We start from the raw sequence: 53,263 nt of genomic DNA on the forward strand, positions 1-53,263 counted from the left end.
GTTCCGCGCGCGGCCTGCGCTTGCCGTCATCGCCCTGTTCTATCTCGCTCTTTGGGCCATGACCGAGATGACGCAGCAGGCCTATGTCATCGATGCGCTCAACCAGTTCTGGAGGCCGGGCTATCTGGCTGCGCAGGATGCTGGGGAGCGCGAGGTGTATGAAACGCTGCTGATCGGATTCGGGGCGATCTCCGACAGCCAGTATTTCGTGCTGTTGTTCGGTTTCGGCACGGGTTCGGTCCTGCTGGGGCTGGCCTTCCTGCAGGCGAACCGGCTGGGAGCCGGCATCGGAGCGGTAATGATCTTTCTCGGGGCAGTCTCGCTGACGGCTTTCGCGGGATACTATGTGCAGCCCTTCGCCGGTGTCACTGCGGTTACGGGCTGGATCTACGCCTATCTCTATGGTCCGGTCCAGACAGGTGTGCGCGTGGCGCTGGCATGGTGGCTTTGGCGCGAGGCCGGGAGGCGTGTGTCCTCGCCGGAAAGCGATGCTTCGGTGGTATAGCTTTCCTACAGAGGGAAGGGCTCTGTAAGGGTGCCTGACAGCCGGACGGGCACCAACCCTTGCGCACGGATTTCTGCGGCTTTGTGCCTCCTCGGGAATTTTCCTCCTGGACCGTGTTCCATGTGTTCCACCCTGTAGGATTGCGGATGCGAAATCGCGTGAAATCGGGGAGCCGAATGCCCATGTCGAACGTTGGGAAGGAAAGAAAACAAAGGAGAGTTTCCCAATGCAGGTCCAGTTCAATTCCGACAGCAGCATTATGGGCACGGAAAACGTCGCCAGCCGGATCGAGGCGCGGGTGCGGGAGAAGCTTTCGCGGTTCGAGGATAGGCTCACGCGGCTCGAAATCCACGTGCATGACGAGAATGCGCACAAGCACGGGCATGATGACAAGGCCTGCACCATCGAGGCCCGTCCGCGCGGCGGCAAGCCCATCGGCGTCACCGAAGGCGCCTCGACTGTCGACGATGCCGCGCGCAAGGCAGCGGTCACGCTATCTCAGCGCCTGACCCGCCATTTCGGCAAGCAGTCGCGCCACAGCCACGACCCGCGGCCCGACAAGGTGATGTGAGCCGGGGCCGGCTCGCTACTGCGGAGCCGGTGCGGTCAGGTCGGTTTCGATCGTCCGCGCCTCCGCCGCCGGTGCAGGCGGAGCGAGCGGTTCGGAAGGCGCGCGAAGGTCGGTCTCGAGCTCGGCCGGCTCGGCAAGCGCCATCGGCGCCTCGGCGCGGGTAAGACGGATTGGCGGCTCTGGCGGTGCCGGGGCCTGCGGGGCTTGCGCCGCCTCACGAGCCTCGTGCCTCTCCTGGAACTCTCCGCGACCGCCGGTGAAGGCGAGCAGGCGTTCCTCATGCGCGATGCGCTCGGGGCTGGCGGTGGCAGCGAAATCGTATCCGGCACTCATGTTGGCGCGGTCCGCGCTGCGGTCCTCCCACCACATGTCACCGCCGCGATCGCGCAGCCGGCCATGGAGCGCGAGTTCGGCGACCTCGACGGTCCCCTGCGGGGTCTCGAGCGGATAATGGTCGGGCGGACGGCTGGTGTCGCGTAGATCGGCATTGGCCGCGCGCACGATCCGCGCCTCGGGCAGGCTCTCGTGATGGCCGCGGATCAGGATCGGGCTGTCACCCACGCTGGCTCCGCTCACGGCCCCGACAATCGCCACCACGGCGATCGCGCCGAGGAGGTGGGGGGCATATTTCATCGTATCTCTCCGCTTGAAGCGTCTTGCCCGAACAACGAGCGGAGCGCCGGCGCCGTTCCCGAATACGGGGCTTCGCGCCTTCACACGTCCTTAACGACGCGCGGTAATCCCGCAGCAAAGCTTGGATGGCACAGTTAATGCGATGGTGAGAATTGTGCGTCATAAGCGCACCGAAAACGGGGCAATCGGATCGCATGAGCATGCATGAACTACAGACCCAGTTCGCCACGCAGGAGGGCGAAGCAGCCTGGACGGCGGTGATGCACGAGCATTTCCACACGGGCGAGCTCGACGATGCGCAGCGCTATCTGGAAATGCAGCTGGAGGCTTTGGGAACGGAGCTGGCGACGCGTTGCCTCATCGACGATCCGAACCGCGTGTCGATCACCGGGTGGAACGAGCTCATCGAGGCGATCGAACTGCATGAGGGCGATCCGATCACGGGCGTCACGCTGGCGATCGCGAACGAGGCGGACCGAGCCTTCGAAAAGGGACAGGTGCACCATCCCTACATGTTGCTCGGCCTCTATTGCGACGAGCCCTTCGCCTTCAGCCAGGCCGATGTCGGAACGCTGGTAAGCGAGCTTCAATCGGAAGAAGGGCCAGCCTGGGCAGGCTATGACGAGGACATCGAAGTGTTCCTCGAATGCGAGGGGCTGTCGGCGATCAACACCGAGCTCGTCCACCACAAGGAACGCCATTTCTTCCGCGACGAGAATCCCGAGCACGCACCCAAGCGCTATGTCGAATATGTCCTCGCCTGCTGGTGGCGCGCGCTGCTGTTCCATCGCTCGGTCGAAAAGATCTGCAAGCAGCAGCCTTTGCCCGGGGGCATTCCCGTGCTCGCGGGCATGGTCGACATGAAGCCGGACGCGATCTCGGTGCAGGGCTTGGGCGAGGGACAACCCGCCGCCCCCCGCGCAGCGGCAAGCGAGGACGACGGCCCGCAGATGGCCGACATGCTCCCCGACAAGATGATCACTCGCCGCGAGGTCGAGGAGGTCAAGGAGCCGCCGACCGGCACAGACCTGCGCCGGCGTATTTCCGAGACCGGCCAGGAGGACGAGCCGGAGCCTAAGAAGAGCCTCGTCTCGCGCCTGTTCGGCAGGGGCTGAGAAACTGACAGCTTGCGCGCCGGGAAGGCAGCGCTAGGCTCGCCGCCCGAACGGGAGAGAGCCTCAACCATGCCCAGCCTGCGCGCGCGCCTTGTCGAACTTGCCTTGCCGCTTCTCGGTATCAAGCGTTTCTTCTCCGAGCCGGACAAGCTCGATGAGCGGATCGCGAAACTGCGGCGGCAGGCCCCGATCCGGCCACGAGCCAAATGGCATCGCAGGTTCGAGATAACCGAGGTCACGACACGCGGTTTCCCGCTCGTCACGATCTCTCCCAAGGGCGGCGCGAGGCCCGGCGCACCGCACCTGCTCTACCTCCATGGCGGGGGCTATGTGATGGATATCGCGGCGGTGCACTGGGATACGGTGTGCAGGCTTTGCGAAGATCTGGGCGCGTCGGCAAGCGTGCCGATTTACCCGCTCGCACCGGAGGTGAAGGCGACGCAGACGCTTGCGGCGATGCGCAATCTTTATGACGAGCTTGTCCAGCAATACGGTGCTTCGAGTATCACGGTCATGGGCGATAGTGCGGGCGGCGGGATGACACTGGCGCTGGCGCAGGCGATCGCGAACGACGGTGGCGAATTGCCGGCCAGTCTCGTTCTCTATTCCCCCTGGCTCGATGCCACCGCTTCGGGGGAAGGGCAGAAAGCGATCGAGCCTAAGGACCGGATGTTGGCGATAATCGGCCTCGAGGCATGCGGGAATCTCTATGCAGGTGACCTGCCACTCGACGATCACAGGCTGAGCCCGCTGTTCGGGCCGCTCAAAGGCCTGCCACCGATGGCGATCTTCGCCGGGACGCACGACATATTGGTGGTGGATGCTCGGCGCCTTGCCGAGAAGCTGGAGAGCCCGGGGATGCCCGATCACCGCTACCACGAGTATAAGAACATGTTCCATGTCTGGATGCTCCTCCCAATTCCAGAAGGCAGGCAGACTCTCGAAGAAACGGTGCGGTTCATCCGCGAGAAGCATGAGGAAATGACGCAATGAGAATGGTCCCTGTCGCCGCGGCCTTGCTGCTCGCGGCATGCCAGCCCGGCAGAGGTTCGCCCGACGCAAGCCCCACGGAGAGTTTCAGCGGGATCGCAGATGACGAAGTGATATTCCTCACCGGGACAGAACCGTTCTGGGGCGGAGAGATCAAGGGCGACACGGCGCTTTACACCACGCCGGAGAACCAGGATGGCGCCAGATTCGAAGTCGAGCGCTTCGCGGGCAACAATGGCCTTGGGTTCAACGGAGCGCTCGATGGCAAGCCGTTCGACCTCACCGTGACGCCCGGCGAATGTTCGGATGGCATGAGCGACCGGACCTATCCCCACACTGTGACCTTGTTGATTGGCGAGGAGCAGCGCCAAGGTTGCGCATGGACCGATGCGCAACCCTTCAGCGGACCGGAGAATCCGTAATGACTCAGAACTCAGTGGGCAGGGAGTGGAAGGCCTTTTTCTGGCTCGCCGCGCTATTCAACCTCGTCATCGGGACGGGCGCTTTCCTCGATGCGAACTGGGGTTCTCCCGAAGCCACAGGCGGGGTCCTGATCTTCTGCTTCGGCATTGTCTACGCTCTGGTGGCGCGGGATCCGGCACGGTTTGCGCCGGTCCTGATCGCGGGAATCGTGGGCAAGCTTGCTGTCGTCGCCATGCTCGGCCCGCCGAACTGGACCGATGGCGGCGATCCGGCGATAGGCGCAATTGTTGCGGGCGACCTCCTGTTTGCGATCGGCTTCATCCTGTTCCTGGCGCGGACGCGTAAGCGTGGGTGACGTGCCGAGATACCCGCGGCTGCTCGGGCTGGCTGGTCTGCTTCCCCAGCTTGCCTGCCTCCTGCTCGCCTATCTCGGTCCCGATGACTGGCGCGACGCAGCGCGGGCATTTGCCGCGATCTATGCAGCGCTCATCTTTACTTTCCTTGGCGGGACATGGTGGGGCATCGCTGCCGGCGCACCGGCCGCAGAAAGGCGCGGGGGGCTGGCCTGGCTCTGGATCGCTGCGATCGTCCCCAGCCTGATCGCGGCGGCTGCGCTGGCGCTCTGGCTCAGCGGGCAATTGCCAATCGAACCTGTCCTGGTGACCATGGGGGCGGGCCTACTGATGGCGCTGGGCGTAGACTCGCGGATCGGGTCGCTCGCTCCGCGCTGGTGGCTGAGCCTGCGTGTGCCGCTGTCAGTGGTGTTGGGCGTTACGACGATCGCAATCGCGCTCGCCTAGGAGCCGACGCCTGCCTTGCGCAGTTCGGGCCCGAGCCGCCCGGTCAGCCAGAGCCACCACATCTTGAAATCCGCTTTCAGGCTCCAGAGCGGATAGGTGAAAGTGGCCGGCCGGTTCTTCTCGACCCCGAAGTGGGCGATCCACGCGAAGAAATAGCCCGCAACCGGCAAGGCCAGCAGCAGGATCAGTGGGCCCGTCACAATCGCCACGATCGCCATCAGGACGACAAGCGTGGTCCCGACATAATGCAGCGCCCTCGTTTGCGGTCGCGAATGCTCACGCAGGTAGAAGGGCCAAAATTCGGCGAAGGTCGCATAACGTTCGGACATGGGCCGCATGTTTCTCCCAGTCGGAATGCCCGGTCAAGCGTCGAACCGGGAGATCAGTAGACCCCCGGATTTTCGCGCTGGACCGCATTGGGGAAGTCTGGCTGCAGCAGACGCTGACCGCGGCGCTCGGCCTGCACCGTGCCGTCCTTGGTCTGCGAAATCGGCGTGCAAGTGCGCCCGGCAATGAAGTCGAGCGCGGCTGCAACCGATGCCTCGTCCGGATCGCCGAGTTGTTTAGTATAGTCGTCATCAGCACGACAGGTATTGGGCATGACGTCGGCGAGACCATTGAAATACTCGCCCTGACCGTCGCGATTGACCGTCTTGAAGGCCACCGCACGCAGACGGTCGTCACAAGCCGAGCGGTCGAAGGCGAACTGGCCCACGGGCTTGCCGAAAGTGTTGGCCCCGATCAGCGCAATATTGTCGCCCAGATAGGGGATCATCGAATTGGTCACCAATTCGCTCGCCGATGCGGTGCCATCGCTTCCGATGACTGCCAGTTTCATGACGTCGATCTGTTCGGCCTGGTTGCTGAAGAGTTCGGTAGAGTTCTCGGATGATTTGGACGGGCGCAATTCTGTGCGTGAGAAGACCTGCCCCTCGAGGCCCTCGGCCATCAGGTCGCCGAGTAGTTCGGCCACAGAGACGAGCCCGCCGCCATTGTAACGGAAATCGAGGATGATATTCGTAATGCCCTGGCTGCGGAACTGGGTGAAAGCCGTACGCAGCTGTGGGCCGGCGCCCTGGACGATAAAGGTGCGCAGGTTGATATATCCGACTTGGCCCCCTGCGCCATCGTCGAGAACTTTCACACCGTAGCGGTCCGATACGGGGTCGAGCGGATACTCTGCCTTGGTGACATTGACCGTGCGCTGCACCCCTGCAGTGTCTTGGATCACGAAGCTGCGGGTTACGCCCGGATCGCTCGGTCCCAAGGCATTGCTGACGGCTGCGGGGCCGCCATTGGCCATCAGCGTCGAAACCGACTGCCCGTTGATCTGAAGGATTTCGGTCCCGCGATCGAAACCGGCGGGAAAGGCGGGCCCATTTTCGAAGGCTTCGAGAATGAAGACGCGGTCGGCGACCGTGTCATAGCTGAGGCGAATGCCGAAGCCGGCATTCGAACCGTTGTTGATGAGGTCGGTCTCTTCCTGGATCGAGGTGATATAGGTGAAGAACCGGTCCTTGCCCTGTGCGCGTGCCGGAGCAACCAGCGCGTCGAGATAGGATTGCAAGCTGCTGTGGCTCGCCTTGTTGACCGAAGTGTCGAGCAGATCGGGGAAGAGATACCATTCCTGCAAGGCGGCGAGCGCCCAATCCTGGCGATCGGACAGCGTACATGATGCACTGCCGCCTCCACCACCGCCGCCGGTTCCGCCACCGGTGGATGTGCGGGTGGACCCGTCCCCCCCGCCGCAGGCGGCAAGCGATACAGCGAGTGTGGCGGACAGCAAGGTGCGACCCAAATCCATACTTATTCTCCAGAGCGTCGACCACATTTCCCGGTCGTTTTCCCGCTCCTATCGATGACCAATTAACCGACAGTGAGCAAGCGACTTGTCATTTGACGGTCTTCGTCAGGGCTTTTGGAGGCGGATTACGGTGGAAAACCGAGGTGAAATGGGGCGAAAACGGTGCAAACTGGCCTGTGAGGCATGGCCAACTCGTCGAAGCTAGGCCTAGGCTTACCCTCGAATGCGCATGACGCGCCCTGAAAAGCCACGGAGCGATTGATTTGAGTACGGGTACCCCCGCATGGGTTCAGCAGGCAATCGGCGGCGAGGCTAAGGCGTCGCTGACCATCGGCGAAGTCGCCGAGGAGAAGCTGCTGGGCAAGTCGGGCTTTTCACTGAGTAGCGATGCATTCCGCAACGGTGGCGAACTCGACCCGAGCTTCACGGCGATCGAGGATGATTCCGTGGCGCCTCCGCTTGAATGGACCGCGCCGCCTCCGGGATCGCAAGAACTCGCGCTCATCGTGGAAGATGCCGATGACGGTAAGGTGCACTGGCTGGTCTGGGGCCTCAAGGCACAGAAGGGCGCGCTGTTCGAAGGCGAAGCGCCGCCGAGGACCGGCAAGAATGCGCACGGCAATTCGGAATGGCTGCTGCCGGACCCGCCGCTGGGTGTGGAGCATCGCTATGTCTTCCAGCTCTTCGCGCTGGACCTGCCGCTCACGCTGATGCCGGGTGCGGGCTACGAAGAACTGCGCAAGAATATCAAGGGACACGTCACGGCTGCTGCGATCCTCACCGCCCGCTTCGAAGGGCATGAGATCGAGGAGCTGGACGGGGAAGACTTCGATTTCGAAGACTAAAACAGCATAGCCAAGTGAAAGGAACCTGAAATGGCTGGCAAAAACAACGCACTGCAGAAGCCGGTGAATCTCTCGCCGGAACTGGAGAATGTCGTGGGCAAGGGTCCGATGACCCGCGCTCAGGTCACCTCCAAGGTGTGGGACCACATCAAGGCCAACGGCCTGCAGGACAGCAAGGACAAGCGGATGATCAATCCCGACGCCAAGCTTGGCGCGGTGATCGGCAACGATCAGATCTCCATGTTCAAGATGACCGGTGCCGTCTCGAAGCACATGTCGTAATTACCCGGAGCGGCGGCGCCACGGCCAGTCCGTGACGCCGCCGACCCACAGGGCAAGCCAGACAAGAACAGGCTGTGCGACCATGCGCGGCAGGTGATAGGTGAGCCCCAGTCCCCCGCTCTCGCGCGCCATATCCATGGCGAAGTGATTGATATTCGCGGGGAAGACGCAAACTGCGTAAAGCGCGAGGCCAATGGCGCCCGCTTTCCTCAACTTGACCGACCATGGCTGGATCAGGGCCGCGGCGCCCAGCAATTCGGCAATGGCGGTCCAGAACACGACCGCTTCGGGTTCCGGGACCCATTCCGGCATGATCGCCAAGAAGGGCTGCGGATCGGCGATGTGGGCATAGCCCGCAAACGCGTAGAACGCGGCGAGCAACCAGCGCAGTAGCCCCCGGATCATTCCTCGGTGACCTCGACCCCGTTCCAGAAGGCGATGCGATCCTTGATCTCGGCCGCGGCGTCCTTCGGCTCCGGATAATACCAGGCCGCATCCTGGTTGATGGCGCCGCCGGCATTGACCGAATGGTATTGCGCTGTGCCCTTCCAGGGACAGACGCTCGTCCTCTCGCTCGGGACAAGCGCGCTCCGCGCCACATCCGAGGCAGGAAAATAGTGGTTGCCTTCAACCACCACCGTATCGTCGCTGCGCGCGATTTCCTCGCCATTCCACCGTGCCACCACCGTCATCGCGTTTCCCTTTCCTTTGCCCTTAACCTCGTTAGAAGAGCCATCGAGAAGAGTTCGGGTTCCGCAAAGGAGAGAAAACGCGTGTCCAAGATCAATTGCCTCGTCGTAAGTGCAGCAGTGGCTTTCGCCGCAGCGCCTCTCGCCGCGCAGGAAACGCCCGAGGAGGTGGCTGCGGCGGCGCTTGAAGCGGCACCCGTGTTCGATGGTCATAATGACGTACCGATCCAGCTGCGTGCGCGCTTCGGCAACGTGATCGGCGACTTCGATTTCGTGGATACGCTCGATACGGCGACCGCCACAAGCGAGGCGATGCACAGCGACACAGTACGGCTGCGCAGGGGCAAGGTCGGCGCACAATTCTGGTCGGTCTATGTCAGCGCAAACCTGGAAGAGCCGGTGGCGGTCCAGCAGACGCTCGAGCAGATCGACGTAACCAAGCGGCTTATCGCTCAGAACCCGCAGGCGCTCCAGCTCGCCCTGACTGCCGACGATGTAGAGGCCGCCGTTGCGGAAGGGCGTATCGCTTCGCTCATGGGTATGGAAGGCGGCCATTCGATCGGAAACAGCCTCGCCGTGCTGCGCCAGATGTACGACCTTGGCGCGCGCTACATGACGATCACGCATGGCAAGACGCTAGACTGGGCCGACAGTGCCACCGATGCCCCGCGCCATGATGGCCTCAATGCGTTCGGGATGGACGTGGTGCGTGAGATGAACAGGATCGGCATGCTCGTCGATCTCAGTCACGTCAGCGAGGCAGCGATGCATGATGCGCTCGATGCAGCCCGCGCGCCGGTCATCTTCAGCCACTCAGGGGCGAGGGCGATCAACGGTCATCTTCGCAATGTGCCTGACAGCGTGCTCCAGCGGCTTCCGCTCAATGGCGGAGTGGTGATGGTCGTTGCGCTGCCGTGGTTTCTCAACGAGGAGCTGCGCCAGCATGCGGCGAGCAAGGCTGCCGAGAAGGCCCGTCTCGAAGCGCTCTATTCGGGCCTGCCCGACCAGGTCGAAGCCCTGATGGCGAAATGGGATGCCGAGAACCGTCAACCGGTCTCGACCATTTCCGACATGGCGGACCACATCGATCACATCCGCGATGTGGCGGGGATCGACTATATCGGCATCGGCGGAGACTACGACGGCATGCCGCACGGTCCGGTCGGAATGGAAGACGTCTCAGGTTATCCGGCGCTGTTCGTCGAGCTGGCGCGGCGCGGGTATTCGCAGGAAGAGCTTGAGAAGATCTCCATGCGCAATGTGCTGCGGGTGATGCGCGAAGCGGAAGCCTATGCCGCGAGCCAGACAGGTGCGAGGCCGATCGAATATCCCGCCGGCGGAGACCGCGACGCGGACTGATCCGCGGGCGCGCTGGGGCTATCTTCAGTCCTGCGCTTCGAGCTCGCTACCGCGCTTGAGCACTTCGTCGCCGTCTTCCTGCTTGATCAGGTAGGCGGGGTTCTCCTCGTCACCATCCTTGGTGACCTCGGTGCCCTGGAGGGTACGGGTGACCTCGCGCTCGAAGCGCTCCGTGATCTGTCCCTTTCCCTTGCCATTGCCCCAATCCCACTGGACGTACTGGTCCGTCTGGAAACTGTTCGAATTGCTCATGCGACCATGCTCCTACGCTGCGATCAGTCTTCGGTGGTTGTCGGCTCTTCCAGATCGGGCACGCCGACTTCCTCGCTCGGCACGCCGACGATGCTGTCGGTGCCGTCGCCTTCCTCTGCCATCGATCGGATCTCACCGCTGACCGTGGCCTCTTCCTCTACGTCGCCCTGCATCATTGCCGGGACGATCCAGACGACCGACATCAGGATGATCGCCAGCAGCAGGCCGCCGGCTAGAACCCAGCGTACGACGCCTTCCTTCGAGCCACCACTGGCTTCGGTTGCCGAAACGTGGACTTCATCGCCCTCTTTATGCATTTGCCAAACTCCCTGAGTATCGCGATCCCGCGGGTTTCAGGCAGTTCTACGGTCAAATTGGGCGAATGTTCCTAGTCGCGCAGGAGGTCGTTGATCCCGGTCTTCTCACGAGTCTGCGCATCGACCGTCTTGACGATGACTGCGCAGGCTAGGCCGGGGCCACCGTCCTTGCCTGGCAGGGTCCCGGGAACGACCACCGAGAAGGGCGGCAGGTGACCGCGGATCACCTCGCCGGTGTCGCGATAGACGATCTTGGTCGACTGGGTGATGAAGACGCCCATCGAGACAACGCAGCCTTCGCCCACGATCACGCCTTCGACGATTTCGCTGCGTGCGCCGATGAAGCAATTGTCGCCGATGATGGTCGGGTTGGCCTGCATCGGTTCGAGCACCCCGCCAATGCCTGCGCCGGCCGAGATATGGCAGTTCTCGCCGATCTGGGCGCAGCTACCGATGCTCGCCCAGGTATCGACCATTGTCCCCTTGCTGACATAGGCGCCGATGTTGACGAAGCTCGGCATCAGCACGCAGCCGGGCGCGATATAAGCGCCTTCGCGGGCGACGGCGCCCGGCACGACGCGAAAACCTGCTGCGCGGAACTTGGTATCGTCCCAGCCGGCAAACTTGCTGGGCACCTTGTCGAAGGCGGGATGACCGGCGCTGCCGCCTTCCATCACGCGGTTGTCGTTGAGGCGGAAGGAGAGCAGCACGGCTTTCTTCAGCCACTGGTTGACGTGCCAGCCACCCTTGCCGTCGGGCTCGGCGACCCGGCCCTCACCGCTATCGAGCAGGGCCAGCGCAGCATTTACCGCCTCGCGCACGTCGGTGGACCCCGGCGTGACATTGGCGCGGTCTTCCCACGCGGCTTCGATGCGATTTTCGAGGTCGGCGCTCATGCTGGTCTCCGTTGAATGACGGAGAGGTCGTTAGCAGCGTGGGCGCGCTAGTCCATCCCTGCCGCCACGGCGAATTCGTAGGCGCGGTCGACCAGCGGGCCGACGCGCTCGCTCATGGCCTTGGCGTGGGCGCTGGACGCGGTGCCATCTATCACGCGCTTCTTGATGCCCTGCATGATGCCAGCGAGCCGGAAGAGGTTGTAAGCGAAATACCAGTCCATCGGCGGGACGGGATAGCCGGTCCTCGCCACATACCGGTCGACCGCCTCGTCCTGCGACGGGATACCCAACTCTTCGAGGTCAAGGCCCAGGAGTCCTGCTCTTCCATCATGGGGATTGTGCCAGTTGAGCATGAGATAGCTGAAATCGGCGATGGGATCGCCGAGGGTCGAAAGCTCCCAGTCGAGCACGGCAAGGACCTTGTTCTCTTCCTTCTCGAAAATCATGTTGTCGAGCCGGTAGTCGCCATGGACCACGCTGCTTTCATGCTGCGGCGGGATGGTCTGCGGCAGCCATTCGATCAGCCGCTCCATCTTGGGCATGTGCTCGGTCTCCGAGAGCTTGTACTGCTTCGACCAGCGCGCGATTTGACGTGCACAGTAATCAGTCGGCTTGCCATAATCGCCAAGGCCAATCTCGTCCGGCTTGCGTAGGTGGAGTTCGGCCATGGTGTCGATCATGGCATTATAGATTTCGCGGCGCTCTTCGGGCGAATTGTTCGGCAGCGCGCCGTTCCACAGACTGCGTCCATCGGCGAGGCCCATGACGAAGAACTTCGATCCGACGACATCTGGGTCTTCGCAGAGGCCGTAGGTCTTCGGCACGGGGAAGCCGGTGGGCCCGAGTGCGTGCATGGCCTTGTACTCGCGGTCGACCGCATGCGCGCTCGGTAACAATTTGCCGAAGGGCTGGCGGCGCAAAACATATGAGCGACCCGGCGTGTCGATGCGGTATGTCGGGTTCGACTGGCCGCCCTTGAACTTCGAATAGGAAATCGGGCCTTCGAACCCTTCGACATGGGCTTCGAACCATGCGGTCAGCCTGTCCATGTCGAGCTGGTCGCGTTCCGGCACGTCGATCGTGCCGACCATTTCCTTTTCAAAATCGATATCGGGCATGCCGGTCTCTGCCATCAGTCGAACACCACCACGCTGCGGGCAGACGTGCCCTGTTTCATCTTCTCGAAGCCATCGTTGATCTTCTCGAGCGGGATGCGCTCGGCGATGATCGTGTCGAGATCGAGCAGGCCGCGCATATAGAAATCGACGAGGCGCGGCAGGTCGACCGGGAAGTGGTTCATCCCCATGATCGCGCCTTGCAGCTTCTTGCCGGACAAGAGGTCCATCGCGCCGAGGCCGACCTTGCAGTCGAGCGGCATCATGCCGAGTATCGTTGCGGTACCGCCACGGCGAAGGATCTTCACCGCGAGGTCGGCCGAAGCTTGCCTGCCGACTGCCTCGATGGCGTGATGGACACCGCCGCCGGATATCTTCATCACCTCGTCGACGGCGTTGTCCGCCATGGCATCGACCGTGTGCGTTGCGCCGAGAACTTCGGCGAGATCGCGCTTCTCCTTGATCGGGTCGATCGCGATGACCTTGCCGGCTCCCGCAATCTTCGCGGCATTGATCGCTGCCAGCCCCACACCGCCGCAACCGACGACCGCTACGGTCTCACCTGGTACGACCGAGCAGGCGTTGAAGATCGTGCCTGCGCCCGTGGTCACCGCGCAGCCGATCACCGCCGCGCGGTCCAGTGGCATATCCTTGTCAATGGCGACGCAGGCGTGCTCGTGGATCAGCATCTGCTCGGCAAAAGCCGAGAGGTTGAGCATTTGCGCAACCGGACCGCTGCCGTCGGCACGCATGATGCGCGGCGCGGCGTCCTGCGCGCGGCGCGTGTCTGCACCCATGCACAGGGCCATGCGGCCGGTCACGCAGAACTCGCAATGGCCGCAGAAAGCGGAGAGGCAGGAGACCACGTGGTCTCCCGGCTTCACCGTCTTCACCTCACTGCCGACCGCGCGCACCACGCCTGCCGCCTCGTGGCCGGGAATGGCTGGAAGCGGGTGTGGGTAGGTGCCCTCGATAAAGTGCAGATCAGAGTGGCAAAGCCCGCAGGCCTTGGTGTCGATCAGCACTTCATGCGGGGCCGGATCGGCGAGTTCGACCTCGCCGATCGTGAGTCCGCCGACAGCTTCGAGAATGGCCGCTTTCGCCATCAGCGTGTCGCCCCCATGTCGCCCGAGCTGAGGTTTGCATTGCCGTCGGTCGGCGCCTTGCCGTCACGCAGCGCGTTGGCGGTCGGGCCTTCCTGCGGCATGTGCTTGGCGAATTCCATCCGCGCGATCGAGCGGGCGTGTACCTCGTCGGGACCATCGGCCAGGCGCAGCGTGCGCTGATGGGCGTAGGCGTTGGCGAGGCCGTAATCGTCGGAAACGCCCCCACCGCCATGCGCCTGGATGGCATCGTCGATGATCTTAAGCGCCATATTGGGCGCCTGCACCTTGATCATGGCAATTTCCTGCTTGGCGGCCTTGTTGCCGACCTTGTCCATCATGTCGGCTGCCTTGAGGCAGAGCAGGCGGGTCATGTCGATGTCGATGCGGGCACGCGCCACGCGCTCTTCCCAGACCGAGTGCTTGTAGATCGGCTTGCCGAACGCCTCGCGCTCCTGCAGCCGCTTGCACATCTTGTGGAGCGCTTCTTCCGCGACACCGATGGTGCGCATGCAGTGATGGATGCGGCCCGGGCCGAGGCGGCCCTGCGCGATCTCGAAGCCGCGTCCTTCGCCCAGCAGCATGTTGGTGACGGGCACGCGAACATCCTTCAGTTCGACTTCCATGTGCCCGTGCGGCGCATCGTCATATCCGAACACTGGCAGGTGACGCAGGATGTTCACACCGGGCGCATCCATCGGCATCAGGATCATCGATTGCTGCGCATGGCGACCGGCAGAGAAATCGGTCTTGCCCATGACGATGGCGACCTTGCAACGCGGATCGCCCACGCCCGAAGACCACCACTTGCGCCCGTTGATGACGTATTCGTCGCCATCACGCTCGATCCGGCATTCGATGTTCGTCGCGTCCGACGACGCGGTGAAGGGCTCGGTCATCAGGAAGGCTGAACGGATTTCACCATTCATCAGCGGGGTGAGCCACTTCTCCTTCTGTTCACGCGTGCCGTAGCGATGGAATACTTCCATATTGCCGGTGTCAGGCGCGGAGCAGTTGAAGACTTCGGAGGCAAATCCGATACGGCCCATTTCCTCGGCGCAGAGCGCGTATTCGAGATTGGTCAGTCCCGGACCTTCGAAATCGTAGGTCTCGTCGACATGGTGGTGGCCGTCGTTGCGCGGCGGCATGAAGAGGTTCCAGATGCCTTCGCCCTTGGCCTTGGCCTTGAGGTCCTCGACCACCTGGATAACCTTCCAGCGCTCGCCCTCGGCATCCTGCGCCTTGTAGGTGGGAACTGCCGGGCGGACGTGGTCCTCGATGAAATTCTTCACCCGGTCGCGCCAGTAGACTTGCCTTTCGGTGGGCTGGAAATCCATCGTATCGTTCCTCTTCTTTCAATTCGGTTGCGGCTTGAAACTGGCATAGGTGCCAGCGCCTCGCCAAGTGGATTCTGTATCAGTTCTTCAGGGCACGATCGTGCCCGCGTCGATATCGCCCCTTGCCGCAGCGTCGAGCGCCTTGAGGCGTGCTTCGTGACTCGCCCGGTCGATCGGGAAGCGACCGAGCCAATAAGCTGCGGTAAGCGCGAGCACGACAGTAACGACGCCGTATAGCAGCAGCATGTCGCGCAGTACCTCGAACGGAACCTCGCCCGGCGTCGCCCCCTCGGGCATGCCGGCGAGGTTGATGATCTGTCCGGTCAGCAGGATGCCGACGCCCGTTGCGCATTTCTGCACGAACCAGTTGCCCGAATAGAAGCTTCCTTCCGCCCTGCGCCCGGTTCTCTCCTGATAGGCCTCGACGATCTCGGCGATCATCGAGGAGCCGGAGATCATCACAACGATGCCGAAAAGGTTTGCGACGACGAGGAAGGCAAACACCAGCGTGGTCGACTGGACCGAACCGGGTGTCGGCCAGAATCCACCGATGAAAAGGGCGTAGGGTGCGAGCGCCAGTACCATGGCGACCAGTGATCCGATCACCGCGCTCCTTGCCTTGCCCCAATGGCGGTGCATCGGGCCAACCACGAAGAACATGATGACCACGCTGACGAACAGGGCGATCGGGTAAATGATCAGCTCTATCCGCTCGAACTGCCAGACGAAGAGATTGACGTAGTTCGTGATCGAGAACGTCATGCCCTGGTTGACGTAGGCTGCCAGCCCGCCCAGCGCGAAAATGATGAAGGCCCTTTCCGAGAAGGCGTCGTGTATCTCGGAAAAGCTCTTGGCCAGCGAGAAGGGCGGAGGGCGTGTGTCAGGCAGCTTCGCTACCAAGTAGTGCTGGCCGACTGCAGAACCGACGACCGAAATGAAGATCATCACGGCACCGAATATGCCGAACATTGAATATCCATCTGCTTGAAGCATGCCTTCTGGACCGGGCATGAAGACAGTGTAGGCCAACAGCATCATGATGATGCCCCCGATCCATCCCGACAGGTAGCGATAGCGGAACAGCGTTGTACGTTCGTCGTAATCGGCGGTGATTTCGGGTACGAGGCTGACCGAGGGCACCTCGCAGGCGGACAGCAATATGCGCACGACGATCGCTATTCCGAGCAATTCCCAGAAGCTCGGTGTGCCGTCGATTGCGGGGTTCCAGAGCACCGCCCAGGCCAGCGCCAATGGCAGCGCCGCTGCATAGAGCCAAGGCAACCTGCGCCCCCAACGCGTATAGGTGCGATCGGATAGATTGCCGAGGATCGGGTCGATCACTGCATCGACCAGCAGTGCCGCGCCCAGCGCCAGGCTCACTAGTCCGGCATCCATGCCGAGCACCTGATTGTAGAAGATCAGAAGGAAGAAGGAGAAGCCGCTGTCCTTCACCCCGAAAGCGACCGCCCCGAAGCCGTGGATGAACTTCAGCTTCTGGGGAAGGGGGCCGTCGACAAATGCCATCAGCCTTGGCCTTGCGCCTGTTTCTCCATCGCTTCAAGCGCCTCGAACATGCCGGGGGTTTCCGGATCCCAGCTGTGCCGTGGACCAAGCGTGATGCCGCCGTCGACCAGCATCGATGCACCGGTCATGAAGCTGGCCGCATCGCTGGCGAGAAAAGCCACCGCTTCGGCAATGTCGCGCGGCTGGCCGCCGCGCATGACCGGCTGGGCATTGGACGACATCTGCGCGATTGCCGCTTTAGCCATATCGACCATCTGATCGGGCACTTCGAGCGAAGAGGTGAAGATGTTGGTGTTGATGAAGCCGGGCTGGACCGCGTTCACACGGATACCGTACTGGGCAAGGTCTGTCGCGGCGCACTTGGTGAGGTGCAGCACGCCCGCCTTTGCAACGGCGTAGGCGGTTGGTGAATAGCCCGGGCCCACGGCAGCGACGCTGGAGACATTGACGACGCTCGCGCCCTTGCGGCCTTTCATGTGCGGTACGGCGTAGCGAATACCCATCGCCACCGAACGCAGCAGGAGGTCCATCGTGCGGTCCCATTCCTCGGGCTGGATCTCCGAGATGTCGGGCCGCGCTCCGCCCGCTCCTGCATTATTGAAGACCACGTCGATCCCGCCGGTCTCTTCCGCCGCGCCGTCCATCAGCTTGCGGATGTCCTCGGTCGAGCAGACGTCGCAGTGGCGATAGCGGACATCGCCCTCAGTCTCGCTCTCCAGCGCCTTGCCTCCGGCATCGTCGATGTCCGAAGCGAACACGGTGGCGCCTTCGCTGGCGAACAGCCGTGTGGCCTCCGCTCCGATACCTGACGCCGCGCCGGTGATGATCACCGTCTTGCCGCTGAATCGCATGTCTCTCTCCCGGAATTCCTCGGTTCCAAGCTTAGGGAAGCTGCCCCTTACGTCAACGCAAACCGGCTGACGCTACGGCATCGCGCCCCGCCATCATCGCCCTTGCGGGAGCGGCGCGAATCACCCTAACGTAAACGTCAACTGGAAGACACGAGAGAGGAGTCGGACATGTCCGATCTGGAAGCGTTCCGCGCCCAAACGCGCGAGTGGCTCGAAGCGAATTGCCCCCCCGAGATGCGCAAGCCCGTCCGCGATGAAGACGATGTCTATTGGGGTGGCCGCAACGCCACCTTCAAGAACGATGCCCAGAAGGCATGGTTCGAGACCTGCCGCGACAAGGGCTACACCGTTCCCGAATGGCCGAAGGAATATGGCGGTGCTGGCCTGAGCCCTGCAGAAGGCAAGATCCTGCGCCAGGAAATGTCGCGCATCGGCGCGCGTCCGCCGCTCTCTAGCTTCGGCATCTGGATGCTTGGCCCGGCGCTGCTGCATTTCGGCACCGAAGGTCAGAAGAAGCGCTTCCTCAACGAAGTCGCACGCGGCGAGATTCGCTGGTGCCAGGGCTATTCGGAGCCGGGCAGCGGCTCGGACCTCGTCTCGATGCAGACCTTCGGCGAAGACAAGGGCGACCACTGGGTCGTCAACGGCCAGAAGATCTGGACCTCCTATGCCGATGAGGCCGACTGGATTTTCTGCCTCGTCCGCACCGACAAGCAGAATAAGTACCAGGGCATCACCTTCATGCTGTTCGACATGGCGGGCGAAGGCGTCTCGACCAAGCCGATCAAGCTGATCAGCGGCAACAGCCCTTTCTGCGAAACCTTCTTCGACGATGTGAGGGTGCCCAAGTCCTATGGCGAGGATTGCCCCGGCTATGTGGGCGAGATCAACCGCGGCTGGGACGTGGCGAAATACCTCCTCGGCCACGAACGCGAGATGATTTCGGGCGCCGGCGGCGGCGATCGCACGGCTGCCATTGGCGCGGCGATGAAGCGCAATGCGGGCGAACTCGACCCTGTGCTGCGCGCGGAGCTCGCCCAGTTCGATGTCGATGCTCTCGCCTACACGGCGATGGGCGAGAAGTTCCTCGACGAACTCAAGGTGGGCAAGGCGCATCCTGCGCAGCCCAACATGATGAAATACGCAGGCACCGAGCTTAACAAGCGTCGGCATGAGCTGATGATGGCAGCAGGTGGCAGCCGCGCTCTCGAATGGGAGAGCGAGGACACGGGTGGCGGCAAGCCGTCGCGTAACTGGCTGCGGACCAAAGCCAATTCGATCGAGGGCGGCACGAGCGAAGTCATGCTCAACGTTATCTCGAAGCGTATCCTCGACCTGCCGGGAGCCTGATCGATGCCTCTTTATTACGACGACGACCAGACAATGCTGGCCGAAACCGCGCAAGCGTTCATGGCCGAAGAAGGCGCCATTGCGAAACAGCTGCGCCACTGGCGAGACCGCGATTGCAAGGACGGCTTCGGCCATGCGCTGTGGAAGCAGTTTGCCGAAATGGGCTTCACCGGCATGCTGGTGGGCGAAGACGATGGCGGGCTAGGCATGGGTCATGTCGAAGCGGGAATCGTGCTCGAAAATATCGGGCGCAACCTGACGCCTTCGCCTTTCCTCGCCAGTTCCGTACTGGCCGTAACTGCGCTCAAGCACGGCAGCGACGATCTGCGTGGCCGCTGGCTTCCCGGCCTGATCGAGGGAGAAAGCATCTACACGGTCGCGATTGACGAAGGCGCGAAGCATCGACCCGATACAATCAAGACCAAGGCTGAAAAGTCGGGCAATGGTTTCAAGCTCACTGGCCAGAAGGATTTCGTCCTCCACGGTGCGAGTTCGGACATGATGGTTGTAGCGGCACGGACTTCGGGCAGTGACGATGATGCTGATGGCATCACGCTGTTCGCTGTCCCCAAGGATGCCGCGAACATGAGCCATGACGCAGTGCGCCTCGTCGACAGCTCAATGGCGACGCATACCAAGTTCGACGGTGTCGAGCTCGATGGCGATGCCGTGATCGGCGAGGTCGACGGCGGGCGCGAAGTGTTGAACGCCATGCTTATGGCGGGCCGTGTCGGTGCGGCGGCCGAAGGCGTAGGCGTGGCCAGCGGCGCGATGGATATGACCGTCGAATACCTCAAGCAGCGCAAGCAGTTCGGCAAGCTGATCGGCGAATTCCAGGCGCTGCAGCATCGCGCCGCGCATCTCTATTCCGAAGTTGAGATCGCCCGCGCGGTCACCATCAAGGCGGCGCAGTTGCTCGATGGTGGAAGCGAGAAGGCCGACCTCATGGCCTCGGTCGCCAAGGCCAAGGTCGCCAAGGCTGCTGGCCTCGCCGTCAAGGAAGGCGTGCAGATGCATGGGGGCATCGGTATGACCGACGAATATGACATAGGCCTCTATATGAAGCGCGACCGGGCGTTGCAGGAATTCCTCGGCGACCAGTATTACCACGCAGGGCGCGTTGCCGAGATGAGCGGCTATTAATCGGGAGAGACGCAATGACACTCGAAGATATGTTCAGCCTCAAGGGCAGGGTCGCTCTCGTAACCGGCGGCAGCCGCGGCATTGGCCGGATGATCGTGGAAGGCTTCCTCGCCGCAGGTGCGGAGCGGGTCTACATCACCGCGCGCAAGGGCGGCGAACTGCATGAAACGGCAGAGGAACTGGGCGGGCGCGTGGTCCCGATCCAGGGCGATATCTCGACACTCGAAGGCATTGACGAATTGGTGGCCGAGATTTCCTCTAAGGAAAGCCACCTCGACATCCTCGTCAACAATGCCGGCGCGGCCTGGGGAGCGGACTATCTGGAGTTTCCCGAAGAGGGCTGGGACAAGGTCATGGACCTCAACGTCAAGACGCCGTTCTTCCTCACGCAGAAGCTCCACACGCTGCTCACCGCCAATGCCAGCCAGGACAAGCCGGGCAAGGTGATCAACATCGCCAGCATCGATGGCTTGCGCATCAATCCGTGGGAGACTTACTCCTACCAGGCGTCCAAGGCGGCGCTGATCCACCTCACGCGCCGCATGGCTGCACGCCTTGTTAGAGATCACGTATACGTGACGGGCATTGCTCCGGGCGCCTTCCCATCGAACATGAACAAGGTCGCGCGCGATCACGCCGAGGCCAGCGCTGCGGGCATCCCGAACAAGCGCGTGGGCGACAAGTTCGACATGGGCGGAAGCTGCGTCTACCTCGCGAGCCGTGCAGGCGATTACACGGTGGGCGAGACCATCGCGGTCGACGGCGGCATCGTGAACGCGCATTTGCCGACGCATTTCGCCGATCCGGCGGGCGGGCGCTGATCTGAAGGAAATGGACATGGTGAAGCTGTCGGACCCGCTGGAGTTGCCCTGCGGGGCGACGCTTCCCAACCGCATCGCCAAGGGCGCGATGACCGAAGGGCTCGCCACGCCCGACGGCAGGCCAACCCCCGAGCTTGCCCGCCTTTATGGCATCTGGTCAGACGGCGGCGCCGGCATGCTGCTGACCGGTAATATCATCGTCGACAAGGACCATCTTGAGCGACCGGGCAATGTGGTAATCGACCGCGAGCCCGATGCCGACATGGCGCAGAAGCTTGCCGCCTGGGCGAAGCAAGGCACACGCGCCGGCAATCATCTATGGGCGCAGATCAGCCATGGTGGGCGCCAGACACAGAAGCTGGTTAATCCGACGCCGAAATCATCATCCGATGTGCCCCTCGCTCTTCCAGGCGGCCAGTTCGGCAAGCCCGTTCCGCTAAATAAGGACGAGATTGCCGAGCTGGTTCAACGCTGGGCGATGGCGTCAAAGGCTTGCAAGGTTGTCGGGTTTACGGGCGTGCAGGTCCATGGCGCGCACGGCTATCTCGTTTCGCAATTCCTCAGTCCGCGCGCGAACAAGCGCACGGACGAGTATGGCGGCAGCCTCGATAACCGGGTGCGCTTCCTGCTCGAAATCGTTGCGGCCGTGCGCGAGGCGGTCGGGCCAGACTTCCCGATCTCGGTCAAGCTCAACAGCGCCGACTTCCAGAAGGGCGGCTTCGACTTCGAGGATAGCCTGCAGGTGGTCCAATGGCTCGAAGCCGCTTCGGTCGACCTGATCGAGATTTCGGGTGGGACTTACGAGCAGCCCAAGCTGATGGGCATCGAAGGCATGGAAGAGGAAGAGATGCAGAATGTCGCGCCCTCGACCGCAGCCCGCGAGGCCTATTTCGTCGACTTTGCCAAAGCCATGCAGGATGCGGTTTCGGTGCCTTTGATGGTTACGGGCGGGTTCCGCAGCCGCGCCGCGATGGAGCAGGCGCTGGAATTGGGTGCAGCCGACGTGATCGGGCTCGGCCGTCCGCTCTGCGTCCATACCGATGGACCGAGGGAGCTGCTGGCAGGGGCCGAGAGCCTTCCGCGCTATGAAGATAATGTGGAGCTGCTGCCGAGCTGGTTGGGCTTTCTCAAGCGATTCCAGCTCATCAAGGCCGTCAGCGGATTTGCCGGGATCTACTGGTTCTACCAGCAGCTCTGGCTCCTTGGCCACGAAGGCCGGACCGACGAAGGCTTTTCGGTGATGCGCGCCTTCCGCCTCGTGGAAGAACGCAACAAGCAGATCATGGCGGCACGGCGCAAAAACTAGTCGAGGCTATTCCTCGAAAGCGAGGTGTCCCTCCATCACAATGCCGGCGATGCTGAGATGAAACCTTAGCAGCGTGCTTCCTTCTTCGCTGGACTGTATGACGGGTGGCGCAGCGAGGAATAATGGCTCGGAAATCACTATGAGGAACAGTGCCGACGAGGCCAGTCCGACATGCACTATGCGTTTGGGATTTATCATTGATTTCCCTGACTTTCTTGAAGAATTTTTTACTGCGCGTTTCGCCAGCTTAAGAGTGGCATCGACTAGCCTTACGATTTCGAATGTCAGGCGATGAGCCAGTGACAGATGCATTTTCCTTCTCCTCGCAGCACGGCATGGTTCGCCAGCGTGCGATTATTTCTGCGGGTGTGGCCTCACCGGCTGGATGATAGGCGCACTAGTTTCTGGGCTTCTGCGCGATCACGAAAAGGGTGCGGCCGTCACTCGGTTCGAACGCCCGTTGGATGCAAAGACCCGCGCTCGCTATGTCGCCACGCAATCCGGCCTTCGTGAACATGAACACCTTGGGCATCAGTCCAATTCTGGCGCCGATCGGCAAGATATGGCGCATGAGGCCAATGGTGCCATCGAGACATGGCGTGCTGCTGACGAAGTATCCGCCGGGTCGCAGAATTCGAACGGCTTCTTTGAGGACTTCCATCCGATCCTCGACGAGATGCAGGAGGCTGAGCGCCAAGACCATGTCAAAGCTGTTTTCGTTGAAGTCGAGCCGTTCCACCGGAGCGACCGCGAACTCGACGTTTTGGATATTCGCTTCACGGCGTCGCTGATTGGCAATTTCGATCATCGCTGGAGAGATGTCGGTGGCAACCACTCGCTTGACGAATGGCGCATGCTTGAGCGCGGTGCCTCCCGTTCCACATCCCAACTCCAACAGGTGCATGTCCGGGCTCAGGTATTCCCGCGTGATAGCGAGCTTCGCCTCATAAGCACCCTCGTCTGCAATCGGCTTACGCGAATAGCGAGGTGCTACTCTGTCCCAGAATGCGGAGTTGGGCGCCGGTCGTCCTGAAATGGGTGCATCGCTTCGGTTCATTTTCTATCTCTGATCGATTGATTGGCCGCTAGATAGACTGACTATAAATGTAGGGGAATTGACCATTTTCGCCTGACTGATATGCAATTCTGCATGATCGGTAATGAAGCTAACTTCGACTGGGAGAAGGCAAAAGCCTTCTACATTGCAGCACGTGAGGGGTCGTTGACGGGGGCCGCAAAGGTCTTGGGTGTCACTCAACCTACCGTGGGCAGGCAGGTGACTGCGCTCGAGGCGGAATTGGGTGTGGCACTGTTCGAGCGAATCGGGACTGGTATCGCACCGACCGAAGCTGGCCTCGAACTGCTGGATAACATTGGGGAGATGGCCGAGGCTGCACAGCGTATCACGCTGGCCGCGACCGGGAAATCCTCGGCGGTAGAGGGAACGGTCCGCATCAGCGCTACCGATCTTGCCTGTACCTACCAGCTTCCTCCGATGGTTGAGAAGCTTCGGGATCTCTACCCCAAGATTCGGATCGAACTCGTCGCTACGAATTCGATTAGCGACTTACGGCGCCGTGAGGCCGATATTGCGCTCCGTGGCGTCAGGCCGACGGACAACGAGCTCTATGCGCGGAAAGTCTATTCCGGGATGGCATATCTCTATGCCGCCAGGCGGTATCTGGAGCGAGCCAATGGCCCTTTCGATGCGGACGGCCTCGCCAGGGCCGATTTCGTCGAGTTCGAAGACAACCAGACATTTCGAGCGGCCCTCGCGGCGATGGGAGTATCCGTCGTTCCCCGGAATTTCGTGGCCATGTCGACATCTCACGTCATTCAGTGGGAGATGGCCAAGGCTGGTGCGGGGATAATCGCGATGCCTGCAGTTGTCGCCGACAAGGAGCCTCTTGTGGCGAAGGCTGCGCCTTCGCTTCCGGGATTTCCGTTCGACCTGTGGCTGGTCGCTCATCGCGAGGTGAAATCCAGCCGTCGGATACGGGTGGTCTACGATTTCCTAGCGCAAGAAATCGAAGCTCTTTCAGAATGATAGATGCGCAGGCGCTGGGCTCAAACCGTAGTCTGATGCGGCAGAGGGCTAACTCATCAGTTCGCGCACGAAGGGGATCAACCCGGTCTGGCGCTGGCGCTTCATGCGCTCGGCATCGAGGATTTCGCGCACCTTGGCGAAGCAAGCGTTCACGTCTTCGTTGATCACGACGTAGTCATAGGCGTCCCAGTGGCTGATTTCCGAGCGGGCGCGTTCCATGCGGGCCTGGACCACTTCCTCGCTATCTGTGCCACGGCTGCGCAGGCGTCGCTCGAGTTCGGCGATGCTCGGAGGCAGGATGAAGACACGGACAACGTCTTGTTGGTCCTTCTGGAACAGCTGCTGCGTGCCCTGCCAGTCAATGTCGAACAGGAAGTCCTGACCATCCTTCAACGCGGCGCGGATACGGCCCTTGGGCGTTCCGTAGCGATGTCCGAAGACATGCGCCCATTCGTAGAAATCGTCTTCCTCGACCATACGGTCGAACTCGGCATCGTCGACGAAGTAGTAATGAATGCCGTCCTTTTCGCCCGGGCGCGGCGGGCGGGTGGTTACGCTGACCGAAAGCTTTATCGCCGGGTCCGCATCCAGCAACATCCGGCTGATCGTGGTCTTCCCAGCCCCGCTCGGGGAGGAGAGAATGAACATCAGCCCGCGCCTTGCGAGTGCGTCGTCTTGCGTATCGGAGGAATCGGCCATGTGCGCTGTTGGCGCAAGGCGAGGGGACTAATCAACCCCGTAGTCGCGGGTTTTCAGGCCATACCGTCGGGATCGGCCTGTTCGCGCAGCATCTTGCGACCCGCACGTCGGGCCTGGCGACGCGACTGGCTGCGATCGAAGAGGACCTTCAGCAAAAGCGCTCCGGTGACCGCGGCAGCACCCGGGATGGACTTCGTTGCGACCTTGGTCACGCCATAGGCAGCCAGCGTGTGGACAAGAGAGCGGTTCTCCACCGCGTCCTTCGCAAACTGCTTGCCGTATTGCCGACCGAGCAGGAGCTTCTCGACCGTCTGGCGAGACAGGCGTCCCACGCTGCGCAGGAGGATGTCATTGATGATCAGGTTCGTGGCCGCATTCGTGCTGGGCCCGGGAACGGGATCGCTCTCTCCGGGATGCTCATCGGTCGCGCGCTCGATCGCGTCGGCCGCATAATCGGTGAGGTGGTTGGCTTTGTCTTCGGCTCTCAGGCCCATGGTCTGCCCCTGTTCGCGACAGGGCCGAAACCGTGCCGCCTAGTTCTTGCGGCCGAAATCGACCGTGACGACATTCGAGCCGTCTTCTGCACCTTCAACGGGCGCAGCACTCGCCTGTTCCTCGTCATTGCCGGCTTCGTCGGTTGGCGCAGGGGCCATGTCCGCAACAGTCGCCTGGAACTGCAGCCCGAAATCGACCGCCGGATCGACGAATTGCGTTATCGCCGAATAGGGGATGTCGAGCTCGGCAGGGATCTGGTTGAAGGACAGTCCGACCGAGAATCCGTCGTCGCGGACATTGAGGTCCCAGAACTTGTTCTGGAGGACGATCGTCATTTCGTCCGGGAACCGCTCGCGCAGCGAAATCGGGATCGAGACGCCGGGAGCGTGGGTCTTGAAGGTGATGTAGAAATGATGCGCGCCGGGCAGTTCGCTACCGCCCTGCTCGATCTCGCCGAGTACCCGGCCCACTACGGCGCGCAGGGCTTCCTGCACGATCGTATCGTATGGGATCAGGCTGTCGGGCGTCTCTTCGCTCATGCAGCACTAGGTGGAACCGCAGGCGCGCGCGGTCAAGCGGTTTAAGCCTCTCTTTACCCTGCCGATAGCCGCAATTTCTTGCGCGCGCCGCCTGCACGCCTATAGGCAAACGCCATGCGAACAGGCCGTATCGAACGAAACACCGAGGAAACGAAAATCCTAGTCGAGGTCAACCTCGACGGTACAGGCACCTATGAGGTCGCAACGGGCATCGGCTTCCTCGACCACATGGTCGAACAATTCTCCAAGCACTCGCTCATCGACGTGACCATGAAGGTCGATGGCGATCTGCATGTCGATCAGCATCATACGACCGAGGACAGCGCCCTGGCGCTGGGTCAGGCGCTGGCGCAGGCGCTCGGCGAAAAGGGCGGTATCGCGCGCTACGGCAGCGCCTATTCGCCGATGGACGAGACGCTGGCGCGCGTGGCGCTCGATATTTCCGGCCGCCCCTATCTCGTATGGAAGGCCGGTTTCAGTCAGGAAAAGCTGGGCGAATGGGATACAGAGCTGATCGAGCACTGGTTTCATTCGGTCGCGCAGACCTGCGGGCTGACACTGCATGTCGAACTGCTCTACGGCACAAACAATCACCACATTTGCGAGAGTATCTACAAGGGCTTCGCTCGGGCCATGCGCGCGGCGGTGGAGGTCGATCCCCGCAAGGGCGGCGCAATCCCGAGTACCAAGGGGCAATTGGGTGGCTGAGGTTATCGCTCTCGTCGATTATGGCGCGGGCAATCTGCATTCGGTCGAGAACGCGCTCAAAAGGGTCGGGGCCAAGGTAAAGGTCACCGCCGACCCCGATGTTCTGCGCGCGGCTGACCGGATCGTCTTGCCTGGCGTCGGCAGTTTCGGTGCTTGCGCTGCCGGATTGCGCGCCGAAAAAGGTGTGATCGAGGCAATGCGCGAGCGCGTATTCGTGGGCGGTGCGCCTTTCCTTGGCATCTGCGTGGGAATGCAGCTGCTTGCCACGCGCGGCCTCGAGCACGGCGAGACCGATGGCCTCGACTGGATCGAAGGCGAAGTGCGCCTGATCGAGCCGACCGATACGAGCGTGAAGGTCCCGCACATGGGCTGGAACGACGTGGCAATGACGCCTCATGCAAAAATGCACGCGGTCGTCGAGCCGGGTGAGGCCTATTTCCTGCACTCCTACCACTTTCATGCGAACAGCGGGAAGGACGTGCTCGCCATGACCGACCATGGCGGCGGACTGGTGGCAGCGGTGGGCCGCGACAATATACTGGGTGTCCAGTTCCATCCGGAAAAGAGCCAGAGCTACGGGCTCACCCTGCTAAGCCGATTCCTGGAGTGGAAACCGTGATCGTATTCCCCGCCATCGACCTCAAAGCCGGACAGGTAGTGCGTCTCGCCGAGGGCGATATGGACCGCGCCACCGTCTATGGCGACAACCCAGCCGAGCAGGCGAAATTGTTTGCCGGGGCGGGCGCACGACACCTCCATGTAGTCGATCTCGACGGCTCATTTGCGGGTGCCGCGCGCAATCGTGAAGCTGTCGAGCAGATCGTTTCCGCTTTTCCGGGGCATATCCAGCTAGGCGGCGGCATCCGCACGCGCGAGGACGTCGAGGGCTGGTTCGACGCGGGCGTATCACGTGTGGTGATGGGCTCGGCTGCGCTCAAGGATCCCGAGTTCGTCAAGGACATGGCGAGAGCCTATCCCGGTGGCGTGGTGGTGGCGGTCGATGCGAAAGACGGCATGGTCGCGACCGAGGGCTGGGCGGATGTTTCCGATGTGCCGGTGATCGACCTCGCTCGCCGTTTCGAGGATGCCGGTGTCGCGAGCCTCCTCTTCACCGATATCGGCCGCGACGGGCTGCTGAAGGGTGTGAATATCGATGCAACCGTCGACCTCGCGCGGCAAGTCGATATCCCCGTGATCGCGAGCGGCGGCGTGAAGGGCCTCGATGACATCCACGTGCTCAAACTGCACGAGAATGAGGGCATCGAGGGCGTGATTACCGGGCGAGCACTCTATGACGGGAGGCTCGACCTGGCGACGGCACTTGCGATAGGGTCGGGCACATGACCGGTTCAATTGTCGCTCTTGCCATTATCGCTGCGCTGTTCTGGATAATCCGGAAGGGGAAGAACAGCGCCAGTGTGGTCGTGACGGGACCAGGTGTGCTCAAGACGCACGATGTCGAGTGCAAATTCCGCAGGCCTGCGGAATGGCACGGCAAGTTGAGCCAGTCGCGCTGGAGCGACGGGCAGGAGCGTTTCACGCTGAACCTGCGCAGCCTCCCCGGGCGCTACAGCGGGCCGGTTAGCTTGACATACAAAGGCGAACATATTGCCGATTTCGAGGCGAAATATGGCAAGGTCGCTTTCGCCGCGAAGGGCATGGTCGACGACGGCAAGCCGCAATTCGATATCGGCGAAGAGGTGCGTCTCGAATTTGGTGGGCAGATCCTGACCGGCATCGTGGAGCCGGATTGATGACTGTCCGCATCCGCGTCATTCCCTGCCTCGACGTGCGCGACGGGCGCGTGGTGAAGGGGGTCAATTTCGTCGACCTCAAGGATGCCGGCGACCCGGTCGAGCAGGCACAGGCCTATGACCGTGCCGGGGCCGACGAGCTGTGTTTCCTCGATATCTCCGCAAGCCATGAGGGACGCGGGACGCTGCTCGATATGGTGCGTCGCACGGCGGCGGTGTGCTTCATGCCGCTGACCGTCGGGGGCGGGGTGCGGAGCGTGGAGGACGCGCGCGCCTTGCTTCTCGCTGGTGCTGACAAGGTTGCGGTGAATTCGGCCGCCGTTTCCCGGCCCGAACTCGTACGCGAGATCGCCGACAAGTTCGGCAGCCAGTGCGTCGTCGCTAGCGTCGATGCCCGGGCGCGTACCGAGGGCGAAGGTTTTCGTGGGTGGGAAATCTATACGCATGGCGGCCGCAAGCCGACGGGTATCGACGCGGTCGAACATGCGCAGATGCTCGCCGAGCTGGGAGCGGGCGAACTGCTCGTCACGTCGATGGATGGCGACGGGACGAAGCAGGGTTACGACCTCGAACTGACCCGCGCGATTGCCGACAGCGTGTCCGTGCCCGTAATCGCCAGCGGCGGCGTGGGCACGCTCGACCACCTCGTCGAGGGCGTGACGCAGGGCCACGCCAGCGCGGTCCTAGCCGCTTCGATCTTCCACTTCGGCCAGCATTCGATCGGCGAGGCGCATCGCGCGCTGCGTGCCGCCGGCTTGCCCGCGCGCGGCTAAAGGCGCAGGAAGGTGCCCATGGATACTTTGACCCGACTTCAGGCCGTGATCGACCAGCGCCGCAAGGCCGACCCCGGAACAAGCTATGTCGCGCATCTAACGCATCGAGGCCTGCCCGTGATGGTCCGCAAGTTCGGCGAAGAGGCGGTCGAAACCTGCGTCGCAGCGCTGGCGCAGGAGCGCGAGGATTTCATCGCCGAGGCAGCCGATACGATCTTCCACCTGATGATCGTGATGGCCGCCAAGGGCGTGTCGCTCGAAGAGGTGATGGCAGAACTCGACCGGCGCGAAGGCACATCGGGTCTCGAAGAGAAGGCCAGCAGGAGCGAAGGGTGAAGCCGGAAGGCTGGCACGCAACGCTAGCGAGTTTCGAGGAGGGCCTCGCGGAATCCGATACGCCATTCTTCCGGGGGCTGGCCCACGGTTCGATGGAGCTCGAACTCTACCGCCCGGTCGGCGCAGACTTGCAGACTCCGCACACGCGCGACGAGCTCTACATCGTCCGCCAAGGCAACGGGACCTTCGAACGCGATGGCGAGCGTATCCCTTTCGGGCCGGGCGATGCCCTCTTCGTGCCCGCGCAGATGGAGCACCGCTTCGTAGAGTTCAGTGACGATTTCGACACGTGGGTTATCTTCTGGGGGCCTGAAGGAGGAGAACAACATGCCGATTGACCCGACGCAGCCATATGACGACCAGAACATCTTCGCGAAGATCCTGCGCGGCGAAATCCCTTCGGCCAAGGTGTATGAGGACGAGTGGGCCTTTGCCTTCGAAGATATCAATCCGCAGGCCGAAGTGCATACTCTGGTCGTGCCCAAGGGCCGTTATGTCAGCTGGGACGATTTCAGCACCAAGGCGAGCGCGGAAGAGATTGCCGGCTTCGTGAGGGCCGTGGGCAAGGTTGCCCGTGACAAGGGCCTGGTCGAGCCGGGATACCGGATGATGGCCAATATCGGCGCGCATGGCGGGCAGGAAGTGCCGCACCTCCACGTGCATATCTTCGGCGGCCAGCCCCTCGGCCCCATGATCGCGCGTCGTTAGTCGCTCGCAGGACTCGCTTCGTCGTTTCGCATTGCGCCACGAGTCGCCGCTGCGCTAAATGCCGCTTTCGATGGACGAGAGGCCCAATCCCCCCGACGGCGTGATCCAAGGCGACCGGCACCTGTATGCCGTGCGCGTCTATTACGAGGACACGGACCTTTCGGGGATCACCTACCACGCCAATTACCTGCGCTGGTTCGAGCGCGCCCGGTCCGACCTCTTACGCCGGCTCGACATCGACCAGCGTGCCGCGATTGAGGATGGCGGAGGCGCCTATGCCGTGTCCGAGATTAACCTCAAGTATTTGCGGCCCGCTAAGCTCGATGACGATGTAGTGATCGAGACGCGTTGTACCGAACTGAAGGCGGCATCCTGCCGGATGCACCAGAAGGCATATCGCGGCGAAGAGCTCCTTGCCGAGGCACATTTGCGCGTCGGCTTCGTTTCACCAGGCGGGCGGCCGATCCGCCAGCCAGAAGAATGGCGCGCGGCCTTTGCGCGCTTCACCAACCCAGCAGGGGATCAATGATCACACTCTCGCTTCTCTCAATCGGCGCGCCGACCCGGCTCGATCCGGTCCAGCTGTTCCTCGATGCCGACATCGTCGTCCAGGCAGTGATGGCGGGCCTGATCCTTGCCAGCATCTGGGTGTGGATGATCATCGTTTCCTTCAGCCTGCGGATGCGCAAGCTGAGAGACGCGCAGCGCGACTATGAGGCCGAATTCTGGCAGGCGGACAATTTCGATCGCTTCATGTCCGAGCGCGGCAACAAGGACGTCCCCTCTGCCCGCGTGGCCCAGGCGGCGGTCGGCGAATGGCGCCGCTCGACTCAGGGCGAGGTGCGGGACCGCGAGGGCCTTCGTGGCCGCCTCACAGCGGCGATGGACAGCCAGGTCGCCCAGGAGGCGGACGACATCGCCGAGAGGCTGAACTTCCTCGCCACGGTCGGTGCAGTCGCGCCCTTCGTCGGCCTGTTCGGCACCGTGTGGGGCATCATGAACAGCTTCTTCCAGATCGGCGCGCAGGAAAGCTCGTCGCTCGCCGTGGTTGCTCCCGGCATTTCCGAAGCGCTGTTTGCCACCGCCATCGGCCTGTTCGCGGCCATCCCGGCCGTGATTGCCTACAACCGCTTCAGCCATTCCGTCGAACGTTTCGAAAGCCGCCTGCACCGCTTCGCCGACAAGCTGGGCGCGACCTTCAGCCGCCAGCTGGAGCAGCGCTGACATGGCGATGGCGCTCGGATCGGGAAAGGGTACGAGGCGCCGCCGCGGACGCGGCGGACGGCGGCCCATGTCCGAGATCAACGTCACGCCCTTCGTCGACGTCATGCTGGTGCTGCTAATCATCTTCATGGTCACTGCGCCGCTGCTGACAGCAGGCGTGCCGATCCAGCTTCCCGATAGCCGCGCCAATGCGCTGCCGCAGGAACAGCAGCAGGTTTCGATCAGCATCGATGCGCAGGGCTATGTCTATATCGACGACACCCAGATCGCAGATGCGGCGCTTCCGCAGGCGCTGGCCGATATCCCGCGTGTCGGTGAGGGGCCGGATATCACCCTGCGCGCCGACCGCGCGCTTGAATACGGGCGGGTGATGGCGGTGATGGGCGAACTCAACCGCGCCGGTCTCAACCGGATATCGATGGTGACTAATGGCGGCCAGTCGGCGGCTCCGGTCAACAGCGGTTCACCTGCCGAGGAATAGCGTGGGCACGATGGAGAGGTTCGGCATCAGAGGGGAAGAGCGAACAGGGCTGATCGTGGCCCTGGCGCTGCACCTTGCGCTGCTGGCTTCGCTCGTGATCCAGGCGCTGTGGGAACAGCCCGCTATGCCGCCGGTGGAACGGATGACGGTGAGCCTCGCCGAAGATGTGGGCCTCGAAGCGACCGCGCCCGACCCAGTCCCGGAGAGCCGGGCTGCCATCGCGCCCGAACTCGCGGAACTGCCCACGCCAGGACCGGAGATTCTCGAGGCGCCAAGCCAAACGGTCGTGGACCGGCCTTCGCCGCGGACCGACACGACCCGTCCGCGACGTGAACAACCTCAGACGCGCCCGACCGAGAAACCCAAGGGCTCGCTGATCGGTGACAATTTCCTCGCCGGCTCGGGCGGCAGCACGACAACCAATGAAACGCGCACGCCCGCCTCGCAGATCGGTGCCAGCGCGAAAGCCTCGCTGTTCCAGGCAGTCGGTCGCCAGTTGCGTCCGCATTGGACGCCGCCCAGCGGCCCGGAAGTCGAGCAGATCGTGACGAAGGTCAGGTTCCGCCTCAATCCGGACGGGACGCTGAATGGTCGCCCGACCGTCGTCGGCCAGCGCGGCGTGAACGATGTCAATCGCGCCCAATCGGCGCGCCATGGAGAGCAAGCGGTTCGCGCCGTCCAGCTTGCCGCGCCCTTCGACTTACCTGAAGAATATTACGATGCCTGGAAGCTCGTGACCGTAGATTTCGACTGGAAACTTGCACAATGAAAAAACTGATCCTCGCTACACTCGCTTTCTCCGCCGCACCGCTCGCCGCGCAAAACCAGGATCTTGGTGAGCCGGTTGGTGAGGGCCAGGATGTCGAGACGGTGGAACAGGAAGAGGGCCTGTCCGGGTCGGTCAGCTTCGAAGGCAATCTCGACGATCTCGGTATCGCAATCCCCGCCTTTGCGACCGATCGCAACGCCGCGACACCTGCCAATGCCAGCGGCACCGAAGCGCTGGGCGTCGAGATATCCCGGGTCATCACCGCTAACCTGCGCAACAACGGCCTGTTCAAACCTACCGGCCCGGACTCGCTTCCGCGTCCCAGCTTCGAGAACATCACCTCGCCGATCTGGTCGACCTGGGGAGTGCGCGGGGCGGAAATGCTGGTCCACGGCTATGTCCGCGCACGTAGCGACGACCGGCTGACGGTCGGCTGCTACCTCTACGACATGGCACTGCAACAGCGCCTGGTCGCCGAAGGCTGGGTGGTCTCGCCCGCCGACTGGCGCCGCGCGGCGCACAAGTGTTCGGACCTCATCTACGCGCGCCTCACCGGGGAGAGCCCGTTTTTCGACAGCCGCATCGCCTATATTGCTGAGACCGGCCCGAAGGATAACCGCACCAAGCGGCTCGCCATCATGGATAGCGACGGGGCGAACCATCGGTTTATCACTACCGGTCGCTCGACAGCGCTGACCCCGCGCTACTCGCCCGATTACAAACAGCTGGTCTACCTTAGCTATGTCGATGGGAACCCGCGCATCTATGTCTATGACATCGGCACGGGTCGCCAGACATTGGTCACGCAGAGCGACAACCCGACCTTCGCGCCCCGCTGGAGCCCGGACGGGCGCTGGATCCTCTATTCGATGGCGGTGGGTGGCAACACGGACATATACCGCGTCTCGGCGCAGGGAGGTCGCAGCGAGCGGCTGACCGATACGCCGGGCATCGACATCGGCGGCTCCTATTCGCCCGATGGCAGCAAGATCGTGTTCGAAAGCGATCGTTCGGGCAGCCAACAGATCTACATCATGGACGCAGACGGCTCGAACCAGCGCCGCCTTTCCTTCTTCGGCGGGCGTTCGGCGACACCCGAATGGAGTCCGCGCGGCGACCAGATCGCGTTCACGCATATTGCGGGGGACTTCAACATTGCCGTCATGAACCCGCAGGGCCGCGGTTTCCGCAAGCTGACGCGGGGCTGGCAGGATGAAGCACCGACTTGGGCGCCAAACGGACGCATCATCCAATTCTTCCGTACCGCGCGCAACACGGGCGCCACGTCGCTATGGCAGGTAGACCTGACCGGCGATAACGAGCGGCGCCTGCCGACGCCGGTCGATGCATCGGACCCGGCCTGGGGACCGATACTGCCGTAAGATCATTGTTCTATCCGTGGGGACGGATGAAGCCGGGGGCCGATTAGAGTTCCACCGCTGTTTATAAGGGGACAGCACTATGAATACCCGTATTGCCACTGCAGTCATGCTTACTTCGGCACTTGCGCTGGCAGCATGCCAGAAAAAGGCGCCAGAGGAACTTCCGCCTGCACCCGATCCGGTGGTGACACCGGCTCCGACACCAGCGCCAACTGGCCCTGCCGTCGGTAGCATGGAGCATTTCCTGGCCGCCGTCGGCCAGGCGAACACGGTCGTCTATTTCGATACCGACCGCTACAATATTGATGCCGAGGACAGCGCCAAGCTGCAGACGCAGGCACAGTATTTCGCACAGTACCCGAGCGTCACCTTCACCATTGAAGGCCACACCGACGAACGCGGTACGCGCGAGTACAACCTCGCCCTCGGCGAACGCCGGGCCAATGCGGCAAAGAACTATCTCGTCTCGATCGGCATTCCCGCCAGCCGCATTCGCACGGTCAGCTATGGCAAGGAACGTCCTGTCGCACTGGGTTCGAACGAAAGCGCATGGGCGCAGAACCGCCGCGCTGCGACAGTCACTATCAACTGATCGGGCGCTGGAAAAAGAAAAGCCCCGGCCAATGGCCGGGGCTTTTTCGTTTCGGCGCTTTCGGAGTGCGCGGTCTAACGGCTCGCTTCGAAGCCGATCAACGGAGCCTGTGCCACCTGCTGCGCGTCCTCACGCGGAGCGACATTGCCGAAGCTGGTCGCAAGTGCGAGGGCGGCCATGCTCAGCACGGCGAGGGTGGCGGATATGGAAAGCTGCTTGCTCATGGTTCGGGCCTGTAATCCGGAATTCTAAAGGTTTCGTTGCATAGCAACATTTCAATTTGAAACTGGTTCCCACACGCTTGCGAAAAGGTCCAGCATGCCTAGATTGACCGCCATGCCTGCTCGACCAACGACATCTTTGGCTTTGCGCCTTGCCTAAGGCGCGGCGTTCCAACGATTGGGGATTCCCCCGCTGGCGTGGCTATGACGAAAGCCGCGAGGCAGTGACCGTGCGCTTGTGCGATCGGCATGGGTGTGAGGAAAGGGGTGATTGCCCTGCGCCGAAATCGCCCAACAGTCCCGAGCGCTGGTTCTTTTGCCAGAAGCACGCGGCCGAATACAATTCGAAGTGGGACTATTTCGAAGGTCTCGACAAGGCAGAGAAGGAAGCCCGCGCCAAGTCGGAGCGAGCCGAAAATGCCGGCTATGCCGAAGCCCAGCACTATGGCTGGGCAGGATCGGGCGACGGTTCGCGCAGCGCCGACGAGATGCGTGCGCTCGATATCCTCGAGCTTGAGGCCGATGTCGATTTCGCGACGATCAAGAAGGCCTGGCGGGTTAAGGCCAAGGCCGTCCATCCGGATGTCAAGCCGGGCGACAAGGAAGCTGCGGAGCTGTTCCAGAAGTACCAGCTTGCCTACGAAGTGCTTAAATCTGCAGAAGAAAGGCGGGAATGGAAAGGCTAGGGGCCGGATCTATTCGGGCGTGAAGCCGTCGTTAACCATTTCTTCCAAGTTGTTCCCTAGAAAGCTCGGGCGACTGAAGGGCTACAATGCAGACACGAACCACCAACCGACAAGGATCGAACATCGTCCTGAACTGCCGCGTTCCAGTGGAACCCGCGCAGGCGATCCTTTGCGATGTGTCCGAGACCGGATGCCGGATCGAATTGTTCGAAGGTCACGTCAGCAAGGGGTCGACAGTGTTCTTCGAGGTCGACGAGAAGAACGAATTTGCCGGCCAGATCGTGTGGGTGCGCGGCAATGAGGCGGGCGTCCGCTTCATGCACACGCTGAACCCTGTCGTTCGAACCGCCCTCGAACTGTAAGTACCATCAGGTCCGGATTGCCGGATCGGGATTGTCGTTCCACCACGCCACATCGCTGAACGGCCTCAGGTCGAGCTCGTGCGTCCAGCAGTTCCGCGGCTGCTGCGCGAGATGCCAGAACGTGTCTGCAATCGCCGTGGGATCCAGCACGCCGTCCTCGCCCTTCGACTCCTTGTAGGCCTCGAACTTGTCACCCAGCAGCTTGCCCAGCGTATCGGGCGCATCGACCGACCCATCGACCACCACGTGCGCGACATGGACGCCTTGCGGCCCGAACTCCGCATTGAGCGTCTGGCACAACATGCGCCTGCCACCCATCGCCGCGGCATGGCTGTGCTGTCCGGCATTACCGCGCATCGCGGCGGTGGCAGAGGTGACCAGGATCGTGCCGCGCCCGCGCTCGACCATGCGCGGGGTGACTGCGTGGGCGAGACGGAACAAGCCGTAGCAGCCTAGCCGCCAGCCCAGCTCGAAGGTCCGGTGCGGCGTATCGGCGAGATCGCGGTTCCCGATCTGCGCGCCGAGATTATAGAGTACGGTGTCGATGGGCCCGATCTCGTTTTCGGTGCGCTCGACCAGCTCCTCGATCGTGCCGTCCGCAGCCGCGTCGAGCAGCGTGCCCGAGGCCTTTCCGCCCGCATCCCCGATTGCGGTGACCAGCTTGGCCAACCCGTCTTCGTCGGCGCGCCGCGCCAGCACCGCGTGGTAGCCTCCCGCAGCGAACCGCGCCGCCGCATGCCCCCCGATGCCGGCACCTGCACCGATCACGAGGAATACCTTCTGTGCCATCAGCTCCTCCCTAGATGCGGGCAAGGATAGCGCTGGCCAGCCGTTTGCCCAAATCGGGTCCTTGCTCGGGATAGAGGTAGGGCTCGATCGCTTCGGCCTCCATCACCGCAAGTTCCCCGGTGGGCAGGCGCGCCATGTCGATGCGGCAATAAAGCAAGTCGTCGAAGGGGAGGGCTGCAACCACCGCCTCGGCACGCGCGAGATCTTCGGGCGTGGGCGAGTAATCGCTCTCCGTGCCCCCATAGAGAGACTGGATGCGATATTCGCCTTCGGCAGCGCGCTTGAGGACACCGTGGCTGAAATCGCCATCGACGAAGAGGAAGGTGTATTCCCCCTCTTCGACCACGCTCGGAAGGAAGGGTTGCACCATGCAGGGGCGGCCCATCTTCCAGCCGTCCTCGGGAAGCGCGTTGCGCGCGAAGCTGTGCTGGCCGAGCCCGCCTGCGCCGACCTGCCGCTTTACCACCACTCGATCGACACCGAATTGGTCCATCGCCGCGAGCACGTCGCGCGGTCCGGCATCGTCAAGCCACAAGGTCGGCACGACGGTGGCGCCGCGCCGCTCCAGCTCGCGCAGGTAACGCTTCTCGGCATTCCACCGCACGACCGGTGGAGGATTGCAGACAGCGATGTCTTGGGCTTCCAGTTCCTCGAGCCTCGACACGAATTCGCGCGGATGGTCCTGGTAATCCCAGGCCGTGCCGAGCAGGACCAGCGTCAGCCCGTCGAAATCCTCCAGCGGCGCGCGCCAGTCGATCTCGACCAGCTCCAGCCCGGCTTCCGCAAAGGCCGGACGCAGCGCGCCGACTTCGATATCGTGCTCGAACGCATCACCCCGCCGAGGACCATCCCCCGGCAGAGTGTCGGCGCAGGCGAGGAAGCCTATTCGGGTCAGACCGCCTCCAGCGCCTGTTCGAAGTCGGCGATCAAATCGTCCGGGTCCTCGATGCCGATCGAGATGCGTACGAGGTTATCCGATATGCCCAGTTCCGCGCGGCGACCTTCGGCGACCGAGAGGTGGGTCATCGAAGCCGGATGGCTGGCGAGCGTTTCGGTGCCGCCGAGGCTGACCGCGAGCTTGGCGATCTTGAGCGCGTCGAGGAAGCGGAAGCATTCCGCCTCGCCGCCCTTCAAGAGCAGCGAGAAAGTGCTGCCTGCGCCCTTGCAGTGGCGGTCATAGATGTCCTGCTGGCGAGCATCCTTGATCATGCCGAGATAGCCGAGGCCTTCGACCTTCGGGTGCTTGGCGAGATATTCGCAGACCTTCTCCGCATTCTCGCCGGCGCGCTGCATACGCAGTTCGACGGTCTCGAGGCTGCGGCACAGCATCCAGGCGGTGTTCGGGTCGCAGATGCCGCCCATCGTGTTGCGGAGCATGCGGATGGCGTCAATGAAGCGCTTCTTGCCCGAGACGCTGCCCGCCACGAGGTCCGAGTGGCCGCCGACATATTTGGTCAAGGAGTAGACCACGAGATCTGCGCCGTGATCGAGCGGACGCTGCCACAGCGGGCCGAGGAAGGTGTTGTCGATCGCGATCGAGCACTTGTCGGGGTCGAAATGCGCATCGCGCGCTTCCTTCACCGCCTCGATGTCGACCAGCGCGTTGGTCGGATTGCCCGGGCTTTCGAGGTAGATCATCGGCACTTCGCCGCCCTGTTCCTCGGCAAGCTTCTTGGCACGCGTCATCACCTCGTCGAGCTGCTCGCGGCTGGCGCCGGCGGGAAAATCGATGAAGGTCACGCCGTATTTCGCCATGGTCTTGGCGATGAAGCCTTCCGAAGCTGCGTAGAGCGGGCCGGAGTGCACGATCACATCGCCCGCCTTGCAGGCCGCCAGCAGCAACACTGCAATCGCGGTCATACCGCTGGAGAAGGAGAGCGCCTCTTCTGCGCCGTCCCATACGGCAAGGCGGTCTTCGAGGATTTCCTGGTTCGGCGCGTTGAAGCGCGAATAGACGAGGCCGTCCGCGCCGCCCGGACGCTTGCCGGTGATGCCTTCGAAGTGGCGCTTGCCATCGGCTGCGCTGGGGAAAGCGAAGGTCGAGGTGAGGAAGATCGGCGCCTTCAGGCTGCCTTCCGAAAGCGTCGGGTCGAAGCCGTGACCCATCATCAGCGTGCTGGGCTTCAGTTCGCGTCCCTTGATCTTTGGGATTTCGCGCTTGGGGGCCATGCGAGGGCTGGTGGGATCGATAGTCTTGTCGCTCATCGCGGGAGCATCCTTCCTAAGGTCATGCTCCCAGGAAGGCGGGAGCCGATTGGCCGAACGGGGCACCCGCTCCTAACCTCCGCAGGAACGCCTCTCCGCCGCATGGCCGATATGCGCTGCTCCATATGCTTGTCCGAAGTTGGTTTCAACTGCGACGATCCCGACAGGATGGAACAGATGGAACACGGTCTTGGGAGAGAATTCCCAAGCGTCGGGTTTCGGTCGATTTTCGCTAGGTGTGGGGCCGATAAGCGCGTCATACCTCGGCTGGTAGCTGCTCGCGCCCGGGTAGGAAAACGGGCCGCGCAGTTGCCATCACCGATTTGGGCGATTCCTTCCAAGCTGTGATCCGGTCCAGCCTGATATGTTCGCGTCCCAGTCGAAGGAGGCGACAATGGATGATCCTTTCCAGATGCAGCGGGAGCTTCGCTACGGTGCTCCGGTGTGCGACCAGATCCTGACCGGGCGTCATTTCACGATCGGCTATTCCTGGTATTTCCGACAGGCGAAGTGGACGCTCGAAATCGTCAATCGCGATCGCGATCTGGTCAACGATTTTGCAGGTATTCAGCGATTGAACAATTTCCGCGCCGACACCCGTATTCCAAAGCGATTCCGAGCGGGGCTGAAAGCCTATGTGGGTAGCGGATTCGACCGCGGGCATCTGGTCGCGAGCGCCAATCAGGACCTGCAGAACATCCAGAACAGCGAGACCTTCCTGCTTTCGAACATGTCGCCGCAGCACCCGCAATTCAATCGCGGCATCTGGCGCAAACTTGAGCTCGCTATTCGCGATCTCGACGCCCAGACCTCGATCTTCGAGACCTACGTGCTGACCTGCCCTGTCTTCTATTTCGGAGAAGAGGTCGAGCGGATTGGCGAAAATCAGGAAGATTTCGGCATCAGCGTGCCGGTACCCCATGCTTTCATGAAAAGCGTGCTGGCAGAGGACAAGCGAGGCAAGCTCAAGCTGTGGACGTTCGAGATCCCCAATGCACCGCAAACGGCATCGTTGGAGAGCTTTCTGGTCAAGACCTACGACGCCGAACAGATCGTGGGTGGGCGTTTCTGGGACCGGATTGCGGGCGGCGATCTTCACCGCGACAAGTCACGCACGCGAAAGATGTGGACTAGCTGAGCCGCGCGGTCAGACCAGCGCTGCTATTCCCCAGACTACTCCGACGATCATCAGTATCCCGATCAGGTCGAGCAGGATGCCCGCTTTCACCATGCGCTCGATCCGGATGCGGCCGGTCGCCCAGGCGATGGCGTTGGGGCCGGTGCCGGCAGGCAACATGAAGCCCCAGCTCGCGGCAAGCGCGGCAGGCATCGCGAGCAGTACCGGATCGACACCGAGCGCCACCACAAGTGCGGCGACTACGGGAATGATCGCGCTGGCCGTGGCGACATTGCTGGCGAACTCGGTGATCAGGACAACCATCGCCACCACCGCAATCGCGACGAGCACCAGCGGCCAGACCTCCAGCGGCAGCAGCGCATTGCCGAGCCATTCGGCCAGCCCGCTCGCGCCCATTCCGGCGGCCAGCGCCAGTCCGCCGCCGAACATCATGATCACCCCCCAGGGCGCACGGTCTGCCTCTTTCCAGACGAGCAGCGGGCGGCCGGTTCCATCAGGCAGCAGGAACAGCGCGAGGCTGGCGATGATCGCGATGGTGCCATCGGTCCACGAGCCTTCGGGCAGGTAAGGCGCGACCAGCAGGCGGGTCATCCAGGCGAGAAAGGTGATGGCTACCACCGCCAGCAAGCGCCGTTCGGCGGTGCCCATGGGGGTCTCGTCGACGATGGCTGCTCGGGCCGCCCCGACATCGAATGGGTGCGATGCGACCTTTTGCACGCGGGAGATGATCACAGCGGCGAGAGGAACGCCGAGAATGACGATGGGAAGGCCGTAAAACGCCCATTCGGCAAAGCTGATCCGCGCGCCGATCATCGTATCGAGGAGGCCAACCGCGATGGCATTGGTGGGTGATCCCACCAGCGTACCGAGCCCGCCGATGCTTGCGGCAAAGGCGATGCCCATGGGCAGGGCGCCCGCAAGGCCTTCGCGTTCCTCGGCCCCCAGCCCGCCGCCAGCCAGCACGGCAAGCGCCATCGGCATCATGATGAGCGCAGTCGAGGTGTTCGAAATCAGCATCGAGAGGATCGCCGCTGCGATCATGAAGGCGAGCAGCAATCCGGCCTGCCCGCCGCGCCCGCCCACGGCGTTGAGAATGGCAAGCGCGAGCCGCTTGTGAAGCCCGGTCCGCTCGATCGCGAGCGCAATGAAGGCTCCGCCCAGGAGCAGGAACAGGATCGGCGAGTAATAGGCGCTCGCCGTTTCGCGTGCCGTCATAACGCCGGCAAAGGGCAGGACGAGGAATGGCATCAGCGCGGTGGCGGTGAGCGGCAGAGCCTCGGTCATCCACCAGGCGGCCATCAACACCACGAGACCGGCCACGATCATCGCCTCGCGGCTCATACCAATGGGTGTGGGGAGGACGATCGAAGCCGCCAGCGCCGCCGCGCCGAGCGCAAGGCCGATTGTCCTGGCAGTCATCGTCCACTCCCCATGATCGCTTGCTGCTATCAAGCCGGAATTGCCAAGGCAATCATGCTGCTTGCCGAGGAGCGGGCCATCACGCTAATCAACCGCTCACCAACAGGCTGGGGAGACTGACAATGAAATCTTATCTGGGACAACTGGCGGCTGTATCGCTGATGGCGATCGCCCTCGGGGGCTGCGCGCATACGCCATATGAGGAACCGGTAGCTGCTGTCGAAGCACCGGTAACCAAGACCTATACGGCGGAGCAGTTCTTCCAGTCGACTTCTTATTCGGTCGGCTCCCCGGCAGGTTTCAATTTCTCGCCGGACGGCAGCCACATTCTCATCAACAGCGATGCAAGCGGTGTGTTCAATGCCTACGTCCTGCCGGTAGGGGGCGGAGATCCGGTCGCGCTGACCACTTCGGGCGACAACGCGACCTTCGGCGCCAGCTTCTTCCCCAATGACGGGCGGCTGCTCTACACCGCAGACAAGGGCGGCGACGAACTCAACCATCTGTTCGTTCGCGGCGAGGATGGTTCGGTTCGCGACCTGACGCCGGGTGACAAAGTCAAGGCGTCCTTCGCCGGGTGGAGCGGGGACGGGGACACCTTCTACGTCACGACCAACGAGCGCGATCCGGCGGCCTTCGACCTCTACGCCTATGATGCCGACACTTACGAGCGCAGCCGGGTCTTCACCAATGAAGGCGCATTCTCGGTCGATGCCATTTCCGACGACGGTCGTTGGGTCGCCTTGTCCAAGGCAATCTCGAGTGCCGACAGCGATCTCTACATCGTTGACCTGGAAAGCGACGATCCGCAGCCCGTGCTCATTACCGAGCACGAGGGCAATATCAGCCACGGCATCTACACCTTCACGCGCGAGAACGATGCGCTGATCTATGCCACCAACGAGCATGGCGAATTCAACGAGGCTTGGCGATACGACCTCGCAAGCGGGGAGAAGAGCCGTGTGATCGAGGAAGACTGGGACGTCTCCTTCGTGCAGTATTCGCCGAGCGGCCGCTATCGCATCAGCGCGGTCAACGAAGATGCGCTGACCGCGCTCACCATCCTCGATACGCTGACCGACAGGGAAATGACGCTGGATGGCGTTCCCGAAGGAAGCCTAGGCAGCATTCGTTTCGATCCCGAAGAAAGCCGGATTGCCTTCACTGTCACCTCCGACACCTCGCCGACCGATATCTATGTCGCCGACCTTGCCAGTGGCAGTGCCCGTCGGCTGACGACTGCGCTCAATCCGGCAATCGACGAGGATGATCTCGTCACGGCAACGGTCGCGCGCTTCGCCAGCTATGACGGGGTGGAGATCCCCGGCATCCTCTACCGTCCCAAGGGCGCAAGTGCTGAGAACCCGGCACCGATGGTGGTTTTCGTCCACGGTGGTCCGGGCGGACAGACCCGGCGTGGGTACCGCGCTGCGATCCAGCACCTCGTGAACAATGGCTATGCGGTCTACGGCATCAACAATCGTGGATCGTCGGGCTACGGCAAGACCTTCTTCCATATGGACGACAAGCGCCATGGCGATGTCGACCTGAAGGACGTGGTCGCCTCCAAGGATTTCCTCCAAGGCCTCGACTGGGTCGCCGACGACCGGATTGCAGTGATGGGCGGATCCTACGGGGGCTATATGACCGCCGCCGCACTCGCCTTCCATCCCGAGGTGTTCGATGCCGGGGTCAACATCTTCGGCGTGACCAACTGGGTCCGCACGCTGGAATCGATCCCGCCGTGGTGGGGGTCGTTCCGCGACGCGCTGTTCGACGAGATGGGCGATCCCGCGACCGATGCGGAGCGTCATCGTGCGATCTCGCCGCTGTTCCATGCCGACAAGATCGTAAAGCCTATGCTCGTGGTGCAGGGCGCCAACGATCCGCGTGTGCTTCAGGTCGAGAGCGATGAGTTGGTCGAGGCCGTTCGGGCCAATGGGGTGCCGGTGGAATATGTGCTCTTCCCCGACGAAGGCCACGGTTTCCGCCGCAAGGAAAACCGCATCACCGCCTCGGAGGCCTATCTCAAGTTCCTCGACGAACACATCGGCCGCTAAGGTCTGTGCAAACGAAAAGGGCGGTCCCTTGCGGGGCCGCCCTTTTTCTTTGCCAGCTATCAGGGCGCGCTTATTTCGGCGCGAGCACCATCAGCATCTGGCGTCCTTCGAGACGCGGGAAGCTTTCCACCTTGGCGATTTCCTCCACGTCGTCGCGCACGCGGTTGAGCAGGTCCATGCCCAGCTGCTGGTGTGCCATTTCGCGGCCGCGGAAGCGCAGGGTGCACTTCACCTTGTCGCCATTTTCGATGAACTTCACGACATTGCGCATCTTCACGTCATAGTCGTGCGTGTCGATGTTCGGGCGCATCTTGACCTCTTTGATGTCCTGGGTCTTCTGCGTCTTGCGCGCGAGGTTCGCCTTCTTCTGCGCCTCGTAACGATATTTGCCGACATCGAGGAACTTGCACACCGGCGGGTCTGCGTTGGGCGAGACTTCGACGAGGTTTAGGCCCAGTTCATTGGCCTGCTCGGTCGCTTCGCGGGTGTACATCACCCCCAGGTTTTCGCCTTCGTGATCGATCACGCGGACCTTGGGGACATTGATCATGTTATCGTAGCGCGGGCCGCTTTTCACGGGCATTTGCATGCTGCGCCGGGGTGGACGGGCTATGGGGCAATCTCCTGATTCTGCCGTTTTGTGTGGTGGCTATGTAGGGAGAAACGGGGGATTCCGGAAGAGCTAAGGACAGGTGTGAGGAATTTAGTCGGGTTACGCGATGTTCTAGAGAGCTGCGCCCCAAGACGCTTTCGGAGTCCAGCTAACCACTTTTGGCATTGCCCACATGGTTGCAGAGATGAAGAAGCCGAAAAAGGGTATGCCGATTGGAATCAAGGCCAGCACCACTAACTTCTCGCCGGTCGATCGCATGAAGTGTATGATTGCACCGATCATGAAAGCCGTTGCTAGGGCGAACCCACTCGGCCAGATCTGTGACCATGTGAACCTGTCGCCGAATACTTGCCCGATGATCGTAGCCATCCAGCAATAGAACACGGCAACAACGATAGCCTGCGTGATCAGCGTGCTGAGCATGCCGACGAATGCCCTGTCGTTCGAGAACAACAAGGGTAGGCCGATGAGAATGCTGCCAACCAGAATATGCCAATTCGTGAATGTAGAGATGGCATAATCTAGCGGCAAAAATTGCATCTAGGCGGCTTTCCAGAGAGGGAAGCGAGCCAGTTTGCCTTTCGCCGGGACCACAGCATCGATCCGGTCGGCGGGCTGGAGCGCCTTGAGGATGGCCGGGTCAGCCGCATTCATTCCGCCGGTATAGGCTCCGAAGGCGGGCAGGATCATGCGGCCGCTCGGCTTGCCATCGGCCCCTTCATTCGCACTGACCACGGCGCAGGGGCGGCGGATCATGCGCTGGCGGACCTTGAGCTGGAGGCGCGGGTGGTAGTGGCCCGAGAGTTCCGGACGGGTCTCGCCCTTCTTGGCACGGTGGCGCAGGATCGTGCCGCCAATCTCCAGTTCTTCGACTAATGTCCCGCCGCAGCGCGCTTCCATGTCGGGATCGTGATTGCCGGTGATCCAGACCCAGTCGACCGCCTTGGTCAGCGCTTCGAGCATGCCGCAGGCGTGAGGTTCGAGCCGGGTGGAGCCTTCCGAATCATGAAAATTGTCGCCCAGCGTGATCACCCGCCGCGCGCCCGTCTCCTTGATCGCGAGCGCAACCCGCTCGAGCGTCTCGCGGCTGTCGTAGGGCGGGATCATCTGCCCGTGGCCCGCAAAGAAGCTCCCTTTCTCCAGGTGCAGGTCGGCGACCAGCAGCGCGCGTTCGCGCGGCCAGTACAGCGCACGGCCTTCTGTCAGGAGCCATTCCTGCCCGGCGAACGAAAGGGGAACCATGTCATGCTATTGCCGCCTGCGCGCTGCAATGGCAAGGGCCTATGCATGACCGACTGGACTAGCCAAACCGACATTGCCCGTACCTGGTTCGAAACCCTGCGCGACCGCATCTGCGCCGAGTTCGAGAGCATCGAGCGTGAAGCGGGATCGGACGCGTCTTTCCAATACGACAGCTGGCAGCGCGAAGAGGAAGGCAACTCCGATCCGGGTGGTGGTACGCGCGGCTTGATGAAGGGCAAGGTTTTCGAGAAGGTCGGCGTGAATGTTTCGACCGTGCGCGGCAATTTCGCTCCCGAATTCGCTGCCTCGATCAATGGGGCATCGGCAGAAGACCCCGGCTTTACGGCCACCGGCATCAGCCTTGTCGCCCACATGGCCAACCCGCATGTCCCGGCGGTCCACATGAACACGCGCTTCCTGACCACGCAGGCGGCATGGTTCGGGGGCGGGGCCGACCTCAACCCGCCGCTGCCTTACGAAGAGGACACCGAAGACTTCCACGCCCGCTTCCGCGCCGCCTGTGCCGCGCACAACCCGACCTATTACGAACGCTTCAAGAAGTGGGCGGACGACTATTTCTACATCCCCCACCGCGGCGTGCATCGCGGGGTGGGCGGCATCTTCTACGACCACCTCGAATGCGAAGACGAGGCGGGTTTTGAGCGCAACCTCGCCTTCACCAAAGACGTGGGCGAGGCCTTCCTCGACATCTTCCCCAAGCTGGTGCGCCGCCGGATGGAGACCGAGTTCACGCCTGCCGAAAAGGCTCAGCAGCTCGAATGGCGCGGACGCTATGCCGAGTTCAACCTCGTCTACGACCGCGGCACACTGTTCGGCCTCAAGACCGGCGGCAATATCGACGCCATCTTGATGAGCTTGCCGCCCGAAGCGGTGTGGAACTGACGAGCCAGTTTTCGGTATTGGTTGGGTGAGTGCGCTGCGCGATCCCATTCGGCTGATCCCCGTCCTGTTCCTCGGCGCAATTGCCTTCGGGACCCTGCTTCTGTGGCTGCCGATCGCCACTGCGGACGGGACGCAGACCGACCTTCTTACCGCGCTGTTCACTTCGACATCCGCAGTTGCCGTGACCGGTCTGATCGTCGTCGATACTGCGACCTACTGGTCCTTCTTCGGGCAGGTAGTCATCCTGTTGCTGTTCCAGGTCGGCGGCTTCGGCATCATGACCGCGGCTACGCTATTCGGCCTGATGGCAGGGCGCGGTTTCGGGCTCCGCGAGCGAATGGCGACACAGGTCGAGCGTAGCCGGCTCGACGTGGGGGACGCCGGATCGGTGCTCAAGCTCGTTCTAGCCATCACCCTTACAGTTGAGGCGATTGTCGCCACGATCCTTACCGCGCGCCTGATGATCTCCTACGATCACTCCTTTGGCGAAGCCCTGTGGCATGGCATTTTCCACGCGGTGAGCGCCTTCAACAACGCCGGGTTTTCGAGCTATTCGGACAGCGTCATGGGATTCCAGGCGGATGCCGTCGTACTCGTGCCGATCATGCTCGCAGTCGTTCTGACGGCACTAGGTTTCCCGGTCATGCAGGACCTGCGCCACCACGGCTTGAGCTGGAAACGCTGGACGCTGCACACGAAGATCACCGTGGCAGGCACGATCGTCCTCCTCCTCGGCGGCTTCCTTGCGCACCTTCTCATGGAATGGGACAATCCCGATACGCTCGGACCGATGGGGCTGGGAGGCAAGCTGCTCAATGCCGCTTTCCATTCGGTCATGCCGCGCACGGCTGGCTTCAACAGTCTCGACGTCGGCGCGTTTCGCGACGAGACCCTGATGACCAATTACTTCCTGATGTTCATCGGCGGGGGAAGCGCCGGGACGGCCGGCGGTATCAAGATCACCACATTTGCCGTTCTTCTCGCCGTGGTACTGTCCGAAGTCATGCGGCGCCGCGATGCGGGGGCGTACGGGCGCAGGTTCGGTCATGCGGTTGAGCGCCAGGCGCTGACCGTCATCGTTTTGGCGGGAACGCTGATATTCGCAGCCACTACCTATCTCTCGATTATCACCCCACTCGCATTCGAGGACCTGCTGTTCGAGGCGATCTCGGCATTTTCGACTGTCGGCCTCTCGACTGGAGTGACAGGCGAATTGCCGCCTGCCGGCCAGCTGGTCATCATCGCGCTGATGTTCATCGGACGCGTGGGCACGATTACCGTTGCTACCGCCCTTGCTCTTGGCGGCGAACCGCGACCCTTCCGTTATCCTGAGGAGAACCCCATTGTCGGCTAACACGCGCAATCCCGTCCTTGTCGTGGGCCTTGGACGCTTCGGAGGCTCGGTCGCCCGCACGCTCGAGCGCATGGGGCACGAAGTGCTGGGCGCCGATACAAACCCGGAGAGGGTGCAGGAATATGCCAGCGACCTGACCCAAGTGGTCGAGGCCGATTGCACCGATTTCCATTGCCTCGAGAAGCTGGGAGGCAGAACATTCACCTCTGCGGTCGTCGGGATTGGTGGCGATATCGAGGCGAGCGTGCTGGCGGTACTTGCCTTGTCCGATCTCGGTGTCCCCAAGATCTGGGCGAAGGCGACCAACGAGAAGCATGGCCGCATTCTGGAGCGAACGGGCGCGCACCACGTAGTCTTCCCCGAAGAACGCATGGGCGAACGCGTCGCGCGGCTGCTCAACGAACGGCTGCTCGATTTCATCAGCTTCGGCGACGAGTTCGCGATTGCCAAGCTCGCAGCCCCGGCTTCCATCGTGGGCGTGCCGCTGGTTACCAGCGAATGCCGCAAGAAACATGATGTGACGGTGATTGGCGTGAAGCGTGAAGGGGAGGACTTCATCCACGCGGTCCCCGACACCATCATCATGCCGGGAGACGTTCTCGTGGTCTCTGGCAGGGTCGAACGGATCGAGGCGTTTGCTGCGGCTGGTGCGTCCTAAGCGATCGTACCGGCCCGTGGCTATTGTCCTCGCTCTTCGATCTGCTCGATGATCCCCTGCAGGTTGTTCAGCGCCATTCCGCTAGGAAGGTTCGCGCGTGAGGCGTAGACCTCCGTCAGATAAGCCTGGTCGAAAGCGGTCAGTTCCATAGTCGTGCTTCCGCCCTCGTCGAACAGCGAAAGGATCGTACTTAGCGTGGCGTCGTCCGCGTCTGGAGGGAGCGTGCGAGCAAGGCTGCGCATGGTGATATAATCGGCGACCGCCAGGCTGTCCTTGTCGGCCAGGGCCTTGTTGTCGATCATGACGACAGAGACATCGAGATCGACGCGGATCGCCGAGTTCAGGCGTGAGATATTGGTGCTGTCGAAGACCGGCGGATCGCCATCGCGGGAGTGGCCATCGGCAGTGCGCTTGACGACGGTATTCCAGCACCGGACCTTGCCGCTTTGCTGGCGCAGGCGCTTGCGGTCCCAGAAGCTGAGGCCGCGCACGAGGTAATGGTCTGCCTCGAGTAGCTCCTCTACCTCGCTTTCCGGATCGGCGACGAAAAGCGCCAGGACATTGGGCGCGCAGCCGACCTCGGCGTTGACCTCCACACCGACCCGCTCCGCATTGAAGTAGATCCGGTCGATGATGAATTGCGCGCTTTCCTGACCCAGGCCCCAAACGGCAACGCAGATCGGCCTTTGGAAGCGGGCCAGAGGCTCGCCCTGGACCGTACCCCTTGGCGTTATCGCTCTCGCCTGGCTGCGTACTTCGCGAGGTTCTACCTGCCGCTGGCCGGTGACGACGATCGTCTCATCGTTTTCCTGCGCAAAAAGCGCAGCCTGGGGCGAAATGCCCAGTGTGATCGCTGCCCACAGTGCAAAGCTACTCTTCGCCATGTCCATCCCTTTCAAGCGGCTTGATGGCATATGGCTTCGCGCAGGGAAAACGACACTCTATCAATCACATATGCCGTTTCGATAAATGGCCGATGGATTGGACCAACTGCAATCTGAAGTCGTCAAATTGCATGCTTCGCGAAGATTGCGAGGTCACTCGGGCGCGTAGACCCTAACCCAGTCGACGAGCATTTCGACCTCGCCGCGCCTGACCGCGTCGACGGTTTCCTGCGGGATGCCGACATAGGGTTTCTTGATGCCATTGGTCTTGAGCGGATAGGCGCCGCCCATGGCGAAATTCAGGATCAGGTATTTGTCGTTGTCGAACCGCCATTCGCCGTAATACTCGACCATGGGCTTGGTCGCCCGGTAGAGCAGGTGGCCGTCTATCAGGAAATCGATCTGCGTATCGGTCCATTCGACCGCATAGGTGTGCCAGCTGGTGACGTCGATGCCTTCGGGGAAGAAGAATTTGTTCACGATCGGCGTTTCGCCCGAATAGCCCGGGCCGTGCAGGGCGACGCCGATCCAGTCCCTCTCGCCGACATATTCCATGATGTCGATTTCGCCCGTGTCGGGCCAGCGGTCGTTGCCGAGCAGCCAGAAGGCGGGCCATACGCCGACATTGTCGGGCAGTTTGATCCGCGCCTCTGCGCGGCCGTGCATGAAATCGAACTTGCCCTGGCTTTCGATACGGCCGGACACGAAAGGTGCGTTGCGTTCTTTCTTCGGGTCTTCGCCGGGCTTGAAGACGGGACGCAGCACCAACACACCGCCGTCTGCCCCCTCGACGCCTTGCTTGAAGGCGATGGTCGAGGGATCGTCGATATAGGCCTGCTGTTCGTTATTGACCCAGAAGTCGGTCCCGATGACGATCCACTTGCTGCGATCCAGCGAGGCCTCATCGAACTCATCCGCGAAAATCAGCTCGCGTTCCGGCGTCATCGCCTCTGCCAGTGCTTCACCCACATCTGCGGTCTGCGCGAGGCCAGCAGTCGCGAACCCCAAGGTACAGGCGACGGACAGGGCGAGGGTCGAAAAGCGGGTCATCAGGGCCTCTCCAGTATTCTTGTGAACGTTATCAATACGCGATTGGGCGCGTTTTGAAAGTGTGTGGGTAGGTATTCAATGCTTGGGGTGGAAAGCCGTGCCGGGATCGGCGATAGGGCGCGACACGTATAGACAGAGCCGGGGTCGTCCGGCGGATTTGCCCGGAGAGAGCCCACCATGCGTCGCCCCATCACGAAAATGGCTTCCAGTCTTGCCATCCTGCTTGCCACCGCCGCCTGCACTGCTGCGACGAGCGAGCCGCTCATCTCAACTGCCATCCCCGAGCCGATGGTTTCGCCGATCCTTTCGGGTCCGGAGGCGCTCGACACGCTGACATATGCAGAGCCCCAGGTGGCGCGCGTCACGCATGTGGCCCTCGATCTCGACCTGGACTTCGACGCGAAACGGGTGGGCGGCAGCGCCGAATTGCGCATCCTCGCCGATCCCGGCGCGGAGCGGCTGGTGCTCGACAGCAATGGGCTGGATATTGCGCGGGTCACCGATGGTTCGGGACGTGACCTAGGGTACGAGATGGGCGAGCTGGTCGAGGCGGGCGGCAAGGGCGCTCCGCTCACCATCATGCTGAACGGTGCGCGCAGTGTCCGCATCGACTATCGCGCGCCCGCCGATGCCGAGGCGCTACAATGGCTCACGCCGGAACAGACTTCGGGCAAGGTGCATCCGTTCCTCTTCAGCCAAGGTCAGGCGATCCTCAACCGCACGTGGATTCCCACGCAGGACAGCCCGGGCATTCGCCAGACCTGGGAAGCGCGCATTACCGCACCAAAGCCGCTCGATGTGGTGATGAGCGGCGTGTTGCAGGGAGTTCCGGAAGACCTCGGCGACGGTCGCCGGGCCTTCCGGTTCGTGATGGACAAGCCCGTCCCGCCCTACCTTATCGCGATCGCTGCGGGAGATATCGATTTCCGCGCGATCGGCCCGCGCACCGGTGTTTGGGCCGAACCGTCTGTCCTTCCACGCGCCTATGCCGAAGTCGCCGACACCGAGGATATGGTGGTCGCGGCCGAGGCACTTTACGGCGAATACCGCTGGGGCCGCTACGATATGATCATCCTGCCGCCGGCCTTCCCCTATGGCGGCATGGAAAACCCGGTGATGACCTTCCTCACCCCGACCTTCATCGCCGGCGACAGGTCGAACAACGGCCTCGTCGCGCATGAGCTGGCGCATAGCTGGTCGGGCAACCTCGTCACCAATGCGGTGTGGGGCGACAGCTGGCTCAACGAAGGCGTCACCACCTACTTCGAGAACCGTATCGTCGAGGCGGTCTATGGGCCCAAGCGCGCCGAGCAGGAAGCCGCGCTCATGTATGCCAACATCCTCGAGACGCTGGCAGAGGTGGGCGCCGATGCCCCGGGCACAGCGCTTCATACCGACGGCGAATACGAGCTCGGCAGCGCGATTGCCTATGACAAGGGCGCGTTTTTCCTGCGCACGGTCGAGCGCATCGTGGGCCGCGAGCGCTTCGATGCATGGCTACGCCAGTGGTTCGACAACCACGCTTTCCAGCCCGCCACCAGCGAGATGTTCCTCGAGGACATGATGGAGAATCTTGTCGCCGATGATGCGGAGGCGAGGGCGCTGACCTTGCGCGAATGGATCTTCGAGCCCGGCCTGCCCGCCAATGTCGCCAAGCCCGATCCGGCGGCCTTTGCCGAAGTCGATACTGCAGTGTCAGCCTATGCCGATGCCGGCTACATGCCCGCCGCCTATGCAGGTTGGACGGCTGCCGAACAGATGCGCTTCCTCGACAATCTCCCCGCAGAGCTGTCGGCCGACCAACTGTCCGCCCTCGACCAGGCGCTCGGCCTTTCGAAGACTGGCAACAACGAAATCCTCTTCCTCTGGCTCGAAATGGCGCTTGAGAATCGTTTCGAGCCTGCTGTTCCGCAAGCCGAAGCTTTCCTCGGCGACGTGGGCCGCGCGAAGTTCGTTCGTCCGCTGTTCCAGGTGCTGTGGGAAGAAGGCGAGTGGGGCCAGGCGATTGCCCGCCGCGTCTATGCGCGGACCCGCGATGGCTATCACTCCGTCACGCGCGCCGGTGTCGATCGGATCATGGCAGGCGATTGATTGCGCATCCTGCACCGGACGGTGCAAGCACTGCGATTGATTGCGATGGCGGGGCAAGATAGCCACGCCCTTGCAAACAGGGAGACAATCCAGTGCCGCAAGCAATCCTCTCGCGATCCAAGGGGGTGCTCCTCCTGCTCGCACCGCTGCTCGCAATCCTGGCTGGAAGGCTTGCGACCCATAGCGAGATTGCGTCCTCTAATCTGCGCACTACGGCGCTGCTGTTTCTCTGGCTGTGCGCCGATGCACTCGCGCTTGCCCTGATCGCGAAGGCCCCTGCCAACCGTCCGGGTCTGCGCAGCATGCTGGGCGCAATAGCGGCAGGTTGCATCGTCGCGACGCTGGCGGCTGCCGCGCCCGTGCGGGCCGCCCTGCTCGACATGCATGCCCTCGTCGCGGCGATGGGACTTACCGTTCTTGCATATCTGGTGTGGAGCCTCCTGCTCGCCGCGCAGACCTTTCGGTCGACGCACTCCGCACAGAAGGCGATCGGTCGGATCCTGCCGGAAAAGCTGGTGGGCTTCGCGGCGCATGAAACGCACATGGTTAGGCTGGCGCTGTTCAGCTGGGGCGCTGCGCCGCATGTTCCGGCGGGTGCGCAAAGCTATGCCTATCATCGTGTCATCAATCCGATGATTGCCGTCTTTCTTGTCCTGCAAGTGATCGAGGTCGTAGTGGTCGACTTGCTGGTCAGCCACTGGAGCGAGCGGGCGGCCCTAGTCCTGCTCGCGCTTGGGATATGGGGCGCGCTCTTCCTAGTTGCCTTGATGAAGGCATTCCGACTCTATCCCATCCTGCTCGACAACACGGAGGTGCGGGTCCGTGCCGGCACGGTGATCGATCTGCGCGTACCGCTGGATGCGATCGACGGGATCGATCCCGCCATCTCGCACGACGAGACCAAGGCACACGACGTCCTGAATGCGGCGATCCTCTCGCATCCAAACGTTGTATTGCGGTTATCGCGTCCGCTTGAGCACCGCGGCTTTCTCGGCAATAAGCGCACTATCAACCGTGTCGCATTCAGGCTGGATGAGCCCGGACCCTTCC

General features: G+C 62.3%; 66 protein-coding genes (2 of these 66 only partly in view). 38 read left to right on the forward strand and 28 right to left on the reverse strand.

The window, feature by feature from the left end; translation table 11 throughout:
- Positions 1-505, forward strand: the 3' portion of a protein-coding gene (locus K3146_RS12970; RefSeq protein WP_221546731.1) for a hypothetical protein. It extends 221 nt beyond the left edge of the window; only the last 505 of its 726 coding nucleotides appear in the window; the start codon falls outside the window, past its left edge; it ends in the stop codon at positions 503-505.
- A 226-nt stretch (positions 506-731) separates the two neighbouring features.
- On the forward strand, positions 732-1,076 hold the full coding sequence (locus K3146_RS12975; RefSeq protein WP_221546733.1) for an HPF/RaiA family ribosome-associated protein: 345 nt from the start codon (positions 732-734) through the stop codon (positions 1,074-1,076).
- Positions 1,077-1,091: 15 nt separating this feature from the next.
- Here the strand turns inward: K3146_RS12975 and K3146_RS12980 are convergent, their stop codons facing one another.
- Entirely contained in the window at positions 1,092-1,709 is a 618-nt protein-coding gene (locus tag K3146_RS12980) for a hypothetical protein (RefSeq protein WP_221546734.1), read from the reverse strand.
- A 200-nt stretch (positions 1,710-1,909) separates the two neighbouring features.
- Here K3146_RS12980 and K3146_RS12985 point away from each other — a divergent pair, with 200 nt between their 5' ends.
- The 5 genes from K3146_RS12985 (at position 1,910) to K3146_RS13005 (ending at position 5,037) form a co-directional block, all read left to right on the forward strand.
- Positions 1,910-2,824, forward strand: coding sequence for a hypothetical protein (locus tag K3146_RS12985; RefSeq protein ID WP_221546735.1), 915 nt, complete (start codon positions 1,910-1,912; stop codon positions 2,822-2,824).
- A 69-nt stretch (positions 2,825-2,893) separates the two neighbouring features.
- On the forward strand, positions 2,894-3,817 hold the full coding sequence (locus tag K3146_RS12990; protein ID WP_221546736.1) for an alpha/beta hydrolase: 924 nt from the start codon (positions 2,894-2,896) through the stop codon (positions 3,815-3,817).
- Complete coding sequence (locus tag K3146_RS12995) at positions 3,814-4,236, forward strand: COG3650 family protein (RefSeq protein ID WP_221546738.1); 423 nt, start codon at positions 3,814-3,816, stop codon at positions 4,234-4,236. Before K3146_RS12990 ends, K3146_RS12995 begins: the two co-directional genes overlap by 4 nt.
- Positions 4,236-4,592 (forward strand): hypothetical protein, encoded by a 357-nt coding sequence (locus K3146_RS13000; protein ID WP_221546739.1) that lies wholly within the window; start codon positions 4,236-4,238, stop codon positions 4,590-4,592. Before K3146_RS12995 ends, K3146_RS13000 begins: the two co-directional genes overlap by 1 nt.
- Position 4,593: 1 nt before the next feature.
- Complete coding sequence (locus K3146_RS13005; RefSeq protein WP_221546740.1) at positions 4,594-5,037, forward strand: DUF3429 family protein; 444 nt, start codon at positions 4,594-4,596, stop codon at positions 5,035-5,037.
- Here the strand turns inward: K3146_RS13005 and K3146_RS13010 are convergent.
- Positions 5,034-5,366 carry an Mpo1-like protein gene (locus K3146_RS13010; RefSeq protein WP_221546742.1) on the reverse strand — a complete coding sequence of 111 codons (333 nt, stop codon included), beginning with the start codon at positions 5,364-5,366 and terminating at the stop codon, positions 5,034-5,036. The genes K3146_RS13005 and K3146_RS13010 overlap by 4 nt on opposite strands.
- Positions 5,367-5,419: 53 nt before the next feature.
- Entirely contained in the window at positions 5,420-6,841 is a 1,422-nt protein-coding gene (locus K3146_RS13015) for a S41 family peptidase (RefSeq protein WP_221546744.1), read from the reverse strand.
- Between the two features lie 263 nt (positions 6,842-7,104).
- On the opposite strand from K3146_RS13015, the gene K3146_RS13020 reads away from it, so the two are divergent.
- The gene (locus K3146_RS13020) at positions 7,105-7,686 is read left to right on the forward strand and encodes a YbhB/YbcL family Raf kinase inhibitor-like protein (protein WP_221546745.1); all 582 of its coding nucleotides are present in this window, start codon (positions 7,105-7,107) and stop codon (positions 7,684-7,686) included.
- A 30-nt stretch (positions 7,687-7,716) separates the two neighbouring features.
- Positions 7,717-7,968 carry an SWIB/MDM2 domain-containing protein gene (locus tag K3146_RS13025; RefSeq protein ID WP_221546746.1) on the forward strand — a complete coding sequence of 84 codons (252 nt, stop codon included), beginning with the start codon at positions 7,717-7,719 and terminating at the stop codon, positions 7,966-7,968.
- On the opposite strand, the gene K3146_RS13030 is transcribed toward K3146_RS13025, so the two are convergent.
- The gene (locus K3146_RS13030; RefSeq protein ID WP_221546748.1) at positions 7,969-8,373 is read right to left on the reverse strand and encodes a DoxX family protein; all 405 of its coding nucleotides are present in this window, start codon (positions 8,371-8,373) and stop codon (positions 7,969-7,971) included.
- The gene (locus tag K3146_RS13035; RefSeq protein WP_221546749.1) at positions 8,370-8,660 is read right to left on the reverse strand and encodes a DUF427 domain-containing protein; all 291 of its coding nucleotides are present in this window, start codon (positions 8,658-8,660) and stop codon (positions 8,370-8,372) included. The genes K3146_RS13030 and K3146_RS13035 overlap by 4 nt, the downstream gene beginning before the upstream one ends.
- A gap of 81 nt (positions 8,661-8,741) precedes the next feature.
- Between K3146_RS13035 and K3146_RS13040 the strand changes: the two genes are divergently transcribed.
- Complete coding sequence (locus K3146_RS13040) at positions 8,742-10,016, forward strand: dipeptidase (RefSeq protein ID WP_221546750.1); 1,275 nt, start codon at positions 8,742-8,744, stop codon at positions 10,014-10,016.
- A gap of 24 nt (positions 10,017-10,040) precedes the next feature.
- Here K3146_RS13040 and K3146_RS13045 read toward each other — a convergent pair whose 3' ends face one another.
- The 8 genes from K3146_RS13045 to K3146_RS13080 form a co-directional block, all read right to left on the reverse strand.
- Complete coding sequence (locus tag K3146_RS13045; RefSeq protein WP_221546751.1) at positions 10,041-10,268, reverse strand: hypervirulence associated TUDOR domain-containing protein; 228 nt, start codon at positions 10,266-10,268, stop codon at positions 10,041-10,043.
- Positions 10,269-10,291: 23 nt separating this feature from the next.
- A complete protein-coding gene (locus K3146_RS13050; RefSeq protein WP_221546752.1) occupies positions 10,292-10,585 on the reverse strand; it encodes a hypothetical protein in 294 nt (97 codons plus the stop codon).
- Between the two features lie 71 nt (positions 10,586-10,656).
- Positions 10,657-11,481 (reverse strand): 2,3,4,5-tetrahydropyridine-2,6-dicarboxylate N-succinyltransferase, encoded by an 825-nt coding sequence (gene dapD / locus K3146_RS13055; protein ID WP_221546753.1) that lies wholly within the window; start codon positions 11,479-11,481, stop codon positions 10,657-10,659.
- Positions 11,482-11,528: 47 nt separating this feature from the next.
- Positions 11,529-12,614 (reverse strand): phosphotransferase family protein, encoded by a 1,086-nt coding sequence (locus K3146_RS13060; RefSeq protein ID WP_247711281.1) that lies wholly within the window; start codon positions 12,612-12,614, stop codon positions 11,529-11,531.
- Positions 12,614-13,702: a Zn-dependent alcohol dehydrogenase gene (locus K3146_RS13065; protein WP_221546754.1), complete on the reverse strand. Its 1,089-nt coding sequence runs from the start codon at positions 13,700-13,702 to the stop codon at positions 12,614-12,616. Before K3146_RS13065 ends, K3146_RS13060 begins: the two co-directional genes overlap by 1 nt.
- The gene (locus K3146_RS13070; RefSeq protein ID WP_221546755.1) at positions 13,702-15,036 is read right to left on the reverse strand and encodes an acyl-CoA dehydrogenase family protein; all 1,335 of its coding nucleotides are present in this window, start codon (positions 15,034-15,036) and stop codon (positions 13,702-13,704) included. The genes K3146_RS13065 and K3146_RS13070 overlap by 1 nt, the downstream gene beginning before the upstream one ends.
- 87 nt (positions 15,037-15,123) lie before the next feature.
- Positions 15,124-16,560 carry an MFS transporter gene (locus K3146_RS13075; RefSeq protein WP_221546756.1) on the reverse strand — a complete coding sequence of 479 codons (1,437 nt, stop codon included), beginning with the start codon at positions 16,558-16,560 and terminating at the stop codon, positions 15,124-15,126.
- Positions 16,560-17,411 carry an SDR family NAD(P)-dependent oxidoreductase gene (locus K3146_RS13080; protein WP_221546757.1) on the reverse strand — a complete coding sequence of 284 codons (852 nt, stop codon included), beginning with the start codon at positions 17,409-17,411 and terminating at the stop codon, positions 16,560-16,562. The genes K3146_RS13075 and K3146_RS13080 overlap by 1 nt, the downstream gene beginning before the upstream one ends.
- Before the next feature lie 168 nt (positions 17,412-17,579).
- Between K3146_RS13080 and K3146_RS13085 the strand changes: the two genes are divergently transcribed.
- The 4 genes from K3146_RS13085 to K3146_RS13100 are packed head-to-tail and all read left to right on the forward strand — an operon-like array spanning position 17,580 to position 22,031.
- The gene (locus K3146_RS13085; protein ID WP_221546758.1) at positions 17,580-18,761 is read left to right on the forward strand and encodes an acyl-CoA dehydrogenase family protein; all 1,182 of its coding nucleotides are present in this window, start codon (positions 17,580-17,582) and stop codon (positions 18,759-18,761) included.
- Between the two features lie 3 nt (positions 18,762-18,764).
- Positions 18,765-19,904 carry an acyl-CoA dehydrogenase family protein gene (locus tag K3146_RS13090; protein ID WP_221546759.1) on the forward strand — a complete coding sequence of 380 codons (1,140 nt, stop codon included), beginning with the start codon at positions 18,765-18,767 and terminating at the stop codon, positions 19,902-19,904.
- Between the two features lie 14 nt (positions 19,905-19,918).
- Entirely contained in the window at positions 19,919-20,725 is an 807-nt protein-coding gene (locus K3146_RS13095) for an SDR family oxidoreductase (protein WP_221546760.1), read from the forward strand.
- A 16-nt stretch (positions 20,726-20,741) separates the two neighbouring features.
- Positions 20,742-22,031 (forward strand): NADH:flavin oxidoreductase/NADH oxidase family protein, encoded by a 1,290-nt coding sequence (locus K3146_RS13100; RefSeq protein WP_221546761.1) that lies wholly within the window; start codon positions 20,742-20,744, stop codon positions 22,029-22,031.
- A gap of 6 nt (positions 22,032-22,037) precedes the next feature.
- Here K3146_RS13100 and K3146_RS13105 read toward each other — a convergent pair whose 3' ends face one another.
- Positions 22,038-22,343, reverse strand: coding sequence for a hypothetical protein (locus K3146_RS13105; RefSeq protein ID WP_221546762.1), 306 nt, complete (start codon positions 22,341-22,343; stop codon positions 22,038-22,040).
- 85 nt (positions 22,344-22,428) lie between these two features.
- Entirely contained in the window at positions 22,429-23,088 is a 660-nt protein-coding gene (locus K3146_RS13110) for a class I SAM-dependent methyltransferase (RefSeq protein ID WP_221546763.1), read from the reverse strand.
- Positions 23,089-23,181: 93 nt separating this feature from the next.
- Between K3146_RS13110 and K3146_RS13115 the strand changes: the two genes are divergently transcribed.
- Positions 23,182-24,078, forward strand: a complete 897-nt coding sequence (locus K3146_RS13115; RefSeq protein WP_221546764.1) for a LysR family transcriptional regulator — start codon at positions 23,182-23,184, stop codon at positions 24,076-24,078.
- Between the two features lie 48 nt (positions 24,079-24,126).
- Here the strand turns inward: K3146_RS13115 and gmk are convergent, their stop codons facing one another.
- From gmk to K3146_RS13130, 3 genes are read right to left on the reverse strand one after another with little or no spacing between them, the layout of a single operon-like run.
- Positions 24,127-24,777, reverse strand: a complete 651-nt coding sequence (gene gmk, locus K3146_RS13120) for a guanylate kinase (RefSeq protein ID WP_221546765.1) — start codon at positions 24,775-24,777, stop codon at positions 24,127-24,129.
- A gap of 53 nt (positions 24,778-24,830) precedes the next feature.
- Positions 24,831-25,271: a hypothetical protein gene (locus tag K3146_RS13125; RefSeq protein ID WP_221546766.1), complete on the reverse strand. Its 441-nt coding sequence runs from the start codon at positions 25,269-25,271 to the stop codon at positions 24,831-24,833.
- A gap of 39 nt (positions 25,272-25,310) precedes the next feature.
- A complete protein-coding gene (locus tag K3146_RS13130; protein WP_221546767.1) occupies positions 25,311-25,811 on the reverse strand; it encodes an SspB family protein in 501 nt (166 codons plus the stop codon).
- Positions 25,812-25,925: 114 nt separating this feature from the next.
- Between K3146_RS13130 and hisB the strand changes: the two genes are divergently transcribed.
- From hisB to pal, 14 genes are all read left to right on the forward strand, one after another.
- Positions 25,926-26,519 carry an imidazoleglycerol-phosphate dehydratase HisB gene (hisB, locus tag K3146_RS13135; RefSeq protein ID WP_221546768.1) on the forward strand — a complete coding sequence of 198 codons (594 nt, stop codon included), beginning with the start codon at positions 25,926-25,928 and terminating at the stop codon, positions 26,517-26,519.
- Entirely contained in the window at positions 26,512-27,138 is a 627-nt protein-coding gene (gene hisH, locus K3146_RS13140; RefSeq protein WP_221546769.1) for an imidazole glycerol phosphate synthase subunit HisH, read from the forward strand. The genes hisB and hisH overlap by 8 nt, the downstream gene beginning before the upstream one ends.
- Positions 27,135-27,863, forward strand: a complete 729-nt coding sequence (gene hisA, locus K3146_RS13145; protein WP_221546770.1) for a 1-(5-phosphoribosyl)-5-[(5-phosphoribosylamino)methylideneamino]imidazole-4-carboxamide isomerase — start codon at positions 27,135-27,137, stop codon at positions 27,861-27,863. The genes hisH and hisA overlap by 4 nt, the downstream gene beginning before the upstream one ends.
- On the forward strand, positions 27,860-28,273 hold the full coding sequence (locus tag K3146_RS13150; RefSeq protein WP_221546771.1) for a hypothetical protein: 414 nt from the start codon (positions 27,860-27,862) through the stop codon (positions 28,271-28,273). The genes hisA and K3146_RS13150 overlap by 4 nt, the downstream gene beginning before the upstream one ends.
- Positions 28,273-29,046, forward strand: coding sequence for an imidazole glycerol phosphate synthase subunit HisF (gene hisF / locus K3146_RS13155; RefSeq protein ID WP_221546772.1), 774 nt, complete (start codon positions 28,273-28,275; stop codon positions 29,044-29,046). The genes K3146_RS13150 and hisF overlap by 1 nt, the downstream gene beginning before the upstream one ends.
- An 18-nt stretch (positions 29,047-29,064) precedes the next feature.
- Complete coding sequence (locus tag K3146_RS13160; protein ID WP_221546773.1) at positions 29,065-29,382, forward strand: phosphoribosyl-ATP diphosphatase; 318 nt, start codon at positions 29,065-29,067, stop codon at positions 29,380-29,382.
- A complete protein-coding gene (locus tag K3146_RS13165) occupies positions 29,379-29,720 on the forward strand; it encodes a cupin domain-containing protein (protein WP_345724434.1) in 342 nt (113 codons plus the stop codon). Before K3146_RS13160 ends, K3146_RS13165 begins: the two co-directional genes overlap by 4 nt.
- Entirely contained in the window at positions 29,710-30,090 is a 381-nt protein-coding gene (locus tag K3146_RS13170; protein ID WP_221546774.1) for a histidine triad nucleotide-binding protein, read from the forward strand. Before K3146_RS13165 ends, K3146_RS13170 begins: the two co-directional genes overlap by 11 nt.
- A 70-nt stretch (positions 30,091-30,160) precedes the next feature.
- On the forward strand, positions 30,161-30,619 hold the full coding sequence (locus K3146_RS13175) for a YbgC/FadM family acyl-CoA thioesterase (protein WP_221546775.1): 459 nt from the start codon (positions 30,161-30,163) through the stop codon (positions 30,617-30,619).
- Positions 30,616-31,314, forward strand: a complete 699-nt coding sequence (gene tolQ / locus K3146_RS13180; RefSeq protein WP_221546776.1) for a protein TolQ — start codon at positions 30,616-30,618, stop codon at positions 31,312-31,314. The genes K3146_RS13175 and tolQ overlap by 4 nt, the downstream gene beginning before the upstream one ends.
- 1 nt (position 31,315) lies before the next feature.
- On the forward strand, positions 31,316-31,795 hold the full coding sequence (locus K3146_RS13185) for an ExbD/TolR family protein (RefSeq protein ID WP_221546777.1): 480 nt from the start codon (positions 31,316-31,318) through the stop codon (positions 31,793-31,795).
- A 55-nt stretch (positions 31,796-31,850) separates the two neighbouring features.
- Positions 31,851-32,564, forward strand: coding sequence for an energy transducer TonB (locus K3146_RS13190; RefSeq protein WP_345724437.1), 714 nt, complete (start codon positions 31,851-31,853; stop codon positions 32,562-32,564).
- Positions 32,561-33,946, forward strand: a complete 1,386-nt coding sequence (gene tolB / locus K3146_RS13195; RefSeq protein ID WP_247711282.1) for a Tol-Pal system beta propeller repeat protein TolB — start codon at positions 32,561-32,563, stop codon at positions 33,944-33,946. Before K3146_RS13190 ends, tolB begins: the two co-directional genes overlap by 4 nt.
- 79 nt (positions 33,947-34,025) lie before the next feature.
- Complete coding sequence (pal, locus tag K3146_RS13200) at positions 34,026-34,538, forward strand: peptidoglycan-associated lipoprotein Pal (protein ID WP_221546779.1); 513 nt, start codon at positions 34,026-34,028, stop codon at positions 34,536-34,538.
- Between the two features lie 74 nt (positions 34,539-34,612).
- Here the strand turns inward: pal and K3146_RS13205 are convergent, their stop codons facing one another.
- Positions 34,613-34,762, reverse strand: coding sequence for a hypothetical protein (locus K3146_RS13205; RefSeq protein WP_221546780.1), 150 nt, complete (start codon positions 34,760-34,762; stop codon positions 34,613-34,615).
- Between the two features lie 149 nt (positions 34,763-34,911).
- On the opposite strand from K3146_RS13205, the gene K3146_RS13210 reads away from it, so the two are divergent.
- Both K3146_RS13210 and K3146_RS13215 read left to right on the forward strand, forming a co-directional pair.
- On the forward strand, positions 34,912-35,445 hold the full coding sequence (locus tag K3146_RS13210; protein ID WP_221546781.1) for a J domain-containing protein: 534 nt from the start codon (positions 34,912-34,914) through the stop codon (positions 35,443-35,445).
- 86 nt (positions 35,446-35,531) lie between these two features.
- On the forward strand, positions 35,532-35,807 hold the full coding sequence (locus K3146_RS13215) for a PilZ domain-containing protein (protein ID WP_221546782.1): 276 nt from the start codon (positions 35,532-35,534) through the stop codon (positions 35,805-35,807).
- A gap of 6 nt (positions 35,808-35,813) precedes the next feature.
- Here the strand turns inward: K3146_RS13215 and K3146_RS13220 are convergent, their stop codons facing one another.
- The 3 genes from K3146_RS13220 to K3146_RS13230 all read right to left on the reverse strand — a co-directional run bounded on the left by K3146_RS13220 (position 35,814) and on the right by K3146_RS13230 (position 38,801).
- Positions 35,814-36,596 (reverse strand): SDR family NAD(P)-dependent oxidoreductase, encoded by a 783-nt coding sequence (locus tag K3146_RS13220; protein ID WP_221546783.1) that lies wholly within the window; start codon positions 36,594-36,596, stop codon positions 35,814-35,816.
- A gap of 10 nt (positions 36,597-36,606) precedes the next feature.
- Complete coding sequence (locus K3146_RS13225; protein ID WP_345724442.1) at positions 36,607-37,260, reverse strand: ATP-grasp domain-containing protein; 654 nt, start codon at positions 37,258-37,260, stop codon at positions 36,607-36,609.
- Between the two features lie 227 nt (positions 37,261-37,487).
- Positions 37,488-38,801 (reverse strand): cystathionine gamma-synthase family protein, encoded by a 1,314-nt coding sequence (locus K3146_RS13230; protein ID WP_221546784.1) that lies wholly within the window; start codon positions 38,799-38,801, stop codon positions 37,488-37,490.
- Positions 38,802-39,195: 394 nt separating this feature from the next.
- Here K3146_RS13230 and K3146_RS13235 point away from each other — a divergent pair, with 394 nt between their 5' ends.
- Positions 39,196-39,939: a DNA/RNA non-specific endonuclease gene (locus tag K3146_RS13235; RefSeq protein ID WP_221546785.1), complete on the forward strand. Its 744-nt coding sequence runs from the start codon at positions 39,196-39,198 to the stop codon at positions 39,937-39,939.
- Between the two features lie 9 nt (positions 39,940-39,948).
- Here K3146_RS13235 and K3146_RS13240 read toward each other — a convergent pair whose 3' ends face one another.
- A complete protein-coding gene (locus K3146_RS13240; RefSeq protein WP_221546786.1) occupies positions 39,949-41,358 on the reverse strand; it encodes an SLC13 family permease in 1,410 nt (469 codons plus the stop codon).
- Between the two features lie 122 nt (positions 41,359-41,480).
- On the opposite strand from K3146_RS13240, the gene K3146_RS13245 reads away from it, so the two are divergent.
- Complete coding sequence (locus tag K3146_RS13245; protein ID WP_221546787.1) at positions 41,481-43,418, forward strand: S9 family peptidase; 1,938 nt, start codon at positions 41,481-41,483, stop codon at positions 43,416-43,418.
- 70 nt (positions 43,419-43,488) lie between these two features.
- Here K3146_RS13245 and infC read toward each other — a convergent pair whose 3' ends face one another.
- From infC to pdeM, 3 genes are all read right to left on the reverse strand, one after another.
- Entirely contained in the window at positions 43,489-44,007 is a 519-nt protein-coding gene (gene infC, locus K3146_RS13250; RefSeq protein ID WP_090477735.1) for a translation initiation factor IF-3, read from the reverse strand.
- A 135-nt stretch (positions 44,008-44,142) separates the two neighbouring features.
- The gene (locus K3146_RS13255) at positions 44,143-44,571 is read right to left on the reverse strand and encodes a hypothetical protein (protein ID WP_221546788.1); all 429 of its coding nucleotides are present in this window, start codon (positions 44,569-44,571) and stop codon (positions 44,143-44,145) included.
- A complete protein-coding gene (gene pdeM, locus K3146_RS13260) occupies positions 44,572-45,273 on the reverse strand; it encodes a ligase-associated DNA damage response endonuclease PdeM (RefSeq protein WP_221546789.1) in 702 nt (233 codons plus the stop codon). It lies immediately after the preceding gene.
- A gap of 45 nt (positions 45,274-45,318) precedes the next feature.
- Between pdeM and hemF the strand changes: the two genes are divergently transcribed.
- Genes hemF through K3146_RS13275 form a run of 3 tightly spaced genes read left to right on the forward strand, consistent with a single transcriptional unit; the run spans position 45,319 to position 48,188 of the window.
- Positions 45,319-46,176 carry an oxygen-dependent coproporphyrinogen oxidase gene (hemF, locus tag K3146_RS13265; protein WP_221546790.1) on the forward strand — a complete coding sequence of 286 codons (858 nt, stop codon included), beginning with the start codon at positions 45,319-45,321 and terminating at the stop codon, positions 46,174-46,176.
- A gap of 25 nt (positions 46,177-46,201) precedes the next feature.
- Entirely contained in the window at positions 46,202-47,530 is a 1,329-nt protein-coding gene (locus tag K3146_RS13270) for a TrkH family potassium uptake protein (RefSeq protein WP_221546791.1), read from the forward strand.
- The gene (locus K3146_RS13275) at positions 47,520-48,188 is read left to right on the forward strand and encodes a potassium channel family protein (RefSeq protein ID WP_221546792.1); all 669 of its coding nucleotides are present in this window, start codon (positions 47,520-47,522) and stop codon (positions 48,186-48,188) included. The genes K3146_RS13270 and K3146_RS13275 overlap by 11 nt, the downstream gene beginning before the upstream one ends.
- A 20-nt stretch (positions 48,189-48,208) precedes the next feature.
- Here the strand turns inward: K3146_RS13275 and K3146_RS13280 are convergent, their stop codons facing one another.
- The gene (locus K3146_RS13280) at positions 48,209-49,072 is read right to left on the reverse strand and encodes a hypothetical protein (RefSeq protein ID WP_221546793.1); all 864 of its coding nucleotides are present in this window, start codon (positions 49,070-49,072) and stop codon (positions 48,209-48,211) included.
- A 153-nt stretch (positions 49,073-49,225) separates the two neighbouring features.
- Positions 49,226-50,122: a glycoside hydrolase family 16 protein gene (locus K3146_RS13285; protein ID WP_221546794.1), complete on the reverse strand. Its 897-nt coding sequence runs from the start codon at positions 50,120-50,122 to the stop codon at positions 49,226-49,228.
- 177 nt (positions 50,123-50,299) lie between these two features.
- On the opposite strand from K3146_RS13285, the gene K3146_RS13290 reads away from it, so the two are divergent.
- Both K3146_RS13290 and K3146_RS13295 read left to right on the forward strand, forming a co-directional pair.
- Positions 50,300-52,213 (forward strand): M1 family metallopeptidase, encoded by a 1,914-nt coding sequence (locus K3146_RS13290; RefSeq protein ID WP_247711283.1) that lies wholly within the window; start codon positions 50,300-50,302, stop codon positions 52,211-52,213.
- 92 nt (positions 52,214-52,305) lie between these two features.
- A protein-coding gene (locus tag K3146_RS13295) for a hypothetical protein (protein ID WP_221546795.1) crosses the window boundary here: on the forward strand, positions 52,306-53,263 show its 5' portion. 26 nt of this gene lie beyond the right edge of the window; the window shows 958 of its 984 coding nt (coding positions 1-958); it begins with the start codon at positions 52,306-52,308; its stop codon lies off the right edge, out of view.

Origin of the sequence: Qipengyuania vesicularis (genome assembly GCF_019711415.1) — a bacterium.
GTDB lineage: Bacteria > Pseudomonadota > Alphaproteobacteria > Sphingomonadales > Sphingomonadaceae > Qipengyuania > Qipengyuania vesicularis.

What these genes read in the sequence shown, in the direction of transcription:
- K3146_RS12975 (WP_221546733.1), top strand. Translation starts at nt 732, where the DNA reads ATGCAGGTCCAGTTCAATTCCGACAGCAGCATTATGGGCACGGAAAAC.
- K3146_RS12980 (WP_221546734.1), bottom strand. Translation starts at nt 1,709, where the DNA reads ATGAAATATGCCCCCCACCTCCTCGGCGCGATCGCCGTGGTGGCGATT.
- K3146_RS12985 (WP_221546735.1), top strand. Translation starts at nt 1,910, where the DNA reads ATGCATGAACTACAGACCCAGTTCGCCACGCAGGAGGGCGAAGCAGCC.
- K3146_RS12990 (WP_221546736.1), top strand. Translation starts at nt 2,894, where the DNA reads ATGCCCAGCCTGCGCGCGCGCCTTGTCGAACTTGCCTTGCCGCTTCTC.
- K3146_RS12995 (WP_221546738.1), top strand. Translation starts at nt 3,814, where the DNA reads ATGAGAATGGTCCCTGTCGCCGCGGCCTTGCTGCTCGCGGCATGCCAG.
- K3146_RS13000 (WP_221546739.1), top strand. Translation starts at nt 4,236, where the DNA reads ATGACTCAGAACTCAGTGGGCAGGGAGTGGAAGGCCTTTTTCTGGCTC.
- K3146_RS13010 (WP_221546742.1), bottom strand. Translation starts at nt 5,366, where the DNA reads ATGTCCGAACGTTATGCGACCTTCGCCGAATTTTGGCCCTTCTACCTG.
- K3146_RS13015 (WP_221546744.1), bottom strand. Translation starts at nt 6,841, where the DNA reads ATGGATTTGGGTCGCACCTTGCTGTCCGCCACACTCGCTGTATCGCTT.
- K3146_RS13025 (WP_221546746.1), top strand. Translation starts at nt 7,717, where the DNA reads ATGGCTGGCAAAAACAACGCACTGCAGAAGCCGGTGAATCTCTCGCCG.
- K3146_RS13030 (WP_221546748.1), bottom strand. Translation starts at nt 8,373, where the DNA reads ATGATCCGGGGGCTACTGCGCTGGTTGCTCGCCGCGTTCTACGCGTTT.
- K3146_RS13035 (WP_221546749.1), bottom strand. Translation starts at nt 8,660, where the DNA reads ATGACGGTGGTGGCACGGTGGAATGGCGAGGAAATCGCGCGCAGCGAC.
- K3146_RS13045 (WP_221546751.1), bottom strand. Translation starts at nt 10,268, where the DNA reads ATGAGCAATTCGAACAGTTTCCAGACGGACCAGTACGTCCAGTGGGAT.
- K3146_RS13050 (WP_221546752.1), bottom strand. Translation starts at nt 10,585, where the DNA reads ATGCATAAAGAGGGCGATGAAGTCCACGTTTCGGCAACCGAAGCCAGT.
- dapD (WP_221546753.1), bottom strand. Translation starts at nt 11,481, where the DNA reads ATGAGCGCCGACCTCGAAAATCGCATCGAAGCCGCGTGGGAAGACCGC.
- K3146_RS13060 (WP_247711281.1), bottom strand. Translation starts at nt 12,614, where the DNA reads ATGGCAGAGACCGGCATGCCCGATATCGATTTTGAAAAGGAAATGGTC.
- K3146_RS13065 (WP_221546754.1), bottom strand. Translation starts at nt 13,702, where the DNA reads ATGGCGAAAGCGGCCATTCTCGAAGCTGTCGGCGGACTCACGATCGGC.
- K3146_RS13070 (WP_221546755.1), bottom strand. Translation starts at nt 15,036, where the DNA reads ATGGATTTCCAGCCCACCGAAAGGCAAGTCTACTGGCGCGACCGGGTG.
- K3146_RS13075 (WP_221546756.1), bottom strand. Translation starts at nt 16,560, where the DNA reads ATGGCATTTGTCGACGGCCCCCTTCCCCAGAAGCTGAAGTTCATCCAC.
- K3146_RS13080 (WP_221546757.1), bottom strand. Translation starts at nt 17,411, where the DNA reads ATGCGATTCAGCGGCAAGACGGTGATCATCACCGGCGCGGCGTCAGGT.
- K3146_RS13085 (WP_221546758.1), top strand. Translation starts at nt 17,580, where the DNA reads ATGTCCGATCTGGAAGCGTTCCGCGCCCAAACGCGCGAGTGGCTCGAA.
- K3146_RS13090 (WP_221546759.1), top strand. Translation starts at nt 18,765, where the DNA reads ATGCCTCTTTATTACGACGACGACCAGACAATGCTGGCCGAAACCGCG.
- K3146_RS13095 (WP_221546760.1), top strand. Translation starts at nt 19,919, where the DNA reads ATGACACTCGAAGATATGTTCAGCCTCAAGGGCAGGGTCGCTCTCGTA.
- K3146_RS13100 (WP_221546761.1), top strand. Translation starts at nt 20,742, where the DNA reads ATGGTGAAGCTGTCGGACCCGCTGGAGTTGCCCTGCGGGGCGACGCTT.
- K3146_RS13105 (WP_221546762.1), bottom strand. Translation starts at nt 22,343, where the DNA reads ATGCATCTGTCACTGGCTCATCGCCTGACATTCGAAATCGTAAGGCTA.
- K3146_RS13110 (WP_221546763.1), bottom strand. Translation starts at nt 23,088, where the DNA reads ATGAACCGAAGCGATGCACCCATTTCAGGACGACCGGCGCCCAACTCC.
- K3146_RS13115 (WP_221546764.1), top strand. Translation starts at nt 23,182, where the DNA reads ATGATCGGTAATGAAGCTAACTTCGACTGGGAGAAGGCAAAAGCCTTC.
- gmk (WP_221546765.1), bottom strand. Translation starts at nt 24,777, where the DNA reads ATGGCCGATTCCTCCGATACGCAAGACGACGCACTCGCAAGGCGCGGG.
- K3146_RS13125 (WP_221546766.1), bottom strand. Translation starts at nt 25,271, where the DNA reads ATGGGCCTGAGAGCCGAAGACAAAGCCAACCACCTCACCGATTATGCG.
- K3146_RS13130 (WP_221546767.1), bottom strand. Translation starts at nt 25,811, where the DNA reads ATGAGCGAAGAGACGCCCGACAGCCTGATCCCATACGATACGATCGTG.
- hisB (WP_221546768.1), top strand. Translation starts at nt 25,926, where the DNA reads ATGCGAACAGGCCGTATCGAACGAAACACCGAGGAAACGAAAATCCTA.
- K3146_RS13150 (WP_221546771.1), top strand. Translation starts at nt 27,860, where the DNA reads ATGACCGGTTCAATTGTCGCTCTTGCCATTATCGCTGCGCTGTTCTGG.
- hisF (WP_221546772.1), top strand. Translation starts at nt 28,273, where the DNA reads ATGACTGTCCGCATCCGCGTCATTCCCTGCCTCGACGTGCGCGACGGG.
- K3146_RS13160 (WP_221546773.1), top strand. Translation starts at nt 29,065, where the DNA reads ATGGATACTTTGACCCGACTTCAGGCCGTGATCGACCAGCGCCGCAAG.
- K3146_RS13170 (WP_221546774.1), top strand. Translation starts at nt 29,710, where the DNA reads ATGCCGATTGACCCGACGCAGCCATATGACGACCAGAACATCTTCGCG.
- K3146_RS13175 (WP_221546775.1), top strand. Translation starts at nt 30,161, where the DNA reads ATGGACGAGAGGCCCAATCCCCCCGACGGCGTGATCCAAGGCGACCGG.
- tolQ (WP_221546776.1), top strand. Translation starts at nt 30,616, where the DNA reads ATGATCACACTCTCGCTTCTCTCAATCGGCGCGCCGACCCGGCTCGAT.
- K3146_RS13185 (WP_221546777.1), top strand. Translation starts at nt 31,316, where the DNA reads ATGGCGATGGCGCTCGGATCGGGAAAGGGTACGAGGCGCCGCCGCGGA.
- tolB (WP_247711282.1), top strand. Translation starts at nt 32,561, where the DNA reads ATGAAAAAACTGATCCTCGCTACACTCGCTTTCTCCGCCGCACCGCTC.
- pal (WP_221546779.1), top strand. Translation starts at nt 34,026, where the DNA reads ATGAATACCCGTATTGCCACTGCAGTCATGCTTACTTCGGCACTTGCG.
- K3146_RS13205 (WP_221546780.1), bottom strand. Translation starts at nt 34,762, where the DNA reads ATGAGCAAGCAGCTTTCCATATCCGCCACCCTCGCCGTGCTGAGCATG.
- K3146_RS13215 (WP_221546782.1), top strand. Translation starts at nt 35,532, where the DNA reads ATGCAGACACGAACCACCAACCGACAAGGATCGAACATCGTCCTGAAC.
- K3146_RS13220 (WP_221546783.1), bottom strand. Translation starts at nt 36,596, where the DNA reads ATGGCACAGAAGGTATTCCTCGTGATCGGTGCAGGTGCCGGCATCGGG.
- K3146_RS13230 (WP_221546784.1), bottom strand. Translation starts at nt 38,801, where the DNA reads ATGAGCGACAAGACTATCGATCCCACCAGCCCTCGCATGGCCCCCAAG.
- K3146_RS13235 (WP_221546785.1), top strand. Translation starts at nt 39,196, where the DNA reads ATGGATGATCCTTTCCAGATGCAGCGGGAGCTTCGCTACGGTGCTCCG.
- K3146_RS13240 (WP_221546786.1), bottom strand. Translation starts at nt 41,358, where the DNA reads ATGACTGCCAGGACAATCGGCCTTGCGCTCGGCGCGGCGGCGCTGGCG.
- K3146_RS13245 (WP_221546787.1), top strand. Translation starts at nt 41,481, where the DNA reads ATGAAATCTTATCTGGGACAACTGGCGGCTGTATCGCTGATGGCGATC.
- infC (WP_090477735.1), bottom strand. Translation starts at nt 44,007, where the DNA reads ATGCAAATGCCCGTGAAAAGCGGCCCGCGCTACGATAACATGATCAAT.
- K3146_RS13255 (WP_221546788.1), bottom strand. Translation starts at nt 44,571, where the DNA reads ATGCAATTTTTGCCGCTAGATTATGCCATCTCTACATTCACGAATTGG.
- pdeM (WP_221546789.1), bottom strand. Translation starts at nt 45,273, where the DNA reads ATGGTTCCCCTTTCGTTCGCCGGGCAGGAATGGCTCCTGACAGAAGGC.
- hemF (WP_221546790.1), top strand. Translation starts at nt 45,319, where the DNA reads ATGACCGACTGGACTAGCCAAACCGACATTGCCCGTACCTGGTTCGAA.
- K3146_RS13280 (WP_221546793.1), bottom strand. Translation starts at nt 49,072, where the DNA reads ATGGCGAAGAGTAGCTTTGCACTGTGGGCAGCGATCACACTGGGCATT.
- K3146_RS13285 (WP_221546794.1), bottom strand. Translation starts at nt 50,122, where the DNA reads ATGACCCGCTTTTCGACCCTCGCCCTGTCCGTCGCCTGTACCTTGGGG.
- K3146_RS13290 (WP_247711283.1), top strand. Translation starts at nt 50,300, where the DNA reads ATGCGTCGCCCCATCACGAAAATGGCTTCCAGTCTTGCCATCCTGCTT.